The organism is Bradyrhizobium sp. BWA-3-5 (assembly GCF_032917985.1).
GTDB lineage: Bacteria > Pseudomonadota > Alphaproteobacteria > Rhizobiales > Xanthobacteraceae > Bradyrhizobium.
Genome location: NZ_CP136626.1, coordinates 6,675,324 through 6,731,854, shown reverse-complemented (window position 1 = coordinate 6,731,854; position 56,531 = coordinate 6,675,324). Strand labels below are relative to the sequence as shown.

Here is a 56,531-nt window from a genome sequence, read left to right as displayed (position 1 = left end):
CATCGTCGCCGTCGACGTTCGTTCTCGAGAGCACGGCCGGCTTTCACCGCGGCGTGCGCCTCGCACTTGAGCCGGGCGATGTCCGTATCGGCTCGACGCCAGGCGCCGACATCGTCTTGCGGGACGCCGGCATCGCGGCCGAGCATGCCGTCCTGCGGGTCGGACGCCGGACCATCGACCTTCACGCGATCGGCGGAGAAGTCCGCGTCGGTGAGAACATCATCGCGAATGGCTATGGCTGCGCGCTGCAAGCGCCGATCGATCTGACGATCGGAGAGGCGCGGCTGCGGATCTCCATCGAGCGCAATCAGGCCGCCTCGCCGAACCCCGTCGAGCCCGGCGAGGTCCCCGCCCGTCGACGCATCCCCACGGCCGTTATGATCGCCGGCGCGCTCTTGCTTACGGTTCCGGCGTTGGGACTGGCCGCGATGCGCCCTGCCGCGAAGGCGAACGACCTGACCAGCGTCACTCGGGCCGAGGCACCGGCGCCGGGCAACGAAACTCTAACGCTGGCGGGCGCATCGAAGCTCATGGCCGATCTCCCCGCGGACGACCGGAAGTTTATTGAGCATTGCTTGTCGGCCCGGCCCGGGATTTCGGTGCGCGAGGCGATTGCAGAGCTCAATGGCTGCGACCGGCAGCCGCCACCGAACCTCGGATCCGCGCTGAATGCGCTCAATGTCGACGACGCCGGGCGCAAGCTCACCGAGCGTCTTGAGGCGTCGGGCCTCTCCGGACTTCGGGTTACCTCAGGGCGTGGACAGGTCGTCGTCACCGGCAGCATCACGAAGCAACAGACCGGCGCCTGGACGGAAGCCCAACAATGGTTCGATGAGGCCTATCGCGGGCGGTTGGTTCTGGTCGCCAACGTGACCTCCCCCGAGGCCAAGAAACCGGCGCCGGTGGTCAATGTGCAGGCCGTGTGGTTCGGCGAGCGCCCCTATATCATTACGGCCGAGGGCAACCGCTATTACAAGGGTGCCTTCCTCGACAATGGCTGGATGATCAAGGATATTGTCGACGGCCGCATCCTTCTTGCCAAGGACGGCGAGACCTTGGCGCTGGTCTATCGTCAGTGAAGTACGCGCGGAAAGGACAGATCGTCGGGGATGGACAACCGTCGCATAGAGCGCACGCAACTCGATCGGCCTGAATCGCGCGCACCTGAAGGTGTTGGCGGCCACGTCAGGAACGGGGCCGTCGATTCCCCGGAGTTCGCGCGGCAGATCGCCGCCGCGCTCCTCGAGCGCAAGGGCACGGTCGGCAAGGCGGTTCTTCGCGAACTCGTCACCGAGTTCGTCAAGCCGACGGTTTCCGATCCCCAGATCCTGTCCAGTGACCGCGCGATTGCAATACTCGAGCAGCTGCTAACCTCGATTCTGCCGCAGCTTAAAGAGAGCGAAGAATTCAATCGCCTGGCAAGCACCGTGCTGGGCGAAGAGATCGAGCAGCGCCGCCATTTGCGTGCGCGCAGCCTTGAGGATACTCCGACATGACGCCAGCGCGCGACCAGACCGTCGAGTTGCTGCACGCGCTCGGCCATCTTTATGCCCGTCACAGCCAGCCGAAACGCGGGCTCGTCCTGCTGCTGATTGCCGCTCGTCTTGCGCCCAACGATGAGGGCGTGCTGCGCACGCTCGCCGAAGCGTTCTTGCGCAGCCGCTCGCCGCAGGCCGCCGCCGAGGTCATCGATCGGCTGCAGGCGCTTGGCGGCGCGAACCAGCCCATGCTCGATCTGCTGCGCAGTCGTGCGCTATGGCTCGCCGGCAATCAAAGCGAAGCAAAGCGTACGTTTCGCAAGTTCCTCGAACATCGCGAACGGTCCGGATCATGATCAATAGATTGGCACGCGCGCTCGTCTTCCTGTCCGGCCGCAGCGATCTCATCGTGGCGATCCTGATGCTGGTCGCGATCGTCATGATCATTATTCCGCTGCCAACCTGGCTGGTGGACGGCCTCATTGCGATCAATATCTCCGTCAGCATGCTCGTCCTGCTGGTCGTCTTCTATATCGCGCGGCCGGTCGAGTTCTCGTCATTCCCGTCGGTCATCCTGATCGCCACATTGTTCCGGCTCGCGATCACCATCACCACGTCGCGGCTCATCCTGCTCCAGGCCGACGCTGGCGAGATCGTCAGCGCGTTCGGTAACTTCGTGATCGGCGGCGACATTGCCGTCGGTCTCGTCGTCTTCCTGATCATCACGATCGCGCAATTCGTTGTCATCACCAAGGGTGGCGAGCGCGTCGCCGAGGTCGCCGCCCGATTCAGCCTCGACGCCATGCCGGGCAAGCAGATGGCGATCGACAACGACCTGCGCTCCGGCGACATCGACCAGGCCGAGGCCAATCGGCTCCGCCGTGGGCTCGAGCGCGAGAGCCATTTGTTCGGCGCCATGGACGGCGCGATGAAGTTCGTCAAAGGCGACGCCATCGCCAGCATCCTCGTCATCCTCGTCAATCTGATCGGCGGCATGATCGTCGGCAGCCTGAAACACGGCATGACGATCGGAGCCGCCGCCGAGACCTATGCGCTGCTCTCCGTCGGCGACGGGCTGGTCGCGCAAATCCCCTCGCTTTTCGTTTCGGTTGCGGCCGGTACGCTGGTGACGCGGGTGTCGTCGGAAAGCGACCTCGGCACCGAAGTGGCCGGGCAGTTGTTCCTGGAGCCGCGTGCGCTGATGCTCGGTTCAGTGATCCTGGTTGGCATGGCGTTCGTTCCAGGCTTCCCGTCGGTGGCCTTTCTGCTTCTCGCGGCGATCCTCGGTTTGACCGGGTTCTTGGCCGGCCGCCGGAGGGCGGCTCGCGAGGCGGCGGCGCGCGCCGCTCCGGTGAAGCGAGCGGCAGGCACGACCGCCCAACCGGCGCAAGCAGGCTCGACCGCTCAAGAACCGGCAAGCCTGGCCGGCCCGCCGGCAGCTGATGCCGCCATCGTCGTTTGGGTAAGCGGCGAGCTTTCATCGGCCATACCGCCGGAGGGTTTCGCCGAGTTGACGACCAAAGCGCGCGCGGACCTGCTCAGCGATCTCGGTATCGAGATCCCGTCGATCGCGCTTGAGGTCGACCCGACCCTCGCGCAGGATCGCTTCCGCATCGACCTCGAGGGCACGCCGGTCATTGAAGGCACGGTTCCGCCGCAGGGGCTGCTCGTCGAGGACGATGCGGCTCACCTCGAACTGCTTGAGATACCTTACCGTCAGGAACTGCCGCTCATCAGCTATCGCCCCGCGCTTTGGGTCGAGCGCTCCCATGCGGAAACCTTGTTGAAGGCTGGTGTCGCCTTTGCGCTGCCGGCCCAGATTCTGGCCAAATGCCTGATACAGATGTTGTACCGACGGGCCGGCAGTTTTGTCGGTATCCAGGAGACGCGGAAGCTCCTCACCAAGATTCAGGCGAACTATGCCGACCTGGTGAAGGAGGCTGAGAAGATCGCGCCCCTGCAGAAGCTGGCAGAAATCCTGCGGCGCCTGGTCGATGAAAACGTGCCCGTCCGCAACATGCGCGCCATTCTCGAGGCCGTGGTCGAATGGGGACAGCGCGAACAGAACGTCGTGCTGCTGGTGGAATATGTGCGCGTGGCCCTTGGTCGCCAGATCTGCTTCCGGTGTGCCGACCGCGACCGGGTTATCGCGGCCTATATGCTCGAGCGCTCGGTCGAAGACATGCTTCGCTCCGCCCAGCGCCAGACCGCGGCCGGGACTTACATGAACCTAACGGAGGAGGCGGTCCAACCGTTGATCGCTGAAATCGCCCGCGCCCTGGCGGAAGCGGCTCCGGACGCGAACCCCGTCGTGCTCACCTCGATGGATGTACGGCGGGTCACACGGCATTTGCTCACGCGCAGCAATATCTACGTACCGGTGATGTCCTATCAGGAACTGGCGCCTGAATTTAACGTGCAGCCCCTCGGCTCCCTGACCAAGGGCAACCAGGCGGAAAATGGCATCGACGAATCTGCCGAACGGTTGAAGCTCGGGGCCGGGGCGGGATGATGCCCTGCGGGGTGCGTCTGCCCCTGGGCCGATGCAAAGCCATTCGAGCCTTCCTGTAGATCTTTACGTGACCTGTGCCGGCATGAGGCAGGCCGCTGGACTTGTGTGACTGTGACTGTGAGTGACTGTGGCCAAATAACACCAAGAACGGTTTTTCGCCCCCACGCTGCCGGTTAGACATTTGAGATTGCGGCAACTTACCGTAAAAAGCGCGGATATCAGTTTCGATTGTTCGATTGCTATCAACCCGGTGTTTGATTGGGCCCCGTCACGAGGGCCGTTTAGGGAGCGGGCCTGGTGAAATCGTATGTAAGGGCCGCATGGAAGCTGAAGGCGGGCGCATTCCTGCTCGCCATCCTTTTCGCGCCACCAGTTGCAGGCCAGGCGCAGACAAGCACCTCCTCGTCTCGACAATCGATCGAGCTGATGGTGGGTCAAGGTCGCCTCCTGCAACTCGATGAGGCGGCTGAATCAGTCTATGTGGGCGACACCACGATCGCCGATCTGCGCGTCGTCGCACCGGATGTGGTCTACGTCTACGGCAGGAAGATCGGCAGCACGAACCTGATCGCGATCTCCGCTGAGCACAAGGTGCGCGCCAACGTGGCGTTCCGCGTGGTCGCCGACCCTGGCGCCGCCAACAGTGCGGTTCGCGACCTTCAGCCGACGACTCACACCAAGCTCAGGCTGTTCGGCAATCGGGTGGCCGCGACCGGCCGCGCCGGCTCCGTCGAGGAAGCGGTCGACGTGCAGAACACTGCGGACACTTACTCTCCGCCGGACCAGCCGCCGATCAACAACACCACAATCAGCAGCTCACAGCAGATCAATATCCGGGTACGTTTTGCCGAGGTGTCGCGCGATGACGTCCAGCGCCTCGGTATCGGATCGTCGGGGGGCATTGCGTTTGGCGGCAGCGGCAGTGAGGTGGATGCCCTCGTCGGAGCGATGCAGCGCAACGGGATGCTGACCATCCTGGCCGAGCCGAACTTGACGGCGTCGAGCGGGCGGCCCGCGAGCTTCCTGGCAGGAGGCGAAATTCCGATCCCAACCCCCGGAAACCAGGCAGGGCAGATCACCGTCCAGTACAAGCCGTTCGGGGTCTCGCTCGAGTTCACGCCGACCCTGATAAGAACAAATCGAATCGCTCTGCGGGTGAAACCGGAAGTGAGCTCGCTGTCGCGGGTAGGGGCCGTCAAGGCCAACGGTGTCGACCTGCCGAGCCTGATGGTTCGGCGGGCCGACACGACCGTGGAAGTGGCGAGCGGCCAAACGTTTGCGATCGCGGGCTTGTTCCAACGACAGATGTCACTGGATTTCGACAGAACCCCAGAAATTGCGGATCTTCCGATTCTCGGCACATTGTTTCGCTCTGCCCGGTACCGTCGCGACGAGACCGAGCTCGTAATTCTCATCACGCCACTCCTCGTCAAACCCGTGCGCGACCGCGGCCTTGCGACCCCCCTCGACAGGCCCGCGCCATTGCCGCCGCCCGGGCCGGCGCTCGTCAAGGCCAGGCCGCTACCCGGGCCGAATTCCGGCTTTGTATTCAAATGATCGATCGAGGGTGCACGATGCTGCGTATTTCCGCCGTCTACCTTTGCCTCGCCGTAGCGGCGTCGGCCCTCGCCGGTTGTGCGGCCGCGCCGCCCTATCCGACTCCGACGGTCTACTGGGGCACTTTTCCGCAGCAGCCGCCGGATTATTCGCCGGATTATGCCTCGGTGCCCGTGGTCGACCGGAAGGGACGCACGCGCTACGTGCTCGTCCCGAAAGCTTGCCTTGGCGCGGATGAAACAGAGCCTCCGTTCCTGGGGCCGCATTTGCCGCCGGGCTGCGCCAACGCACACAACCTTCAGCGCATGGCCGAGCGCCAGTCCGACCTGGTTCGCGGCCGCCCGCTCGGCGCCGCTCCCGCGGCTCCGACGGCCCGGGCGGCGCAGGAATACATCTATGGCACCAAGGGTACCCTGGGTGGCGGTCTTCCGCGTACGCCGACCAGTCAAGTGCAGGGCGCCGGGCCTGAGAGCGTCACCGAGAAGCCCGCCGGGGCGAGGTAAGCGCGGCTTCCCCGGCTTGTCGTACGGTAGCCGGGCCACTTCTATTTTTGCGGTGCAACGGTGATGCTGCATCGCACTGGTACTTAAGGACAGGGCGATGAGTATCCGGTTTCGTCTCGCATCCTGTGCCGTGCCGACCCTCCTAGGCTTTTTGCTCTCCGGGTGCACGGCCCAATCTCTGCTGGACGCAACGGCCAGCACTGAGAAGCCGGATCAGGACGGGCTGATGCGGGTTGCCTCCGATATCGAATCCCAGGGACAGATCGTCGCCGCGCTGCCGATCTATGAGCGCGCGGCTGCCGGCTCGAACGATGCCGCGGCGCAGGTGCGGCTTGGTGATGCCTACACACGCGCAGGCAAGACCGATCAGGCGATCCAGGCCTATCGAGCCGCGCTCGCCGTCGCCCCTGACAATCCCGATGTATTGCTCGGACTAGGCTCGGCCCAGCTTAAGGCTGGCGATGCCGAAGCTGCAGTCGTGGCGCTGGCGAAAGTTGCTCCGATCGTCAAAACGATGGCGGCCTATAATCGGTTGGGCCTCGCGCAGACGCTCACGGGCCAATTCGCGCAAGCGCACCAATCATTCGACGCTGCGAGCGCTCTCGCCCCTGACGACCTCGATATCCGTACCAATCTCGCCCTCGCCGCTGCGCTCGAAGGGCAGGAAACCAAGGCGATAGACGTCGCGCGCTCCGTTGTCACGTCGCCGGGGGCGCAGGCACGACATCGGCGGAATCTGATGATCGTGTACGGCCTGCTTGGGCTGGTCGACGAAGGGCGTGCCTCAGCTCCCAAGGGATTATCGGCAAACGAAGCCAAGAAATTGCTCGCGCGCGCGCTTGCGATCCGCGCCATCAGCGATGCCAAGGCGCGCGCCAAGGCGCTCGGCACTATCATGAGCTGACCTGCGCGCAAGAGCAGATCCACCGGCGCCGGCGGTCTACCGCGTCCGTCCTGCCAAGCCGCGCCGGGAGCGATGATCCCCAGGGGGAACCGGTTCTCGCAAAGCTCGTGCACCAGCATCAATTTTGAGCGTGATGAAAGTCACCCCACTTATAATTAGCCAAGTGTAATGGCTCTTGCCGGGAGCGGAATCGTAGTCGTCGATGTCGTCTTCGTCCGGCGATGGCTCGACGAAAACCTGCCGGTTGTTGCCGCGCTGCGCTCGGACCCCACCTGACGCTTGACATCGACCGGATCAAATGGTCGCCATGCGTCGGAATCCATGGTCGCCTTCACTGGAATGCGCCTTCATGGTGAGGTTTTGGCCGTCTTGGAAGCTAGTATTGCATGGCAACACGGGTTGAAATCAAAGGCGATCGCATTTCTTTTCTCCGGATTACGGTGGGACTTCTTCCACTCGCTTTCGGATACTTTTTGTCTGTTCTGTTTCAAAGTATAGATTCGCTCGTTGCCGATGATCTGTTAACCGATTTGGCTATCGACAAGGACACGCAAGGAATGCTGACCGCGGCATTTCCGGTGGCTTTCGCAGCCTGCCTGCTACCGTCCGGCATTGCGATCGATCGATTGGGGCTGCGTACCGTCCAGTCGGTGATGATGGGTGTGGCGGCCCTCGGCGCATTGATATTCAGCCTGTCCACGGGACCCTTCGGTCTCCTGATTGGCCGCGCGCTGCTCGGTGTGGGCACCGCCTCGGCACTCCTCGCGGCAATGAAGGCGATCGTCACATGGTTTCCGCGTGAACGTCTCGGCCTGGTGACGGGGTGCCTCATAACGGTCGCAGGGCTCGGCGCGCTCGCGCTGGCCGATCCGGCGGCATTCTTCGTGCACGCGTATGGATGGCGGGCGCTGTTTATGTTGTTGGCTGCTCTGGCGACGCTTTGCGCTATCCTGGCCGTGCTGCTCGTTCCCGCACCAGCAACCGTCACTGGCGACGTGCCGGATCAAGACCACGGCCTGTCATTCGTCCTGCGCGAGCCGATCTTTCGACGATTTGCGCCGCTCGCTGCGATTGCGGTCGGGACGGTGTGGGCAATCCAGGGCCAATGGGTTGCAGGTTGGCTTGCCACTGTGAAGGGGGTAAGGCTCACCGACATTATCATCCACAGCAGCTTCATCGCGATTGGTCAGGCCGCTGGGGCGTTCGTCTGGGGGTGGCTCGCCGACTGGGCTGTCCGAAAGGGTCTATCGGCTGCAAACGTCTTTGTGGGCGCGGTCGCGCTCTGCATCTGCATCCAGATGGCGGCGGTCGGCGGAATCGCATTGCCGACCTCTATCGTCTGGGGCGTGTTGGTGGCCGGCGCCGCAGCCATGCTGCCCTTCGTGGTCCTGTTGACGCATTTTCCCCCAGCCTATGCGGCTCGCGCGTGCGCAAGCGTCGCCGTATTGCAGTATGTTGCCACGCTTTTGATCCAGTCGGCCGTTGGTGGCGCCGTCGCGATATGGCCGCATGACCCATCGGGTCAAACGTCTGCGAGCGCCTATGCGATGGCATTTATGGTGCCGATCGCATTGCAACTCGCTGCTCTGGCCTGGTTCTTGTTTCCTCGATCGGAAGCAAGACACGGCGCGCAGAGCCTCGACGAAGTCGCTGCGTTTCAGCGTCAGATGCAGGCTCTCTCGGAACCGCCATCCACTCCTGGTGGCTTGCCATCCGAAGCCGCTGCGGCCCCGGCCCACGCTGCCGAGGAGACTGCCGACACCGCGGTTGAGCCGATCGACAACGCTTTGGCACCAACCGAGACGGCCGGCGAGGAAGCGGTCCCCGTCTCGGCGCCAGCCGAGACAGTGGAAGCACTGACCGACACCACAGCGAAGCCAACCAACCTCGCCACGGAGCCTCCCGACGCAGTTGCGGTCCCAGTCGACCCTGCCGTGGAGCCGGCCGACGCCGCCGGCGCGAAAGCCGAGACAGTCACGGCTGTCACCGACGCCGCTCTTCGGTCCATCCTCGATGTCCCGCTGAGCGTGGGCCCGGCCGGTGCCACAGACGATTTGCGCGCCAGTGCCGACACGTCAAACCGGACCGCTCTCGCTCACAGTGCCGAAATCGCTCAGCCTCAGGTGCAGGAGCTTTCTTTCCCGCTGATCGCACCGTCGCATGTGCAAGCGCTCAACGCCGTGTATCGTCGACGCCCGGCCTTGGCGGCGACGATTGGCGGACGACAAGCAAGCATCATCGCCGCGTGGCTGCCCGCCGATCGGCGTCCCGATGTGAGCTACCGGCTGGCGCTGCGCCTCGACGGCGAGGTCGGCGAGTTGTGGTTGCCGCGATCTCTGCTCGATATCCTGATCGGCAGCGTGGACCCGGCGCTGTCGCTCGATCGCTTGGGGCCAGATCGCGCCGCCATCATTCTCGAATTCGCCCTCGACAGCGCCCTCGCGGCGGTTGAAACGAATCTGGGCTGCGAGCTTGCGGTCGATTCCTATTCGGGCCGGGTCGAGCGGCGCGAGAACGACGGACAGCTGCCGCTGTTTTTTACCCTGGAGGTCGAGGGGCTCGCGACCACCGGCTGCGAATTGCGAATTCCCCGGGATTACGCGCTCAGGCTTGCGGAAGGGCTCGATCGGCATGCGGGGATCAGTCCTGCCGCTCTCGACCTGCCGATCCCGGTGTGCCTGCGCGTCGCTGCCGCCAACCTTTCGGCGGGCGAGATTGAACGCTTGTCGCCCGACGACGTCGTGCTGGTCGACGCTTCCTGCGAGCCGGGCGATGCGGTGATCGCCGTCATCGGCGAGCGGCTTGTTGCGCCGGTCGCGCCCACCCCGGAGGGCCCCCGCCTCGCGACGTATCCGATACAAGGAGCCACTTCATCCTGGGCATGGAGCATGCCCACCGATGCCATGGCCGCCGCCTGGGAGGCCGACGCCGAAACCGATAACCGGTCGCTGCATGTCCTGTTCGAGATCGGACGCTTCGAGCTGCCGGCCAGCCAGGTGAAGCAGCTTGCGCCGAACTTCCTGTTGCCGTTGGAGCCATCGCACGACCGGACGGTCGATATCGTGGTCGACGGACAGCGGATCGGCCGTGGCACCCTGATGCGGATCGGCAATCGCACGGGTGTCCGGGTCATCGCAGTACGCGAACGCCCGCGCGCCGCTGCCGGCTTGAAACGCGCGCCAGCCGGAGAGGGCACCAGCTTCTAGAGCATGATGGGATGAGGTTGGCTGTTGCCACGACGGAGGTGCGCTCCCTCGCCCGCTTTTGGGGGAGGGCTGGGGTGGGGGTTGTCTCCACGGAGAGACTGCCCAAGAGGAGAGAGCCCGCACCCGGCGCTTCGCGCCGACCTTCCCCGCAAGCGGGAGAGGTTGAGTAACTCCGTGGCCCAATCGATTTAACCTAATCCCATCACGCTTTAGAGCATGATCCGGAAACGTGTGAAGCGGTTTTCCGAAGAGTTCATGCTCAAACAAAAAACCGAAGCGCGATGACGATTCATCCAAATCTCATCGCGCTTTGGCGAAGCGCCTGCGGCACGTCTGTCAGGCGTTGAACAGTGTCAGATCCCGAACCGGACCATGAGGCGGGCGACATCCGTGTAGGCCTCTGGCGGAATCCTGTCGCCGATCCCATGGGAGATGAGCACATCGACCAACGATGGATCCTCGGCAACCGGGATTCCAAGGCGTCGCGCTTCGGCGACCATCTCATCGCCGGCCCGGCCGCGAGCCTTGCTGCAGATCAGCGGCACCGGCTCTTCTTCGCGGTGGTACAGGATCCCGACGACACGATCTTCTTGGGCGACGACAAAGGCGGCATGGCGTACGCCTTTGCGCACCTTCTTTGCCGCGAACATGAACTGGAGGCGGCGACGCTCGGCCTTGATCTGCGGATTGCCTTCGAGTTCCTTCATCTCTTTCTTTTTCTCGGTCAGGCTCATGCGCATTTCTTTTAGAAAGAGATGACGCTGCAACGGCATGTCGAGTATGCCGATGACGACAAAGGCGATCACCGCTGTGACCGCGAGCGGCTGCAAGGTGGAAATCACCATCTGCCCGAGACAGCCTTCGCCGCAGGAAGGTGTCTGGAACAGCGACGGGATGTAGCCACGCAGGACGGTCCAGAAGGCAATGGTAACGACGACGACTTTGACAAGACTCTTGACGAACTCGATCACATTGCGCGACGAGAAAATGCGTTTCGCGCCCTTCATCGGGCTGATGTGGTCGAACTGCAGTTTTATGGTCTCGAACGAGAACAGGGGGCCGCCGGTCGCCGCCATTCCCATCACCACGGCGATGGCGAAAACCAGGACAAGCAGCGGCACGGTCGTCATTATCAGCACATCGATGGTGCCATAAACCGCGCGTTGCCAGGTTTCGGCAAACGGCCGATCGGTGGAGTTGGCAACGATGTCGACGAGCTCCACCAGGCGATCGCGCATCATGGGCCACTGGTACAGCAAATAGAGCGTGGCGGCGAGCATCGTGAAGCCCGACACGAGGTCCTTGCTGTTGGAGGTCTGTCCCTTGCGGCGCGCGTCGGAGAGCTTCTTTTGCGATGCCGGAAGGTTTTTCTCTTCTGATTCTTCGTTAGCCATGATGGTGTCTGCCGTCGATCTGGCCCGAGCGAACCCGATACTGACATCGCGGCACTCGCGGTCAAGACCTGTTCATGGGCGCCTGGTCTCGTCTTCCGGAGTTGGAAAGCGATAGCGCCGCTCCGGCTCACTTGTGATTGACGTCACGGTGCGATCAAAGCTGGCGTTACCTTCATGCTCCCGTGATGCTGCCCTCCGCCGGCAATGGGTGTGCTGCTTGTTAATGGCAATGCTTGCGTGATCGCCGGACCCGCAAAACGCAACCGGCGCGAACCCCAACTCGCTGCCCGTCCAACAAGACGGTCACAAGCCGGTGTTCGCGCCGATTGGCTCTGCCGATTTGCGGCCGGTCTTTCTCCGGCCAGCTCGACCGGCGCCTCAGCTCGACTGCACGAGCTGTTTGGCCGTCTGAATAGCGTCGGAAAATTTCTTGTTCTCTACCTGCTTTTGCAGGTTCTCCACGGAATTATCCTTCTGTTGCTGCGATAACACAGCGCTTGCACCATCAACACCACTCATGATCATTCTCCTATGGGTTCGAGTTTGCCGATGCGTCGGGCCTCACCATCGCTGACCAGACGTCCACAAGGTAGCCTCGTTGCCACGGGAAAAAAGTGAGCTACGTCACGTAGGCCCGTCGCCACCGGAAAAAGGGGATTTTGGTGGCGGCGACGTCGATCGGGTCGGGTCAGTCGGTGGATGCGCGCAAGGCAACCAGCAAATGCGCAACCGGTACACGACAGTCTACGAGCTCTCGTCGCTTCGCCGATGTCTGGTCGGCCTCTCTCCGGTCAGCTCGATCGATGCGTCGGACGTCGTTGGCCGCCGGTTGAAAATGGAGCCGGGCAACTTGACGATCTGTGACGCGGGTCCCGCGTGCGGCTCCAAATGTGCGATTGATCAAGCCAATTTCGCCGTGGTAGAATTTCCGGCATTTCAGGATTTGCACTATTCCGCTGCTTGTGACGCAGCTGGCCAGGGGTGCATTCAGGAGACGAACCATGCCTCTGAAGATCGTCTCTGCCGCTCTCACGGCGGCGGTAATTCTTATCGGAATGCCGCAGGTCGCCGCAGCACTGGACCCGAAATGGCCACCGGGCCCCTACAAATACGTCGTGATCGAGCAAGAGCTCAAGGACGCCCTGATCGAGTTCGGCCGCAACATCAACGTTCCGGTCAAGGTCAGTGACGAGGTCAAGGGCAAGCTGCGCGGCGATCTGGGGGCCGGATCGGCCGAGGATTTCTTCAAGCGGCTCACGTCAAGCCACGGCCTTGTCTGGTATTTCGACGGCTCTGTGCTGCACGTCAATTCCGCGAGCGAACTGCGAACGGAAGTGATCGATCTCGGCCGTATCCTGCCGACGGATGTGGTGTCCAAGCTCTCCAAGCTCGGCATCGCCGACCCGCGCTACCCGATTCGAACCACGCCGGGATCGGGCGTCATTTCGGTCTCGGGCCCGCCGCCCTATATCGTGCTCGTGCGCCAGACGCTCATCGCAATGGCTCGGAACATACCTCAGGGAGAGGATACCAGGGTGCGGGTATTTCGCGGCTCGAGCTCGTGACAACGCCGCATTTCGCTGCTTCGCTGCACCGGCCGCGCCGGATCCGATGAAAAGCTTGCCGCTGAGCGGGCTCTCGGCAGGATGAGAGTTCGGCGCAGGCTGAGTCCAGCCGAATGCCTACCTGATCCGCTTGTGAATGCGCGGGTTGACGGCTTAGCTGCCGTGCCGCAGGCGTTCGTCCGTCAATCGCAGAAGCTACGGCGCAGTTCGTTGACGAAGTCTTCTGCGTAGGCAGGCGTTGTCGACGCCAGGCGTGATCGCAATCGGCCAGTCCGCCCGCAGCGCGGTCATGTGCAGCGCCAGGCGAAGCCCATATTCAATCTACATCGTCAAACGCAATCGCACCTTCGATGGCATGCTGCTCTGTCGAGAAGGACAGCATTCTATGGCGTCGGCGTGCGTGCCGCAGCGGCGTGGTGACGGAGCGGACGTGCTGCAGATCACAGAAGGATGGATTTGCTTCTGTCTCAATGAAGCCGTCTGCAGGCACCTGAGCGTCGGCATGAGGCAGGCGCGGGCATCCCTAGCGACAATGGAGAATAGCGATGTTCGGTTTGTTGCCAGCTTTTGCGGGACCTCTTGTCGGAGGCCTCCTGAATAATTTGTTCAATCACCATCACCACCATCACCACGGCCATCATGGTCATCATGACCATGGCTGCCACAACAACCTCCGTGAAGCCGCCCAGGACTTCCGCATGGCTCGGGAAGATTTCCGTGACGCCCAGCAGGATTTCGCGCGCGGAGACTTCTTCGGCGGCATGGAAGAACTTTCCGAGGCTAATCAGCACATGGCTGATGGCTACAGCCACCTCAACCGCGGCTACATCTGATAGCCGAAGCGCGGTGCCACGACGCGGAGATCCTGATCTTTGATCGGGCCTGAGAGCGGGGCAATCAGCCGCCGATCGCAGCGCCCGATCAAGGCAGGATCTTTCGCTGGAAGCACAGCAACACGGTCCCTAAGCCTCAGTGCGAAGGACATTTTCCTCAAATCTTGCAACTCTTAAACCAGGAGATGAACGATGTTAGGCGGCATAATGGGTATAATGGGCGGCGGCGGCCCGATGGGCATGATCCAACAGCTCATGCAGACGGTTCAGCAGATGCAGCCGCAGCAGAGCGGCGAGGCCGACCAATGCTCCCAGGGCTGCGGTCAGACCGATCCCGCCCAGATCTTCCAGCAGATCAAGCAGCAGCTCATGCAGCAGGGCTGATCCGCGTTATCCACCTGATCCGACATGGCGGTCGCATGCCGATGGTTCGGCATGCGGCCGCCATCGGCGTACTCAGAGACGAATACAAGGCGTCAATGATCCGCCAGCCGAGGCATTCGCCACTTTAACGGATGAGCTTAAAGGCTTCAGGTGTCCTACCTTTTCAGCCCTCATGGACGGACAGATGAGCCAATGGTAGGCTGAGGTTCGTCCGTCTTCCGCCGTGATCTTCCAGCGTGGGAGAGGGCCGCTCGCCCGTTGCAGCAACGGACATAAATGTGCGGCGCATCACAGAAGGACGGATTTGGTCATGTCATATTGGGCTGTCAGGACGATATAGTCAGCTGAAGGGATTTATATCATGAGCGTGGCCATTACCGCCCAAGCCCCGGTCGCCGCCGCTTCGCCGCCAACCGATTCACCGCAAGCAGCCCAAAGCTCCGGCTCGGGCACTGGCGCGACCAGCGAGCAGGGACTCGTCGACTTTTTCGCCAAGACCCGCGCGGACGTCGCCAATGGAAACCTGCAAGAGGCCACCAATTCCGTGGCTTCGAGTGGGGAGATGCTCGGCAAGTTGCGCGAGTTCGTCGAAAAGGCGCACAAAAGCGATGCGGCGAATAAGGCCACGAAAGCCAAGCAGAGGGCTGCCGCCGCCGAGGCGAACATTGAGCTTGCCAGCCTCGACACGCTTGGTTCCCTTGGCAATCTTGCCTCTCTCTCCCAGTTCAACCCAATCGGTCAGTCCGGCTCATTCGGTCAGCTTGCCTCCCTCAATCAGTTTACCTCCGTCGGCCTGCCTCCAGGACCGGCGTCAGGATCGCTTGGTCGCGGCCCCGGCCTGGAAATGAAAGGCCGCGGGATGGCCATGATCGACAAGCTGACCAACGACATGACGGATTCCGCGATCCATCAAATGTGGACGCGGGTGGTGATGCATGGGACCAATTCGGTAACCAAGAACGTGATGGCCCTGCTCAAGGGGCAGTGACGAGGGGGAAATTCCGTGAGCGCCGCCTTGCTCCGTTCTTCATTGCCACGCTGGGTACAGCGGGCGCTGGTATTGCTTGTCGCCTTGCTGCTCACGGCTTGCGAAGCGGAGCTCTATAACAATCTCGATCAGCGCCAGGCCAACGAGATGGTCGCGACCCTGCAGCAGCGCGGGATTCCCGCGCAACGCGTGGCGGTCAAGGGCGGTCAGTACATGGTGGTGGTCGACAAGGGGCGCTTTGCCGAATCCATCGCCATTCTCAAGGAAGCTGGACTCCCCAAGCAGGAGTTCCAGAACATGGGGCAGGTCTTCAAGAAAGATGGTCTCGTCTCCTCGCCCCTGCAGGAACGCGCGCAGATGATTTTCGCGCTGAGCCAGGAGCTCTCGCGTACGGTTTCGGAAATTGACGGCGTTCTGTCCGCCCGGGTTCACCTCGTGCTGCCGGAAAACGACCCGCTGCGCCAGCAACTCGTGCCTTCGTCGGCGTCGGTCTTCATCCGCCATCGCAGCAACACCCCCGTCAGCAATCTGGTGCCCCAGGTGAAGATGCTGGTGGCTAACGGCGTCGCTGGTCTGTCCTACGACAAGGTATCGGTTGTCCTCGTCCCGGTCGACCTGCAGAAGGCAAGTCAGGGCCAGGATCTCGAGATGGTCTCATTTTTCGGTCTGTGGATGCAGCGCGAAAACCTGGCGCAGGCGATGTGGATGTTCTTCGGCTTGGTCGCGGTGATCGTCCTGCTCGCTGGTGCGCTCGGCGTCGTCGTCCTGCGCCAGCGCGGACGCGTTTATGCATTGGGTTCGCCGCGCGCGGTTACGCCGAACGCGGTTACGCCGAGCGTCGTGAACGCGGGTCCGACTAACGTGGTGAAAGCGGGCTCGTCGAGTGTGGTGAAAGCGTCATGAGCACTGCAAGCCAAAGCACCGGAGCCGATGCAGGTTGGGATGCGTTCGTAGCGCAGCCGGCCCTCTATGTCGAGCCGTCGCGGCTTGCAGCGTGCTTCGATGGAATGGTGGATCCCGAATTGTGCGCGCGGCTCCAGACCTCACGCCGCCTCGAGGAGCGGCTATCGGACCTCATCCATTCACGCTACGGACTGGCGCGCACCATTGCGGCCGAGGACGTCAGCGACATTGACCGTTTGATCGCGCTTGCCTCGTCCGAACAGCTGGCGGAGCTGGTGCGCCGCGCCGGAGCGATCTATTGGGCGAACAGTATCGCCAATACCGTTCGGGCCGCAGATGCAGCGGCGTTCGATGCCGCGCTGGGTGAGACGCTGTGCGTCGTCGCGCTTGCCAATCGCGATCTTTCCGGCCCGATGCAGCCGCTCGCACCATACGAGCAGCTCGGTCGGCGTGTAATAGAGGATGGCTTGCGCTGCCTTGGCGCATGGTGCAGGGCGCAGAGCCCTGGTGTTGGCCTGCGCGTCAGCCTCAAGCTTGCGCCCAATCCTGCGCTCGACGATGCAGTGAATTCCCCCTTCGATGAGCTCGGCCCGGCGATCATGCGCCGAACGGCCGGCTGAGGTTGAACGCAATGGTAGACAGAGTTGATCCGGTATCCTTGAATCGACAGCCGTCGGCGGGTGGTGCCACGACGGGCTCGGTTCTCAATGCCAGGGATGTGAAAGCCTGGCAGGACGCCTTTGAATTTCTGAATCAGGCCGAGAAGCAGATCGCCGAAGAAAGAACGCAGGCGGAGGAAGCCGCCTCTCGTCTCTATGAGGCCGAGCGTGCCAGGGGCTATGAGGACGGCAAGGCGGAGGCAACCAAGCTTGTTACCGAGACGACCCTAAAGGTGGACCGCTTTCTCCAGTCGATCGAGCCGCAGGTTGCCCAGCTTGCCATGAGTGTCGTTCAGCGTGTTCTCGGCAATTTTGACACGCGCGACCTTGTCGCCGCCGCTGCCGCGCACGCCATCGCCGATTTGCGGCGCGAGAAGGGGCTGACGGTCTCGGTTCACCCTGACGTCGTCGATAGCGTTTCCAAGGAGTTCGCCCGCCTCGGCCTCAGCGGGCGCATCGAAGTGACCATCGAGGGCAACCCGTCGCTCGACCGGACCGCATGCATCATTGCCAGCGATCTTGCCGTCATCGACGCCAGTGTCCAGACGCAACTTGCCGCCATCGCCTCCGCGATCGGCGCGGTTTGACGAGGCGGGACGCGATGACCGCCGAGCGCTTCAGTATCGACGACCGTCTTACCTCCGTCCTGCCTCGCCTGTACGAGAAGGTGCGCGACAGCGCGCCGCGGTCGCGCAAAGGGCGTGTCCGCCGCCTGCTCGGCGTCATCATCCATGCCACCGCGAGCGGGGCGCGCATCGGCGAACTGTGCCATCTGGTCGATCCGGAAACCGGCCGGCGCGTCATGGCCGAGGTAATCGGGATCCTTGACGACGTCGCCGTGCTGACCCCGATCGGCGACCTGTTCGGGCTTTCCAGCGTGACCGAGGTGATCCCCACCGGCACCGAGTTGTTGGCCCCGGTGGGAGACCGGCTGCTCGGCCGCGTTATCAATGCCCTGGGCGACCCGGTCGACGGCGAACCTCTTCCGACCGACATTGCGACCCGTCCGGTCACCGGAGCACCACCGGCGCCGCTCGCTCGCGGCATCATCCGCGATCCAATTCAGCTTGGTATCCGTGCCATCGATGGGCTTATCACCTGTGCACGCGGACAGCGCGTCGGAATTTTCGGTGAAGCCGGCGGCGGCAAGTCCACCCTGCTTGCCGACATTGTCCGCGGCACTGACGCAGACGTGGTCGTGGTCGGCCTCATCGGCGAGCGCGGACGTGAAGTGCGCGAGTTCCTCGAACATCAGCTTGGACCTGAGGGCCGCAAACGCGCCGTGATCGTGGTCGCGACGTCAGACAGCCCGGCGATGGAGCGCGTCAAGGCTGCCTATGCGGCGACGGCGATCGCCGAGTCGTTCCGCGATGAAGGCAAGCAGGTGTTGCTGCTCATGGACAGCCTCACCCGCTTTGCGCGCGCCCAGCGAGAGATCGGGCTGGCGGCAGGCGAACCGCCGACGCGGCGCGGCTTCCCGCCGTCCCTGTTCGCCGCGCTCCCGCGTCTCGTCGAGCGCGCCGGCCTGGACGGTGGCGGCGGGTCGATCACCGGCATTTACACGGTGCTGGTCGAAGGCGAGATCGCTCTCGATCCCGTCGCCGAGGAAGTTGTTTCTCTGCTTGACGGTCACATGGTCCTCTCGGCCGACCTCGCGCGCCGCAATCATTTTCCCGCGATCGATGTCTTGCGCAGCCGCAGCCGATTGATGGACGCGACAGTGCCGCCGCAGCACCGCGCCGATGCCGCCCGCATGCGCCAGCTCATGTCCAGCTACGCCGACGTCGAACTTCTGCTGCGTGTCGGCGAGTACCAGAAAGGCAGCGATCCGCTGGCGGATGAGGCCATCGCCAAGATTGACGCCATCAACGGGTTTCTTCGCCAGACGGCGCACGAGCACGAGGCGATCGACGAAACGCGGCGGCGCATGCACGAGATTGTCGCCCAGGCCGGTAGCCAGCCCCAAGCTCTATGACGCACGCAGCCGCCATCGCTCGTCTTCTCGGCCTGCGACGCTTGCGGGAGCGGTCGGCGCTCAACGCACTGACCCAGTGCGAGGGCGACTGCCGCCGTGCCGAACAGCAGGTCGAGGCGGCACGACATGCAGTCGCCCACCATCTGGAGCAGGCCCGTACGCACGAGCGCGACAAGCGCCAGGCGCTGGTCGGTCGGGCCGTCTCCATGACGGAGATTGCCCGGCTGCAGGCCGGTCTCGACGCCATGGCGGCGGAGACCATGCGGTTGCGCCGGGTCGAGGAGGAAGCGCAAGCGGCATTGCACAATGCCGGGCTGGCGCGTGACGCCGCCCGTGAGCGCTATCGTCTTTGCCAGCGGGCGGTGACCAAGCTCGACGGCCTGGCCGAGCAGGAACGGCGCAAAGCGCAGCGACTCGAGGGAGCCTATGCCGAGGCCGACCTCGAGGAGCGCGCCATCATGGCCGCCGCGACATCAGAACAAGGCTGGGCTTGAGGCAAGGTGCTCGCGCAGCAGACCATACCGGTGTCCAGTGATGCCCGTCACGCCTCGCCGGTGGCCCCGGATGTAGACATTCGGCTGGCGCTCGACGATGTCAGGCTCGCCGATCTACAATGTCAGCCGGACAATGCGGCGACAGCCGTCTTCGTCGGGCATCTTGTCAACCCTGTCGAATTGGGCCCGGCAGGCATCATGGTCACGGCGCGCCCTCTGCGCGGACGTGGTTCTTCCTGGGAGTGGAGCATGGGCAATCCGACAGAGTTCTCCGATCCGGACTTGGACGACTTGCCGGTGCGGCTCGTCTTCGAGCTCGGCCGCGTCGAGCTTTCGCTCGGTGAGCTCCAAAGCCTGGCGCCGGGCGCGCTGGTGCCGCTGGGCCGCCCGCTCGAGGAGCCGCTCGACATCATGGCCAACGGCCGGCGGCTGGGTCGCGGCGCATTGGTGCAAATCGGGGACAGTCTCAGTGTACGAATTGTGAGCATCGCCGGCAATGAATGACGCTCCAAGCACAGTTGGCCTGATCATCTTCATGACAGCGATCGGGCTGTTGCCGTTTATCATTGTGACAATGACGGCCTTCCTCAAGATCTCGGTGGTGATGTTCATCATCCGCAATGCCATCGGCCTGCAGCAGACACCGCCGACCCTGGTGCTGTATTCGATCGCCCTCATTCTCACCGTTTTCGTCAGCCTGCCGCTGATGGAAGACATCTCCAATCGCGTCTCCGCGCGGCCGCTCGATTTCAGTTCGCTCGATAAGCTCCAGGCGTCGGCCAATGTGGTGAAAGACCCGGTCAAAGCCCACCTCATGCGCTACGCGAAACCCGGCGAGCGCGAGTTCTTCCTTTCGGCCACCACCCGCATCTGGCCGCCGGCAACCCGCGCCAATGTCAAGGACGACGACTTCATCATTCTGCTGCCGTCTTTCGTCAGCTCGGAACTCACGCGCGCGTTTGAGATCGGCTTTCTGCTCTTTCTGCCATTCCTGGTCATCGACATCATCGTCTCGAACATTCTCATGGCCATGGGCATGATGATGGTCTCCCCGACATTGATATCCCTGCCGCTCAAGCTGTTCCTGTTCGTCGCTGTGGATGGCTGGTCACGCCTCATGCATGGTCTCATCCTGAGCTATGGGTGAGGCGCGCGGTTCTTTGAGGACACCCCCAATGAGGACAGCCCATGTCTCACGATAGCATCCTCAGCAAGGTCAACGAGTCGCTCATGATCATCCTGATCGTGTCGTCGCCCGTGCTGATCGCCGCCGTCGCGATCGGATTACTGGTAGGGTTGCTCCAGGCGCTGACCCAGATTCAGGACCAGACCTTGCCGCAGGCCGTCAAGCTTGTCGTGGTGCTGATCCTTGTGATCTTCCTGGGCCCCGTGTTGTCGCAGCAGATTGCGAACCAGGCATCGGGCCTCTTCGACGCCTTTCCCATCATGACGCGCTGAGCCGATGCAGGAATGCCGGGATGGAGTTGATTGGCGATCCGTTCAAGCCGTTGGAGCCCTATATTTTTGCGGCTGCCTTCGCGCTCGCCCGGATGCTCGCCATGATGGCTGTCTTCCCGGTGTTCGACCGCCTCGGCGTAACCGGTTTTGTACGCAACTCCATTGCCGTCGTGATCTCGATCCCCCTCATCCCGATGATTGCGGCTCACCTCGAGGGCGAGCAATTCAGCCTCGGCCTGATCGCTATTCTGATACTGAAGGAGGTCATCGTCGGCATCGTCGTGGGCCTCGTACTGGCCGTGCCGCTGTATGCCGCGGAGGCCGCCGGCGACATCCTCGACCTGCAACGCGGGTCCACGTCGGCCAGCCTCAGCGACCCCCTCGGAACGAGCCAAGCCAACATCACGGCCACGCTGCTCGCGCTGATCGTCATCGCGCTCTATTTCGCTTCGGGCTGCTTTGACCTGACGTTGCGGGCGATCTACGACAGCTACGGCATCTGGCCGGTCCGCCGCATCCTGCCGTTGCTCAGCCGCGAAGCCGGCGGGCTGCTTCTCGGTCTGCTCGATACCATTGTTAAGACCGGCCTCATGCTCGTCGGCCCGGTTGTGGTTTGCCTGCTGCTGGTCGACCTTCTATTCGCGCTCATCGCACGGGCCGCGCCGTCGCTGCAGCCCTTTTACCTCTCAATGACCGTGAAGAACCTCGTGTTCTCCCTTGTGCTCGTGCTCTACGGTGCCTTTCTGGTCGGCTACATGAAAAACGGTCTCGTCGTTTTCCTCGACGCGAAGCCGCAACTCGAGGCCATCGCGCCGCGCTGATCGCGTTCCGCAATGTGGTAGGGCGCTCTGGTCTGGGCCTTGAAGCGCAGCGTTAGGCGGTTGCCGCCCACACTGATGCCGTCGAAGATGTGACGCGCGGCAGGACGCCGCGCGTCGTCTCACCCGATCGTCACGGGTGTTTCGGTGTGCCGCTGCCATTGGCCGACCGGATCTGACTCTGAGCGGGCGGGGGCGGTGGCGGTGGGATCAGCACTTCGGTCTGGCGCATCATGCCCAGCTCGGTCGAGTGGCGGATCGATTCGACCGCCGGATCGCCCGTGGTCGGCAGGTTCGCCGCAGCAGCGGACGAGAACCTGAACCCGCGCAGATCCTGGGTATGGTACACCTCGCCGGTCATCGTCTTCAACGTCGCGTCGAGGTCGGCCTGGGTTACGCCCACCTTCGCATTGCTTGGGGTCACCTGGCGGAAGTCCTCGTTCGACGTGACCCAGGTCGTGCCGTCGGGCGCCTTGAACACGCCGAACATGTGACCGATGCCGCCCGCGTGCTGCACGTCGACACTGCCGAGCGACTTGAAACCGGCCGCGGTGAGCAGCCGCGTTTGCATGTACACCTTGCTCTCGCAGTCGCCGATGTAACGGCCTGCGCGCGGCGCGCCTTGCGACGTCACGTCGCTCCACTGGTCGGGCGAGCGCGCGTTCAGCTGCGTGATGCGACCGGCGGGCGCGTCCGGCGATTTGCTGGCGCGCGCGGCTGTTGCGGCCTTCTTCGCGTCGGCCACCGACCCGAACTCGTGCACTTTGCCCGCGCGGTCCTTGTAGAAAGCGTGCGGGCTGGGGTTGGCGTTATAGACCGGATCCTGCCGCCCGGCCGAACTGTAGTGCATGATCATGCCGCCGGTGATGTCGCTGGCGGCCTGCATCACCTGCTGCGAAGTCGGCTGCGGCTTGCCCTTCGCTGGGTTCGTGAGATCGCGCATGTACTGCGTCACCTGCGCCTCGGTCGGCGGGTTCGACACGCCGCCCGGCGCTGATGCGAGGCGATTGATCATCTTTGCGTTGGCGGCGAAGCCGTTCATGTCGTTCAGGGCCTGGTTGCCGCGCGCGCCCCAACGTACCGGATCCGCATGCCAACCGCCGCCTCGCTCGGCATGCACCGGCGTGCTGCCGAGCAGGATCGCGCTCGTCTGGGCGGCCTTGCCGAGTTGTCCGCCCGGTGCGCTCAAGGGAAAGCCCAGCGTACGCAGTTCGGCCTCGGCTTTCTTGTAGTCGCCCGCCTTCAGCGCGTCGGTGGCGCTCTGGAAGTGCTGCTGCGCGTCCTTCAATTGCTGGTGGTCGACCGGACTGCGCGCGACGTTGAAGCTTTGCACGCGGCGGTTCAGCGCCTCCATCTGCGCCGCATCGATCGGCTTTCCTGGCTTGGCCGGCACCGCCGCCTGCTGGGCCGTGGTGCTGCCTGCGCCCTGCGACTGGTACAGCGGCACGCCCTGCCTCCCCGTCGGGTGGGCGAGGTTGATCGGCGGCCGGCCCGCAAGAATGACCGGGTTCGAATTCGACGTACCCTGCGAATGCTGTGAACTGTTGCTTGAGGTGGTCGAACGGTTGACCGCCTCCTTGAATTCCTTTGCTTGTTTGGAAGAATCCGCGCCAGTATTCCTGGGTGCAGGGTTTGGGGTCTTGACCGTATCGGTCGCGCCGGGGACGCTCATGTCATGCCGCCTTTCAGAGCCTGTTTCCGTGACTGTTGCGTTCGTCGTCCCCTCCTGCATTGCTGTTCGATTGCCGAGCGAAAGGATGTGATGAAAATCACCTCCGTGGAGAGGACACGGTCGACAGCGGTTGCGTGAGCGGAAAGTCGCGTCGACGCGAGGCGTCGATCGAATTTTTCGGCGCTCACTTTGTGCTGCCTCTCAGAGGCGGAATCGGCCGTGGCGAAGATCGTTGCTGGCGTCGGCAAGGCTGGCGGCACAGTGGCGACGGTGGCAGCGAAGGTGGCTCCATGGGTCGGCAAAGCGGGCAAGGTGCTCGCCCCGATCGGACAGCTGCTCGGCAAGATCGCGACACCTCTCGCTTTCATCGGCGCCGGTGTGCAGTGGGCGACAGCGAAGACGACCAAGGACTATGTCGACGAAGGCGTGAGCACCGTCAGCGCAGGTCTGATGGCGGCTCCTCATCCGATTGCGGAAGCTGCGGGAGGCGGCATTGCGGTTGGCCTGCTCATTGAGCAAACGCTCGATGTCAGTGACTACAGCTCCGCCATCGGCATCAAGACCAAAGAGCTCGGAGAACGCATCGGCGCGGGGGGAAACCGCGAGCTTCGTGGCGGGCGCCGTTGCAACGGTTGCTTCCACGCCGTCATCGATCACCATCGCCGCAGCCGACAAGGTCACGGGCGGAAAGTTCGCCCGTTGGATCGGGCTGAAATGACGCTTCGCGCAGAGCAAGCAAAGCGATCGACGGCTCGCCGCTTGCCGACGGCGCCATCGAAGATTGCCGGAACGCCCGAGGGTAGCCGCCAGATCGATCGGCCGCTGTTGGCGACTCCGCGCGCGACGTCGTACGTCTCCGTTCCCGGTTCGCGCGGCAACCGGGAAAGGAATCCGTCGTCATACAGTGCAGGATGGCGACGCAGCTCTGCGTGCCATCCACGATTCCGTGAAAGACATCGGAATTGCAGGTGCGGTCGTACAGTGGAAAAACGATACCGTGACACATCAGCTGATCGTCAAGGGCGCGCGCGATCTCGGCGGCGGCCAATACAGCTTTGATGTATTCGAGCCCTGGACCGGCAGAACACGAACCGTATCAGGGGACGAGCTGAAATCCCGCTACACGACAGGTGTTGGAAAGAGCGAAGGAGACTAAAATACGTACAGCTGCCGGATGACATGACGCTGGGAAGAACATCCCTCGTGGATAAGAGGGAAGCTTTGGCGCGCAACCAAATCGAATTACATCAGCCGGAAAAGTTGCCGGAGCTTGTTGCGATCGAAAAGGTGGCGGATCCGGAGAGCCGAAGCGTTCAGGCGCAAATGCTGCTGCACAGCGGGAGTGTGGATGGAATGAAATCCGTCCTGACCAGCAATTTTCCTGCGCTGCAGAACGTGGATGCGCATGGGCTCGAGAGCGTGATCAATATTTATCGGGCTAATCCGACGTCGGAAGCCAGAAGTGCGCTGATCCGGCTGATGCCTGTTCTGGGAAGATTGCCGGAAGGGGCACGCAATCATGCGTTGGAACAGTTGAACAGCATGATGCCTCAGGATCTGCAGAGAACAGCACAACGGCTGGCGGAGTCGCCGATAGCATGGATGAGCGCAAACGATGATGCGGCCGGCGTGCCGAAGGCGCCCGGACTGAATCCGTCGAAGTCGCTTTCGAGCGACGGTCCCCCGGCGCCTAAGGTAACGTACACGGACGCCGGCGGTGACGGTCCTCACCCATACGGGGGCATCACCATCAAGCAGAGCGGAGACGTTCATGTGACCACAGGTAGGCGCCCGGGCGGCCGCCCGTCTCACCAGGACCTGATGAACAACCAGTTTGGACGACTGCAAATCGGCGAACGGCGCTTTGGCATCGAGGGAGGCGCGGGGAGCGCGCTTGTCACGAAGACCTCGGGCTCTACGGGATTCCCGACGCGGAGCGACCTGCCGGCGATTGAACGTGCATTGGCGGAAGCGGGACGTCTGGAGGGGGCGATCGTTCACGTCATGGAGGGAAGTGTGCCGATGGCGCTCCGATGGACTGGCGCGGGCTGGGAGAGGATCGAATAGCGTCCACTCGTTTGCATCCGCGGACCCACAAGTGCGGCAGTGCACGGCACGCATTACGGTGACAGCGAAATCCGGCACTGTCACCGATCGGGCCGGCGTTCGTGGCACCGATCCGCCTTCGCCCGTACGCCTTCGCGTTGATGGGTTGCCGAGCATCACGCCCCAGGGGCCGCAGAATCGACTATTTCTTCGCAGTTTGAAGATAAGGGTTCGCCGCTCTCGTGGAGAGCGTGACACAACATTTTGTCTCCGCATTTGCCGATAATATTTTGGCGATCTCGATGTCATCGGATGGTCGACCCGAGCAGTGGGGGCTCAGGAGAGCGGTGACCACCCTAAAGCCGCGCCGACCTGAAGTTGCTCGGGCGCAGGGTTTTGATGGCCACATGATCCGGCAGAAGGAGATAATGATGTATCGACAAGGTGATGTCCTTATTGTGGCGGTGGGCTCCGTCCCGGGCACGCTGGATCCGATCGAACGAGAGGGAGACCGCATAATCCTCGCACATGGCGAAGTGACCGGCCACGCCCAGCGATCAAGGCCGAGGGCGCGCTGGCGAACCCGGGCGGAAGATGTCGCCCCCGAGCTTTTGCCAGGCAAAGTAGCCGCTCGCGCCGAGGATCACGACAAGGAGATCAACCAACGTTTTCGTTTGGTTTTCATGATCTAAACCGTTTCATCGACAGGCGGCGTCAGCTGATCGGTAGATTTCGAGGCCCCCTTCACCCGCTCGCGCAGCCGCTGGAACACCACATAGAGCATCGGCACCATGAAGATCCCGATCGAGCTTGCCGCCAGCATGCCGGCGAATACGGCGGTGCCGACAGCTCTGCGGCTAAGCTCGGCCGCGCCGGTTGCGATCACGAGCGGCACGAGACCGAGGATGAAGGAGATCGAGGTCATCATCACCGCGCGGAAGCGGAGATGCGCGCCCTGGATCGCGGCGTCGTTGAGTGCCACGCCCGCCTCGCGCCGCTCCTTTGCGAATTCGACGATCAAGATGCCGTTCTTGGCGGCGAGCGCAATCAGCACCACAAGGCCGATCTGGCCGTAGAGGTCGAGATTGAGGCCGGCCAGCTTGACGCCGATATAGGAGCCAAGCACGCCCACGACGACCGACAGCAGCACCGGGATCGGGGTGAGCGTGCTCTCGTAGAGCGCCACCAGGAACAGATAAGCGAACAGCACCGCAAGCATGAGCACGATGCCGGTCTGGCCGGCTGCCTGTTGCTCCTGGTAGGCGGTGCCCGTCCACGCGAAACCGTAGCCCGCAGGCAGCACCGCATTCGAGATCTCAGTCATCGCCGCAATCGCGGTGCCCGACGAGACACCCGGCGCGGGGCTGCCGTTCACCGTCACCGAGCGATAATTGTTGTAGCGGGTAATGACTTGCGGCCCGGTCACCATCCTGATGCGGGCCAACGATCTCAAAGGCACCATCTCGCCGGTATTGTTGCGCACGTGGATTCGCCAAATGTCCGAAACGTCGGCACGATCGAACGCTTCGCCCTGAATGTTGACCTGCCAGGTGCGGCCGAACAGGTTGAAGTTGTTGACGTAGATACCGCCCAGAGTCGCCTGGAGGGCGGTGAAGATGTCGCTGATGGCGACGCCCAGCGCCTGTGCCTTGCGGCGGTCGATGTCGAGATACAGGGACGGATTGGTGGCGCTGAAGGTCGAAAAGACGCGGGCAAGCCGAGGATCGGCGTTGGCGGCGCCGATCAGTGCCGCCGTGACGCTGGAGATATCGGCCGGGCTCTGTCCTTCCAGCGCCTGGAGCTGGTATTCGAATCCGCCGCCGGTGGAGAGCCCGATGATCGGCGGCAGGTTGAACGGCAGCACGTTGGCCAGCCGGATCTGTGCGCCGGCCGCATAGGTGCGTGCAATCAATGCCTGCGCCGAATCCCCCGCCTCCTTGCGGTCGGCAAACGGCTTCAGACGCGTCACTACAAGCGCACTGTTCGGCTGGGAGGTGCCGTCGAGCAGGGAAAAGCCGATCACCGCAAGCACGTGATCGACGGCCGGCATCTGCCTCAGGATATCTTCGACCTGTTGGGTTACTTCGCTGGTCCGCGCCACCGACGCGCCGTCTGGAAGTTGCACTGAGGTGAAGAAGGCACCCTGATCCTCCTCCGGCAGGAAGCCCGTGGGCGTGATCCGTGACATGCCAAAGATGCCGGTGGCGAAGACGGCGACGAGCAGGAGGGAGACGCTGGCCACGCGCACCAGCCGGCGGACGCCGCCGCTGTAGCCGTCGCGCAGCCAATCGATGAAGCCGAGGACGCGGCCCATGATGCCGCGCCTTGGCCCGGTGTGGCGCAGGAACAGCGCGCACAGGGCGGGCGACAGGGTCAGTGCGTTCAACCCCGAAATGATCATGGCAGCGCTGATCGTCACCGCAAACTGGCGAAACAGCGTGCCGGAAATGCCGGCAATGAATGCGATCGGCACGAAGACGGAAAGCAGCACCAGGTTGATCGCGATGATCGGCGCGGTGATCTGCGTCATGGCTTTCTTGCTGGCCTCGGTCGGAGAAATATCCGGCTCTTCCGCCATCACCCGCTCGACGTTCTCCACCACGACAATGGCATCGTCCACCACGATGCCGATGGCGAGCACCATGGCCAGCAACGACACCGTATTAGCCGAATAGCCCAGCACCAGCAGGACGGCGAAGGTGCCGACCAGGCTCACGGGAACGGCAATGGCCGGAATCGCCGTGGCGCGGAGATTGCCAAGGAAGAGGTAGACCACGAGCACGATGAGGACGAAGGCCTCGCCAAGCGTCCGCAGCACCTCCGAAATCGTATCCCGTACGAAGCTTGTGGAATCGTATTGCACGAGGTAGCTGAGCCCGACTGGAAATCTTTGGGACAGCCGCTGCATCGTGACCGCGACCGCCCGCGCGGTGGTCACGGCATTGGCGCCGGGCGCGAGGTAGATCGCGATCGGAACGGCGGCGCGTCCGTCAATCCGCGCTTCGCTGTCGAGGTTTTGCGCGCCCATCTCGACACGGGCGACGTCCTTCACCAGCAGCGACGAACCATCCGGATTGGCGCGCAGGACGATATTGGCAAATTGTTCGACGCTCGCCAGCCGGCCAAGGGTCTGCACGTTGAACTGGAATTGCTGCTGGTCGCTGATTGGGCGTGCCCCGATGCGGCCGACCGGCGCCTGGACGTTTTGCGTGCGGATTGCGACGATGACATCGGCCGGCGTGAGATTGAGGCTGGTGAGCCGCTGCGAATCGAACCAGATCCGCATCGAGTAGTTCATCCTTGCGAACAGATGCGCCTGGCCGACTCCCGGCGTGCTGGAGATCGCGTCGAGCACGTTGATGATGGCGTAGTTGGTGATGAAGAGCGGATCCTGTTGACCGTCGCTGTAGAGCACCAGAAACTGCAGGATCGACGAGGACCGCTTCTGTACCGTCAAGCCCTGTTGCTGCACCTCCGTGGGCAATTGCGACAGCGCGCTTTGCACGCGGTTGTTGACGTTGACGGTGTTAATGTCTGGATTGGTACCGAGTGCGAAGGAAACTGTCAGCGTGTAGCTGCCGTCGTTGCCGCTGGCCGATTTCATGTAGAGCATGCGGTCGACGCCGATCACCTGCGCTTCCAATGGCTGGGCGACACTGGCCTCCACGACATCCGCCGAGGCGCCGGGGAAGGTTCCGGCGACGGTCACCTGCGGCGGCACGATATCGGGAAATTGTGCCACCGGGATTTGCGTGATTGCGAGCGCGCCGGCGATGGTGATGATCAGCGAGATCACCATCGAAAGCCGCGGGCGATCGATGAAGACCGCGGATATCATTGTTTGTTGTCCAGCCGCTGCGCGGGCGTGCCACGATCGGCCAGCGGAGACGCATCGTTGGCGCCGGCCTTCATGCTCGACAGGATGAGTGGGCTTGCCGGTCCCGGCGAAACGGTCTGACCGCGACGAACACGCTGCAGTCCCTCGGCGATTACCTTGTCGCCCGCCGCAAGACCGCTGATGACGGCGCCGATGGTGGGGGTCGATTGCCCAAGCAGAATGCGCCGCTGCTCGGCCTTGTTGTCGGGGTCGACCACTAGAACATAATCACCCTGCTGATCGGACAGCACCGCCGCGCGCGGGATCGCCAGCACTTCGACCGGCTGGACGCCTTCGAGCACGACTGTGACGAATTCGCCGTCGGTCAGTTCGTGAACGGTCACGCCTGCCGCGGAAGGGGCACGCAGAATTGGATTTGCGATCTCGCCCCGAACGGTGATCGTGTCGGTGCTTTGAGCGATAGTGTTGTCGACAAAGTTCAGCTTGCCGGACTGGCCGTACATGCGGCCATCGGGCAGCCGCAGCTTGATCACCACGGCCTCCAGACCGCCTTGAGGGGCGTATCGTTCCCGCAGCTCCAGCCCCTGGCGCAGCGGCACCGGAAAGATGACGTACATCGGGTCCTGGCTGACAATCATGGTCAGCACGCCTGAGCTTGGACCGACGACGTTGCCTTCAGTCACCGCCGTGCGTCCGATCTTGCCGTCGATCGGCGCGCTGATCACTGTGTAGCCGAGATTGATTTTTGAAGCCTGGACTTGCGCCTGTGCGGCCTGCACCTGAGCCTCCAGGCTGCGCTCGTTGGCAAGGGCAGCGTCGAAGGTCGACTGTTGCCCGGCCGGCCCGCCGAGCAGGGTGCGCGCTCGCTCGGTTGTCAGCTTTGCAAGTTCAAGCGTCGCTTGGAGCTGCGCCACCTGCGCCTGTTTCGATGCGAGATCGGCCTCGAAGGGACCGTGCTCAAGCCGATAGAGTTCATCCCCCTTCGTAATCTCAGCGCCCTCGCTGAACAGGCGCTGATCCAGAAACGCGCTGACGCGGGCGACGACGTTGACCCGGTTGATTGCCTCGATTCGCCCGAGGAATTCGCTGGTCTCGGTGATTGGTCGCCTGATCGCTTCGACGACTCCGACGGCAGGGGGGCCGCTTGGGTCAGGCTGTGTCCGGCCCGCCGCGCCGGTGGTTATCGTCAGCAGAGTCGTCGCCAGCAGTCTGACCACAATGCCAGCAAGGTCCATTGTCCGCTCCTTGCTCCAGACTCAGAACTGCGCCGGGTCAGTGCTTCATCGGAGCCTCGCTACTGCTGTCGTGTCCGATTGCTGCACGCGGGGGCGTCATAACCTCTGCGACGAGCGTAGAATATCAGCGCGATCAGGCCGCAGCCGGACACGAGCACCAGGGTTGCTGCTGCTCCCAAGATGATGTTGCCGTAAGGCGGCATTGATGGAGCCGCTCGCCACATCGACACGCAGTACCAGGTTGCCCCGATGAGAAGGGCTGCCAGCACGGCCGCAAGGAGCCATTGGTTCGTGTGGCGCACAGGTCCCTCCTAAAATTCGGCAGGGTCTTGCATGCGCTCGTGAAAGGATTCGCCACTCCCGATCGCAAGATTGCGTAGGCGTTACTAGTGTCATCGCCATCCGCATTGGCGACGACCGCGACGATCCCGCCAGCAAACCCAGCGGCGCCTGCGCACCGGCGGCCGACCCCAGCCCGGGGCAGGTCCCCAACCAGGTCCAGGCCCCAAGCCGGGAGTTGGTCCCCAACCGGGAGCGGCCCCCCAACCGGGCGTGCGCGACGCTCCCCATTGCCATCCGCATCGGCGACGACCGCGATCCCACCAGCAAACCCAGCGGCGTGAGCGCACTGGCGGGCGACCCCAGCCGGGAGCCGCTCCCCATCCTGGTCCCCAACCGGGAGACGGGGATCCCCACCACTGCGCTTGAGCCACGAAGTCAGACGGTTTGCCGGCTAGGCCCAGATCAGGTGGGACCGGCATCGCCTCGGCACCCTCGATGAAACGAACTCCGATGGCACCGATCGCTGCGGCGGCAACGGCATTCTTCGCAAGGCCAAGGAAAGCGCGGCGGGTGGGAGCGTCGTTCATCGTATTCTCCTCTTTTGTTACGCAGTTCTCCGCGCGGACTCAAACGCGTAGAGCAGCCACGCTAGGCCGTGCGAGATCAGGTCGACGCCAAGCAGGAATCCGAGAGCCCAGACACTGATGGTTGGGAAACGGAACAGGATGAGTGCACCCGCGATCAATGCGAAAAGGCCCGACATCAGCATCATCCAGCCGTTCTGTTCCCAATGGGCGAAGCTCAGCACGCATCGAATGGCACCCGATGCGAGCAGCACGACGCCGAGGAAATAGGTCAGGACCAGGGCGCTGGACGCTGGCTGCGTGAGCAGCAATAGGCCGACGGCGAGATAGAGCGCGCCGAGCAGGATTTGCCAGAGGAGCCCGCCCCATCCCTTGGTCCAGAGTGCATGCATGATCTCGAATCCGCCGGTCGCGATCGCGGTCAATCCGATCAGCTTGACGCTGATGATGGTCGCGAACACGACGTCACCGAGAGCGAGCATGCCGGCGGCAATCATGACGATGCCTAGAAGAGCGCAGACCCACAGCGGAGAAGGGCCCAGAGCTTCGATGCTGGCCCGGTCGTCATGGACTGTCATGCCATCCTCCTGATGCGATGATCGCACGCTTGGGATGGTAGCTTCGAACCCGCAACGTCGACATCCGACGAAACCCTGAGCAACGGGCGGGAATGTTCCCAGTGTTGGAAGGACGGCGCCGCCCCGGTTGGGCCGATAGCGGAGGTCAGGCCTATCGCCTTCCTCGCGGACCTAGCGTCAGCTGGGTCACCCCCGCCGCGAGATTGATCCCGATCGATCGCTCGATCGAGAGCGGTTGCAGGACGACGCTGCGTCGAGAACCACCAATCAGGACGTTGGCACCGAGGCCGGGGCCCAAGGCGAGGCTGCCGCTTGCGCCCACATACCTGCCCCGCAGGGTGCCCGAGCCGATCCGCGAGTTCTTGGAGAGGACGGCCCAGGATAAGGTGCCTGCGGAGGTCACGCCGAGATCAATGCCAACGCGTCTAATACGTCCCTCATAGATATATTGCCGAGGTGGTCTCCTGCCGTAGAAGACGCAGCGCAGTGATTGCGCCGATCCAAGAACCAGTCCAACGCGAGGCGTGCTGAAGCACAGTAGTCTGCCGACCCTGAACGTATCGGCGGAGGCAGGTGAGGCGGCGGCGCAAAGCAAGGCGATTGCGCCGATCGGTCCAAGCAACCGTATCCTTTGCATTCAAGCCTCCATCTCGTTGTTCGCGGCGGTGGACGCTGCCGCCGGCCGGCGGTCCAGGCGCACCCAGAACGTTATTGCGAGGCCGATCAGCAGGACAGCGCCCAACAGGAAGAATAAGACGGACTGCTTCAGCCAGGATATCGCCGGCACCGCCACGCCCATCGTAAGGCCGAGGAAAGAGATTTGCAGCGACAGAAGGCTGACGCCCGCGAGGAACGTGCCGAGCGCGAGCAATGTCAACAGGACTAGGCCGGTTGCCGGTGTCGGAAGCAACTGTTGGACGCCCGACACCAGCATGATGTTCATCGTGACCAGGATGGCAATCCAGTGCAGCGCCTGCGTCCAGATCAATCGGAGTTGCGCCTCCCTGCCTTGGGTCTCCGGCCATTTGGTGACGACGCAGACGACCCCGACGGCAAGCGCCAGGAATTCCCAGTAGCCGACGAGGGGCTGGTGGGAGATGTTGGTATAGGCGACGCCTGCGATGGCAAGCACCAGCCCCACGACGTAAGGAAGCTGCTGCCACAGGAAGTGAGCCATCCCGGATTGAGAAGGGGGAGGGTCCGTGCCTTCCTTGCGCTGCGCATCGATCTCGCTCATGGGCCCACTCACTCACGATTTTTCGGCAGTTGTTGGCTTGAGGTCGTCGCCGAGGCAGTCTTCGACGTAGAATCTGATGATTGCGACGCGCCCGATCGCGACGAATGGCATAGCCAACGCGATGCCGATGATGCCGAACAGCGCGCCTAGCAGGACGATCGCGACCAATGTCCAGGCGGGCGGAGTCTCGACCGCTCGACGCTGGATTAGCGGACCGACCACATAGCCTTCGATCGACTGAATGATCGTGTAGACGACGATAGCCCAAATCAGCGCAGACGGGCCGAGAGGCATCGCCACGAGCGCGATTGGAATTCCGGCAATGATTGGCCCGAGATAGGGGATCAAGTTAGAGATACCCGCCTGTAACCCGAGTACAAAAGGACCGGGTAGCCCGAGGAGGTAGAGCGCGATCCACACGCATAGCGTCATGAGGATGATCCGGATCCACTGTCCGACTAACCACAGCCGCATCACATTGCCCATTTCATCCATGACCGCGCGTGTTCGGGCGCGGTATGATTGCTTCACCAGCATGACCAGGCTCTCGCGGTGGCTGATGGGATCGAAGGCAAAGAGGATCCCGAGGAACAGGATTACTAGTGCGCCGGTCAGAAGGCTCGATGCTCCGCCAAGTAAGATTTGGGCGTGGCTGAGAAACCGGCCCTGGTCGGAAAACAGCCACTGCGCAAAATCTCGGCCCCATTCCGGACCGAGCAGGTCGACGCCGTACGACAGGAGATGCTCCTGAAGGACATCGATTTGGGTGTCCATCACCTTCAGCAGGAGGCGCGTCTGTTCCGGCAGCTTGCGCAGGCCCCAGACCAGCCCCAATCCCGATAGTGCTGAGAGCAGCAGAAGCACCATTGTCAGCCGCCAAGCGCGATTGGAGAGGAATGACCAGAGCCAACGCCCGCGCGGAAGCGTCCAGAAATGCCGCGAACAACACACCCGCAAAGATAACGAGGAGACTCGATACCGTTTGCCACAGCAGGAAGAGAGCGACCGATGTGGCGAGCAGAGCGAGTCCGGTCGCGAGAATGCTGCGCCGTCTGCGAGGCAGATCGGCAAGACCATCGCGCAGCATGATCTTGCGCTTCCGGGCAGCACTCGTATCGCTCATCGAACGCTCAACCGAAGAGCCGAGGTGTCAATGTGGTGTATGAACCTGGGTCCGAACACGACGACTGCCAAAATGCGGATGCCTGCCGCCGTGATGACGCCAGTAACGATGCTTTGTCGGGTTCGTGTTTGTATTTGGCGTGGCGCTCTTCTGGCTCTCCGTTGTGCTTTTTGACGCGGACACTTCCTTGTCCTTCGATCGCACAAGAGAAGTTGCCGCCCCAGCTACCAATCCGCCTAGGATCAGAGCGCGGCAAGTTGTCCGGATGTTCATATTCGCCTCCATGACCAGGGAGCACGACAAACGGTAGGGGCCCTGGTCGCCGGCTAACGCGCGGCAATCCTAGAGACACCTTTCCGGTCCGCACATCAGGGATTCTCTGTAGAGAGCAAGGCAGGAAATTGGCTGGCCTGCATCCCGCGGGGCCGCGTTCAGGTCATGGCGACGGGGCCGCCGCGCTTTGATCGCGACTGGATGATGCTGCGGGAACAGCAGTCGGGGCTACAAACACGACGCTGAAACGACAGAATTCGCCGGCCTTCGCCAGCTCGTCCGCAATGCGCCTGGCGTGCAAAATGGCCGCGTTCTGATCGGCGAACTCGCATCCGGTCCCATCTGGAGAGAGACCGTATCTGTCGACGATATGAAAGAAGTAGCGCATCTCGGCTGGATTAGGTCGGAGCGCTGCCATCTTCCAGTGACAAACGTGTAAGGGGCGTTCTCCAAAAGGATGAGAAGTGGCGGCTGTTGCCAGGTTACACCTTGGAAAGGCGCCAGGACGGGTGCCACGCAGGGGCCTAGAGCACGCGAGCTCTCCGGCGGATAGGTGATTTTACATCCGGAACTCGGGTGATTGTCCGATATCCAACGCGAAGGCAGAGGAATAGTTCGGCATCATGCTGTGGGCTCGAGCGGAGGCACAAGCAATGTCAAACTATGATCAGGACCTGACAGCCCCTGACACGTCCGGCGGCGCGATCGCGGTGGATGCCGGCCTGCGCACCTATATGGTACGCATCTACAACCACATGGCTGCAGGCGTCGGCTTGACTGCTGTCGTCGCGTGGTTCACCTATCAACTTACCGGTCCTGAATTGCTGCAGAATCCGCTGATGTGGGTCTTCATCCTGGCACCGCTTGCGCTCGTGTTCTTCATCGGAGCGCGGATAAATTCATTGTCGGTGTCGACGGCGCGACTGTTGTTTTTCGTTTATGCAGCGCTGGTCGGTGTATCGCTCTCGGTTCTGTTTCACATCTATACCAGCGCCTCGATCACTCGCGTCTTCTTCATCGCAGCCGCGACGTTCGGCGCGCTCAGCATCTTCGGATATACCACCAGGCGCGATCTGTCCGGACTCGGCACTTTCCTGTTCATGGGTCTGATCGGCATCATCATCGCAAGCCTGGTCAACCTGTTCCTTCGCTCGACCGGGCTTGACTGGCTGATCTCGATCGTGGGCGTCGGCGTCTTTGCCGGGCTCACGGCCTACGACACGCAGCGGATCAAGGCGATGTACGACAGCAGGGACGATGAGACTTCAGCGGGCCGCAAGTCCGTGATTGCGGCACTTTCGCTTTACCTCAACTTCATCAACTTGTTCATGATGATGCTGCGCCTCGCCGGCAGTCGACGCTGAGAGGCGAATGGCGGCCGTTCAGGTCGCCGGTCGCTCCGCCACGCTTGCGAGTGCATCGCGCAGGGCTTTTTCCTTGGTCTCATCCAGGGACGTCTTCAGCACGGTTCCTCCGGCGTCCTTGATTTCCTTGAGCACCTTGTCCGCGGTCATGTTCCTGATCAAGACAAACAAGGCGGCATTACCGGTCTGGAGGCTTGCCGAGAGCTCTTTCATGAAAGAATCGTCGATGCCGAAATCGGAGAGTGCGCCGCTGAGTGCGCCGGATGCCGCGCCTACTGCGACACCGAGGATCGGATTGAGGAAAAGCACGCCGATCAGAAGCCCCCAAAAACTTCCTGTCATCACGCCTATCGCAGTGGTGTTAACAAGTTGATTGAGCTTGATCCCGCCGGAATCCGTCTTCACGGCGATCACTGCATCGCTGATTACGATCAGATATTCTTTTTGCAGCTTGAGTAACCGTTGACGCACTTCTTCGGCTTTCGCTTCGGACGGATACACGATCGCGACTAGATCAGACATGAAGTTCTCCTCGCCAGCTCCTGCTGGATCGATCCCCACCGGGGCTAAGGCTGAAAGCCGCTGTTTGGCGTGCTGCGCAGATTAGCCCACGGCCGGCTGACGCGGCATCCGAGAAAACCCTCAGTCGCAGGAATGGTGTTCCTGATCAAAACCCGGGGAACTCCCTCCCCAAAGTTGCCCGCCGCTGAACTTGCCCGCGCGCAAGAAGCCGATCGGTGCCACGTCAATCTACAGTTCCATCCGGATTTCACGAGCGAGGTCAATGCCCGGAGGGGAACTGGGATACCAACACGCTCAGTCTAGTCGCCAAGACCAATCTACACTGCCGACGTGGCCCCTAAGATCGGCACCTTTAGGGGATTCGCCCGATCAAGTGTCAGCGAAGGTGAATTCACTCGAAATAACAAACGGTTCGTGAAAACGCTATTTGAGGCACTTTTAGTATCTGTTGCGTCACATTTGAGCTTCGCTCTCAGAACGATGCTTCTCTGCAAGCAAACCCTTCACACAGACTCTAATTTCAATTCTAAGCGATTACTACCTGTTGGTGCAATTTGCATGATGGTGTATAAACGCGTCAACCTGGCGTACTCGTCCGGTCCGGTAATTGATATCGCGCTGGTAAGGAAGAGGGCCACTCTCGGTGTTGAGAGCTATAAAAGAGTGAGTGCGTATAGTGAAGTTGCACAGCGCTCCAGCCCACGAGTCGAATCGAGCAAGCGTAAGAGAATGGCTGCGAATTGGTCCGGAAGAAACGAGCCACCGCCTGTACTGGATGTTCTCAGCCGATCTTCTCTTTGTAGTCCGCCCTTTGCGCCGGGGGCGATTTGCGTACGAAAGGATAAATCCGGCGTTTGAATCTCTTCTTGGCGTCTCGTCGGAGGAAATTCGGGAGACGGACGTCTCTGCCTGTTTGAGTAGGGAAGATGCTAGGCACGTTTGCGAAGCTCTGCACGCATGTCTGGCTGAGAGAGCAGAAGTCAGAATTCGTCATCGCCTCGCGCTTGGCGGTCCTCGACGAACAATCGAGACGACCGTCGCTCCGATCTGCGATGCCGCAACAGGCAGCATGGTTCGCCTGATAGGCAGTCATCGTATCCTGAGCGAAGGCTCCATTAAGGGCGAGAGGATCGTCGACGCGCGGATGAATGTCAGGCTGGTTTCCATTCAGGAGGATATCCAGCAAAAAATCGCATCGGATCTCCACGATTCGACCTGTCAGCATTTGATCGCAGCCAGCCTGGGCCTTATGCGGATCCGGGCCAGCTTGGGCGACCCCATCAACGCCGAGCGGCTTTGCGACGAAATCGACGCATCGATCGATGAAGCGCTCAGGGAGATCCGGGCCTTTGCCTATCTATTGTACCCACAGGACCTGACGATCGACGGACTGAAAGCCACGATCGAGCACTACGCCAAGGGATTCGCGGCACGCACGGCGCTGGAGGTCAGCACCGAGATCGCGCCGGACGTGGATCGATTGCCTCACGAGAAACAGCGCTCGCTGCTGCGGGTCGTCCAGGAAGGCCTCACGAATGTCTTCCGTCATGCGAAGGCGACGGAGGTGGAGATCGCCCTTGAGGTAGCTGACGGTCGCGTCCGGTTGACGATCAGTGACGACGGTCGCGGTATGCCTGTTGCCACGTCGCGCCCCGATACCAGTGCAATTTCGCTTGGTGTTGGAATTCCCGCGATGCGAGCGAGGCTGCAGCAGATCGGAGGCACGCTTGAGATCCGCTCCGGTCCGGCGATGCGGCGCTCGGGTACCGTGTTGTGCGCTATGTTTCCGCACGATTTTCTTACCAACAGGCGCAACCGACGAAAGGCCACCTCAGTCATCACGACTCATACAGGCACCCATTAGAACCAAAACAGGAACCGTTCGTGACCGGCGGAAAGCCGCCGTTTCTGCCGCCTTTCGAGCTTGGCACCGTGCAAGACGACTTGGAGTGTTCTGCCATGAAGCGGATTCTTATCGCTGACGATCACGAAGCGGTGCGGTCGGGGCTGCGAGCGGTTCTACAACAACGGGTCGATTGGGAAGTCGTCGCCGAGGTAAATGACGGCAGCAAGGCAGTTGCCGCTGCGATTGAGAGCCGGCCCCACGTTGCCATCGTCGATTTCTCGATGCCGCGAATGACGGGGGTGGAGGTTGCCCGACGAATCAGGGATCATCCGTTGCAGACGGAGGTGCTGATCTTCACGGTGCACAACTCCGGTCTGCTCGCGCAAGAGGCCTTCCAAGCCGGAGCCCGCGCGTTCCTAGTGAAGTCGGACGCGAACAAACTGCTGTTGGCGGCTATCGACTCGCTTTTGGTTCACAAGCCGTTCTGCAGCAAAAGCTGCGTTGATGAATGGGATATCGGATCGCGTGCCGATGCAGACATCCACCGGGGGCTCTCGCCGCGAGAGCAGCTTGTCGTCAAGCTGGTTGCGGAGGGTTACAGCAACAAGGGCATCAGCACCATCCTGAACCTCAGCGTCAAGACGACCGAGGCGCATCGGGCGGCCGCGATGCGCAAGCTGGAGGTAAACTCGACCGCGGGGCTGGTGCGATACGCGGTTCGGGCAAGGTTGGTCGAGGCATGACGGTTGGTTGGCGGACGCAGAGAGGATCGGCAACTGGAAACGACGAGGATTGCACTGTCTGAGGAGCGTTGCTCCGCCGTGTTGCCGCCGGGCAGGCGCAGCATTGCCCCGCGGGGCTGGGAGGCATTTCAGTACATTCGCCTGGAATTCTCAGGGTTTTGTTGGATAATGCTTTGAGCGACGATCGGTATGATCGTTCGACTTTGCTGCTGGTCATCCCCACAGCGGGGGGCTGGCTTACGGGACCGACGCCGTGAAACGCATCTTGATTGCGGATGATCATGAAGTCGTGCGTTCCGGACTTCGTGCGATCGTTGAAACGCGCTCCGACTGGATCGTCACTGGCCTGGCGACCAATGGCGAGCAGGCCGTCGCATTGGCCTTGGAGACGAGGCCGGACATCGTGATCGTCGATTATTCGATGCCCCTCATGAACGGATTGGAGGTCAGCCGCCGTCTCAGGTCGCTTCATGTGCGTACGGAAGTGTTGATCCTGACGATGCACGAAAATGAGGAACTGCTGACCGAAGCCATTCTGGCGGGCGTCCGTGGATTCTTGTTCAAATCGGACGCCAGGAAACACCTGATTTCCGCGATCGAGGCGCTGCTCGAGGGCAAACCTTACTTCACCAGCGTCTTACTAGAGAAGCTGCTCCACGACTACCAGATCAACAAGCAGAACAAATCGGACCTACTGCTCACGCCGCGCGAGCAGAGTGTGGTTCAGTTGATTGCGGAAGGGCACACTAACAGGTCCATGAGCGAAATACTGAAGCTGAGTGTGAAGACAGTCGAAACCCATCGTGCTTCGGCAATGCGCAAGCTCGGCATGTCGTCGACGGCCGAGTTGGTCCGTTATGCCATCCGCAAGAAATTGGTCGCGCCGTGAGATCTTTATCGCATCGCGGTCAGCGGAGTGAGGCGTGGCTTGGAAATATTGATGGGGGTCTCGATAGGAGCGCTCAAGAGTCCGTCTCCGCGTAGCTGTTGTTGGAACAGCGGTCGCGGATTACGGCCTGGAGAGGTGTTGCTTCAGCCGCGTGATCTCGTCCGGGGACCAGTCGCGAGCATCCGTCACCTCGATCCACGCGTCAATGTAGTGCGCAGGGGCGTAGACGTGGCCGTGGCCGATCGGCGCTGCGGTCGCCACGAACTTGTCCGCTGCCAGTTGAAGAAGAGTTACGACCGGGTACCACTGCAATTGCGGCGACACGTCCGGGCCGCGGGGCGGCTTCATCCAATCTGGTTCGCAATAGAGGCTGCGGTACTCGAAGAAGGTCACGGGGTCGCTTGCATATTGGAGATAGACGACCCGCATCCGCCCCCATAAGGCATTCGGAGCCGAGAATGGGCCGGCTGCGTCTCCGTCCTGGTTCATGAACCGCACGAACGATCCGTCGCGGAACCGGGGAAGCCAAGCTGGCGATCCGGGGTTGCGACGGTCGGTGAGGAAACGCCAGAGCTTGCTTGAATAAGGCGGGCCGCTCCACAGTGCTCCGGCGAACGGGTCGTCAAATACTTCAATCAGATCTGTCGACTGTTCGGAGTTCTTGGCGCCAAGGCTAAGACCGTGCAGATAGAGTCGTGGCCGTTTGTCCTTGGGAAGCGTGGTCCAGTATCCGTAAACCTCCGTGAAGAGCGCGCGTGCAGCATCGGCGCCGTAGTCCGCTCCAACAAGCAGGTACAGCCAACTCCCAAGATAGGAGTATTGCAGGGCAACGCTCGCGACGGCACCACGGTGCAGATATTCGACGCTATCCAACGCCGCTGGGTCCACCCAGCCGGTGCCGGTCGGCGTCACCACGATAAGCACGGACCGGTCGAACCCGCCGACGCGCTTTAATTCTTCCAGCGCGAGCTTGGCGCGCGCTTCCGGCGTGTCTGCCGATCTTAGTCCGACATAGACGCGAATTGGCTCAAGCGATCTCCTGCCCGAGAATGCACTGATCTCCGCGCGGGTCGCTCCCGAAGAGATGAACTCCCGTCCCGCCCGTCCGAGCTCATGCCAAGCCAGCAGGGAAGCGCTGCTGCCCGTCTTCAGAGGGTCCGTCGGTGGCCCAATCTCCGGTTCGATCAGTTTGTCGAATTCCCGGTAAGACGCATCTGCGACGCGCAGGGTGACCCGGAAGAGAAGTCCATTGATAACCGATGAGAACAGCGCAAGCGCGGCGATGATGCCAATGATGTGGGAAACCCGCTTCGGCAGAAGGCGGTTAATTCTTATAACCACGAAGCGGAGCGTCAGCCGAAAGCACCGCGCTAGCGCCAGCAGGATTGCGAAGACCGCCAGTGCAATCAGGGCTACCTCGAATGGATACGCCATTTCGACGTATTCGATTTCCATTAGCTCTCGGATCGAATTCTGCCATCCCGCCGCCTGCCAGAGGGAGGCGAGCGCAATTCCCGTGCAACTGATCGCGGCGGTGAGCCGCACAACCTGCATGAGGCGGCCCTTAGGCTGAGGGAGCTCTATATAGGCCCAGAGCCAACGGGCGAATACGACGATGCCGTATCCGATCGTCAGAGAACATCCCGAGACAACGCCCTGCGTCAGAAAACTTCGCGGCAGCAGCGACGGCGTCAGAGAGGCGGCAAAGAACAGTATTCCGAGGAGAAGGCCGCAGGTAGAGAATGAATGCCATCGCGCTCTCGCCATACGCCCGCGCCTCCCGATTCCGACAGACCTCAACTTTGTCCAGCAGCTTGTCGCGAGCACCTCATGGCCTAGTCTCGCCGTATGGTGAACACCCTTGACCGTTGATTCGACATGCTATTTCAATTTGAGAGCCTAACCGACTGGATAACTGCACATCTGAGCCGGCGGGCTAGCGGTGGCGATTGCTTCTGGAATTGGGATTCTCGTTGTCCTTGATCCTGAACCTGGCTGCCCGATGGGCCTACAATCTTCCGAACTAATGGCAACTACTGTCGTCAGAACGATCCAAAAACCGAACCCAGTATCAGGACAGCAACAAGTGCGATAACGCAACTGACAATCACGGTCATCACCATGTCCAGATAGCTTTCACGGTGAGTCAGGCCACTGATTTGCAGTAGCAGCAACACCGTGCCGTTGTGGGGAAGCGCATCCAGGGTACCAGCGCTCATTGTTGTTATGCGATGCATCAACTCGGGATCGATGCGATGCTCGGTGGCAAGATGCATAAAGTCCGCGCCAAATGCATTGAGCACGATTGCCATGCCGCCGGAAGCAGTACCGGTCAGTCCCGCCAGCACATTCATGGAGAGTGCCAATGAAACCAGCGGTCCTCCCTGGACCGAGAATACCGCGTCGCGAACCAGCGCAAATGCCGGCACTGCGGCAACGACCGCGCCGAAGCCGACGAGACTGGCGATCATCAGCATCGGCAAGGCGGCAGAATTCGCACCCGCGTCGAGAGTTTCGCGCGCGGATGGCAAGCGTCGAAAGTTGATGAGGATGACGGTCAGGTTTGCCAACGCGAGAGCTACCAAGACTGACCAGACGCCGGACACGGCGCCGATCGTAATACCGCCCCAGCGGGGCTCGGACAGGAACGAAAAATCGAGCCGCGGGAATACGACGAGCGCCATCAGGAAATTGGTGACGATAACGACGACGATGGGCAGCATGGCCAGGGCGAAGGGCGGCCCGCTCTCGGCCTGCTTGCCATGCGGTAACTCGGCCGGATCGAAGTCGCCCGCCGGCGCCGCCTGCTCGCGGACCATCTCGTTGACGACGGGAGCGGTTCCCGTCTCGGCAGCGTAACCTTCGCCAGTCTTGCGCGCGGTCGCTTCGGCACGGCCAAGCCACCACATGCCGAAGACAAGGATGATGGCCGACGCGATGAGACTCAGCCCCGGGGCCGCAAAAGTGGTGGTGCCGAAATACGGCATCGGAATCGCGTTATTGACCGAGGGCGTTCCCGGCATCACCGACATGGTGAAGGTGAATGCACCTAGTCCGACGGCCGCCGGTATCAACCGGCGCGGTAGATTCGCGGCCCGGAACATTTCGTGAGCCAGCGGGGCCAGCACGAAAAACGCGACGAACACGCTCACGCCGCCATAGGTCACGATCGCGGAGGCTGCCACCACCGCGAGCATCGTGCGGCTGGCTCCTAACTTCTTGGTCAAATACTGCGCGATGGCGCTGACCGAGCCGCTGTCGCCCATGAGCTTGCCGAACAGCCCGCCAAGCAGAAACAGGGGGAACCATTGCGCCACAAATCGCGCCGCTCCCGGCATGAAGGTCTGCGTCCAGTGGGCGAGCAGCGGTTCTCCCGAGAACACGGCCACGATCAGCGCCGCTATTGGAGACACCATCAGAATGCTCCACCCCCGGTAGGCGAGCCACATAAGCAGCGCTAAGCCAAGCAATATGCCGATGAGTCCCATGGTCCACTTCTCCGACAAAAGCCGAGGATGTTTGAGCTATCGTTATCTCACTCCTCACAGACCCAACGGCAGCCAAATCACGATGAGCGCCATCCTTGAGCGTAGAACACCTGTATGCGGCGTTGTCGCCGCCGTGCCTGTACCTGTCATCCCGAGCGACTGTGATGAGGATCAGGCTACGGCGGTAGGTTTCTTGACCCGGGCAACGGCACGCGCCGCCTCCAGACGTTGCCTCGGCAGCAGGAACAGCCACGTCACCAGCACGAAAGGTGCCGTAAGCGCCGGAATGGCGAATGGTGTCAACGCGACGTTTAAGGCTGATTGGGTGATTACCGTGAACACCGTGGCGAGGGCCGTGTAGACCACGACGCGCCAGTTCGGCTGATAGAAGACGGTACCAAGTGCGATCGCCGTCAGGATCGGGCTGAATCCGAGGAGACCGCCGGTGATCAGGTCGCTCTCGGCTCCGAAAAGATGAGCTGTCAACACTGCCAGTATCGAACCTCCGAGAGCGAAGGTGGCGGCTGCGAGCGAACTCGCGGCCAAACCTGCCAGCAGGAGCAGCGCCGCGATGCCGCTGGCTTTAAGGAAGACTTGTGAAATGCTCAGGAACACGCCCTGAGCAAGGTCGATCAGTTGAAGCGGGCTTGCCTGGTAGGGTTGGAACGCGGTTACGACACCGCCGGACGGCAGTGCCGTTCCCGCGAGCCCGGAAAATCCATACGTGGCCAACAACAGAAGCCACGTTGTGAGCACGAACGGAAATGTGAGAGCGCCACCCCATGGCCTAACGACGTTGGTCGTGGCAAGCATCACGACGACGGACACGGCCGCTCCCAGTATCACATACACCCAAAGCAGCGGCCCGGGAGCAAGGAAAGTCGCCAGCGCAAGACCGACGAGAATGCCGTTGAAGCCAAAGAGCCCAGAATGAAGCGACTCGGTATCGACGTGAAGCAGCTGCGCCGTCAGGTTTGCGACGACGACCGCGAGGACGCCCGCAATCACCACCCGGGGGACGCCGGCTGCATATGAACCCCAGGCTATCGCGGCCAGAAAGAGAATGCCGGTTAGCGGATTGTTCTGAAACATCACCTGACCGATGCTGCGCAAATTGATGTCCAGGAACCGCAATACACCTGACGATGCGGAGAGGCTTTCCCACTTTGCCAAGATCTTTTCCATTGCTGCCTCCTCGAACGTGTCGACACCACTGTTGGAGATCACCTGTTGGCACCGTCCGCTAGCGCCATAGATAGGGCGGAGGTAGCGCGGCGCCGGTGATCTCCTGACGTACCACGCTCCAGAACTCGCGCACTTTGGCTTTCACTTGCGCCGTTTCGCGGCCCAACACCTTGAAGATCAGGCCGGCATCATTGGGCAAGCGACAAGCGCCGAATGCCGCGCCTTCCGCAAGGTTCACATCGGCTCCGACGCGCTCGTGGATACGTTCGGCTTTGTCCTTGGGTGTGCACAGGATCACGTTGGCCAACACATCAAAGGAGCCCATCACGCCAGTCTGCCGCATCGCATATCGCCGCGGCTCGATTACCAGCTTCTCTGCGAATAAGGAGATCCCATCGGGCCGCGCCGCTGCCGTTGATACCGACAGCACGGTCGCTCCGAAGCACTCGTCCGGATGATGGTGCTTTCGGCCCGGTTGAATGACTTCCGAAAGGAGCAATGTAGCCGACGGAGCGACGGAGATTTGTGTGTCGCTAATAAACCGTGCGTTCCGGTGCGGGATCACGGGCTCAGGGAGAAACTCCAGGTATGCGTCATCGGCAAGTGCAATAGTTTGGCTTTGCGCTGCATAGTTGGCGTCCATCGCATGGATTTTGGTTGCGGATTGGGAGGTGAGGTGAGCCTGCGCGCGGGGATGAAGGTTGATGTCCAGAGCGAGTCTGTCTCCCTGCAGCAGGCAGCCCGTGGTGGTGATCAAGAATACGTAGGCCAAACCTGGCAATTGTTCGTCGCAATGCAACGCGCGCTGTACCATGTAGGGAACGCGGCGCTCCAGGTTTGCGAGGATCGTTTTGCCGGAGCGGTGCTCGAAATCCAGGCGGAGGAATCCCGACTTGCCAACAGTGCCGCTGCGCATCTGCGGTGGTTCATCCTGAAACGAGGCGAATTCCTGCATCGATGCGCCGAGCGCTTCAGCGCGTGCCCAGTGAGGGAAGGCCGACGGTATCATGCTGAGCGCCGTGCGCGTGGGTTGATGTCGAACAGGAACTCCCGCTCGATCAGCGCGACCAACTCCGGAATGCCTTCTCCCGTCTTGCAGTTCGTGAACAGGAACGGTTTGCTACCGCGCATCATTTGCGAATCATGCTTCATCACGTCAAGGCTAGCGCCGACATGGGGGGCCAGATCTGTCTTGTTGATCACCAAGATGTCTGAATAGGTGATCCCTGGTCCGTTCTTGCGAGGGATCTTGTCGCCCGCGGCGACGTCGATTACATAAATGAAGTAGTCTACCAGCGCCGGCGAAAAGGTTAGCGTCAGATTGTCGCCACCGCTTTCGATCAGCACGACGTCGCTATCCGGAAAGCGCCGTTCCATATCCTCGACCGCAGCGAGGTTCATGCTTGGGTCTTCGCGCACGGCGGTATGAGGACAGGCGCCCGTCTCGACTCCGATAATACGTTCCTGGAGCAGAACACCCTTGAGCGTGCGCTGAACGTGCTTGGCGTCTTCGGTCGTCACCACGTCATTGGTGATGATAAGCACCTTGATGCCGAGATCGAGAAAGCGCGGCGTGATGGCTTCCACGATCGCGGTCTTGCCTGACCCGACCGGGCCACCGATGCCGATGCGCGTGATAATCTTTGACATCAGAAGCTCCCTTCAACGTCAGCTCATGAACAGGCGCACATGCGCTCTAGTGTGAACGGCAGCCAGAATTTCCGTCAACGGCGCAAAACCTGCCATGTCCGATAGCCGCGCTGCTGCGGCGGTCTCGTACGTCGTTGACGCTTGCCCGGTAAGCTCATAGAGAATCTTCTGCGTCTCGATGTGGCTGACTTTCATCAATCGCAAGGCCGCACCGAGGATCGTTGCCGCAACGCCGTACTGGTGCACGACAAACGCCTGGCTAGCAGGCAGATCCTGCACGGCGAAGTTGATGGCTAGCGCTACCGGGTAGCAACCGGGCGTAACTGATTCTTCAATACATTCACGCCAGGTGCGAAGCAGCGTCGCGCCCACCACCTCCACACCGAGCTCGGTAAATTTCTTGCCCATGCGAACCGACATTGTCCGCGCTTCGTCAGAAAGCTTGCGCGCGTACACCTGCGCATCGATCCGGGCGAGGGCCTTGAGGTTACCGGCAGTGGCTGCGCGATGCGCGGCGATCAGCGCGATGCAGTCACCACGCGCCGCCTGCTCCAGCGCGGTGCGCGCGAATTCTCGAAGCGTTGCCGCGTCGGTGACAACGCCTTGCTGAATGGCGGATTCCAAGCCGGAAGAAAACGCGAACGCGCCGATGGGAAACATCGAGTCACCAAACTGCAGCATCCGCGAGAGGAATGCGGTGCTGCTCGTCGCCCCGACGCCATCATTCTCGATGGTCATGTGCAGAGCCGGCCGTTGCCGGCGGTGGATGTCTCTGAGCGGCGGCTCCCGGATGGGTGTGGACGTGCGTCGGTGGATGTCCGTACACGCGTCCCGTCTCGGCCTCGACACCGGCATAGCTCTCATGCGTGTGCGAATGTACCGGCCCCTCCGCGGCACCGAAAAGCCGACGTGATTCATGCGGAGCGAGATAGGGAACGACCTCTCGGCCGGCTACGAATTCGAAGTGGACTCCCTCAAAACGGTGCGTGTTCATGACCGACGCCATCACCTTCCGATCGACGGTGAGCGGGACATAGACGAGGTTGCCCTTGACCAATGCCGGCCAATGCTGATTACCCATCGCATGGCCAAGTTCAACGCATGTGCGCATTGCCACTTCCGGCACGAGGCTCATTAGATCGCCCAGATGCACGATCATCACGTCACGCAGCTCAATTCTCGCGACCAGCGCCGAGAGCGCCTTGGCATCCCAGAGCAGCACATCTCCATCGCGGATATGGGTGCCGCGGTCGATTGAGACCGCGATCTCCACGCCCTTTGCAGTCGCCTTGCGGAAGCGGCTTTTCTGCGCTTCCCACTGGTCGATCTCCAGTAAGTCGCTCTCCGCGGCAGACAAGCGCGCGGCCCATTCGGGATCGCCGATGTTGCCCAGAATGGTCTTGATAAGGATCACGGCACCTTCCTCAACTGAAGAAATACTTCTGGTTTAACGAGACGGTCGTCAAGGGCTGCACGGTTGCGTGCTTGCCGTCGACGGTAACGGCGAAGGTCTCCGGGCTTACTTCAATTTTCGGCGTCCCGGCATTTCGGAGCATATCGCGCTTGCCGATCTTGCGCACGTTGCGCACCGGCAGAACCTGCCGGCGAAGCCCCAGCCGCTCCTTGATTCCGCCAGCATGAGCGACGCCGGAGACGAATGTGATGCAGTTGGCCGCCAACGCATCGCCGTAGGCACCGAACATGGGTCGATAGTAGGTGGGTTGCGGCGTCGGGAGCGAGGCGTTTGGATCGCCCATCACCGCCCAGCTTATAAAGCCGTTCTTGATGATGATCTTGGGTTTGGCGCCGAAGAATGCAGGCTCCCACAACACAAGGTCAGCGATCTTGCCGACCTCGACCGAGCCCAGTTCGTCGGCAATACCGTGTGTGATCGCAGGGTTGATGGTGATCTTCGCCACGTAGCGCAGCACCCGGAAATTATCATTGCCGGGCGCATCCTCCGGCAGCTTGCCGCGCCCGGTCTTCATCGCATCGGCGGTCTGGATGCAACGCAGCCAGCATTCCCCGATGCGTCCCATGGCTTGCGAATCACTGGAGAACATCGAGATTACGCCGAGATCCTGAAGGACGTTTTCCGCGGCGATGGTTTCAGCGCGGATGCGGCTCTCAGTGAATGCAACATCCGACGGGATGTCGGGGCTGAGGTGATGACACACCATGATCATGTCATAGAGCTCCGCCTGCGAATTGATGCCGTAGGGGAGCGTGGGGTTCGTCGAAGACGGCAAGACGTTGGCAAGGCCTGCGATCTTGATGATATCAGGCGCGTGGCCGCCGCCGGACCCTTCGGTGTGAAATGAATGGACCGTCCGCCCCTCAAACGCCTCGATCGAATCGTCGACGAAACCGGATTCGTTCAGCGTGTCGGTATGGATGCACACTTGAGTGTCCGTCTCGTCTGCGACGGTTAGCGCGGACCGAAGCACCGCGGGGGTGGTGCCCCAATCTTCGTGACATTTCACGCCGACGGCGCCCGCTTCGATCTGTTCAACCAGAGCCGCTTTGCCGTGTCCGTGCCCCTTGCCGAGAATGCCGATGTTGAGCGGCCAGTTTTCGAACGCGCGTAACATCATGCTAATGTTTCCGGGACCGGAGGTCACCGTCGTCGCGTTGGAGCCGTCCGAAGGACCGGTACCGCCACCGATCAACGTCGTAGTTCCATTTGAGAGCGCCGCCTCCGCCTGTTGTGGAGAAATGAAATGAATGTGTGTGTCGATCCCGGCTGCCGTCAGGATCAGATGTGAGCCAGAGATAGCATCGGTGGCGAGGCCAATCTCCAAACCAGGAGTAACGCGATCCATCGTCTGCGGATTGCCGGCCTTGCCGATCGCGCTGATACGGCCGTCCTTGATTCCCACATCCGCCTTCACAACGCCCAGAACCGCGTCGATCACAGTCACGTTGGTGATCACGAGGTCAGGAGCACCGCCCGCTCGCGTCACCTGATTGTCCATGCCCATGCCTTCACGCATGCTCTTGCCGCCACCGAAGACGAGCTCGTCGCCGTAGCCGCCACGTAAGTCGCGCTCAATCTCAACGAACAAACCCGTATCGCCTAACCGGATGCGATCACCCGTCGTTGGACCAAAGAGGCCGACATATTCTTTCCGAGACACGGTAGCCATTTCGGCCCTCGTTCAAGTTTTGCCTTTCGACGCGACCTCACGTCCTATATCGAGCGGAAGCCTCGCTTCGCCGCCTGCGCCACCGCCTTGGATTTGGACGTAGCGGCGTCCTGGCCTGCGGTTGGACCATCGACGAGATTGTTGAAACCATAGACGGCGCGTTTGCCGCCGTAGGGAACGAGTTGAACCTCACGTTCGTCACCGGGTTCGAACCGCGTTGCCGTCGATGATGGAATGTTCAGGCGCAGCCCGAAGGCCGCTGCGCGATCGAATTCCAGCGCACGATTGACTTCGAAGAAATGGAAGTGCGATCCGACCTGTATCGGGCGGTCACCCGAGTTGCGCACCTTAAGCGTCGTCACCGGACGATCGGCATCGAATGTGATCGCCGCCGAGCTGCACACGTAGCCGCCGACTGGCACGCCCTCCGTCGCCGGATCGACATTTGCAGCAACAGCGGGGCCTACTTTTGGTCCGGCCATGTTGGCCTCCTGTCAGGCATTCACTGGACGGGCGTGTGCACCGTCACGAGCCGGCTGCCGTCGGTGAATACTGCCTCGATCTGCACCATCGGAATAAGATCGGCGACGCCATCCATCACATCAGCCTTAGTCAGCGCGGTGCGCGCCTCCTTGGTTACGTCTTCGATTGTTTTTCCCGCGCGCGCACCATCAAGAGCAACCGCTGAGATGACAGCCACGGCTTCGGGATAGTTGAGCTTAAGACCCTTGGCTCTTCGCTTCAACGCGACATCTGCCACCATGTAGACGAGCAACTTGTCGAACTCTCTCGGAGTGAGCTGCATGCAATCCTCCGGACCCTGCCTGGCTTGTCTCACTTGGGAAAAGCAGGGGCACGTTTGAGCTAGTTGGCGGTCGCCTCATGGAGCGGTCGTCAGAATCTCCGTGCAACGGCAGCCATTCGACATTAGATGCACCACAACTGGACGGGTCAATCAGGGTTCTCCCCCGTTCTTCTATCGGAAAAGCCCTGATGGACCAGCTACCGAGAGGGGACCTATCGTCCTGGGTTATCGGCGCTAAAAGTCCTTGGCTTCGATGCCATCTTGAAATGTGCGCAATGACCGAAGCCGCCCTCAGCGTCATATCCTTCCTGTTTCTCGGCTTCTTCCTCGGGATGCGGCATGCGACCGACGCCGATCACGTGGCGGCCATTGCGACGATCGTCAGTCGCGAGCGCAGCGTGGCGGGCTCGGTGCTGATCGGCGCCGCCTGGGGCGTCGGACACACAGTCACGGTCATCGCGGTCGGCGCGGCAATCATCGTGTTCGGGGTCGTCATTCCGCCGCGTCTCGGCTTGTCGATGGAGTTTGCCGTCGGTATCATGCTCGTCCTGCTTGGCGTTCTCACCTTGACAGGCATGAGCCGTGCGGCCCGTGCGCATGCGGCTGTCCGTGGCACACATGAGCTCGACGTCCACGATCATCTCCACGCACACGGCGACTACGTGCACCGGCACCCGCACGGTCATGGCCCCGGCGCGCATGGACACGCCGATGAGCGTACGCCGCTGGCGCGGCTCGACCGCAGCGGGCTCAGCCGGACCGCGTTCTATGGCTGGCTGCGCCCCTTCGTGGTAGGCCTCGTGCACGGCCTGGCCGGGTCGGCGGCCATCGCCCTGATGATCTTGTCCATCATCCGCGAACCGGTAGCCGCGCTCGGGTATCTGCTGCTGTTCGGGCTCGGAACTATCGCCGGAATGATGCTGGTCACGCTAATCCTGTCGGCGCCGTTTACCTGCACGGCTGTCAATCTGCCCAAATTCAATTGGCGACTCCGCGCGGCGTCGGGTTTGGTTAGCTTGTTCTTCGGGGTTGTCCTGATCTACGGCATCGGCTTCGCCGAGGGCGGTCTGTTCACTGAGGCGCCCATCTGGAAACCCCATTGACCCAGCGCACACGGCTTGGGGCAATGGCAAGCCACGAGTGCGGGATCTTCTTCGTTGCCCTACGGCTGTTGACCGCTGAGAACTGAACGACAGCTCCGCAATTGAATACACGGTGGTGATGGCATTCAGATGAAACATGCCGTCGTTGTGGCTCGCAGCAATCCGGGTGCCACGGGCCGAACGTGCGCGCGCTGTATGATTTGTATTGAGAAGTCATACGTGCATCGTTACCGTGCAGGTCGTGCAATAAGAAGATACAACCGGTTTGATCGTCCGATCATGCGGACATGGCATCGCATAGAAAGCTCGTGGCGCCTCTTTTTCGCGACGACATCCATTGTCGTCCTGACTCATTCGACGTACGCACAAGTGGTCCGGGCGGAACCGGGAGCCAGCCTGCTTCCCCCAGTAACGATTACTTCTCCCGACCAGGCGACAAAGAAACGAGCGCAACGCTCGGAGCGCGCGGCGCGCCAGCAGCGCATCCGCCATTCTGCACAAAGGGGGCAATCTGTCAGTCGACAGCCGGCCTCTTCCAGCTTTTCGGGTGATCCAGCGGCAACGCCTGGCCGTGGCGATCTGTCGAGCTCGGTGACTGCGTTACCTGCGGCGACGACGGTACTGGATGTTCCCAGAATCGGCCAGCTGCCCATCGCAACCTATGGCGACCTGTTCCGGTCTCTGCCTGGGTTCAACGTCTCGAACTTTGGACAGGGCGCGATCGGCTATGGCCTTTCGCTCCGCGGCTACACGGAGGCGGAGCACGGGCGTGACATCGCCTATTTCATCGATGGTGTTCCGGTGAACGAAGTCTCGTCGCTGCACACGCCGAACTACGCGGACCTGAACATCTTGCTGCCCGAGACCGTGAAGAGCATCGAAATCGTCCGCGGTCCGTTTGCTGTCGAATATGGCGATTCCAATCTCGGCGGGTCGGTCAACATTACGACCAAGACCGCTGAACCGTTCGCGAGCGCCGGCACATCAGGCGGCACCCAGGGCACCGCGCGCGGTTTGGGCACGTACAGCACGACACAGGGCGCGTGGCTGCCCTACATCGCGTTGGAGGGGTATCGTACCGACGGCTATCGCGATAACAGCTTCATCGACCGTTACAGTTCGTTCAACAAGGTGACGACGACGCTCCCCGACGGAGCTACGGTTTCGTTTCGCGCGCAGGCCTATGGCACGACCTTCGGTGCGCCCGGCTACGCCAACCGCGACGCGATTGAAGCCGGGTTGATATCGGAGCGCTCGGCCACCAATCCGACCGACGGCGGTAACAAGCAGCTTGAGAATTTCGTCATCAATTATGCCACCGGACCACAAGATCAGGAGCTCAAAGGTACGCTGTTCGTCAGCCATGACCATTTTAACCGCTACGCTGATTTCGGCGGGGGGCAGCGATGGCAGCATGACGACCGGACAATGGTCGGCGGGCGCGTCACCAAGGTGTGGACTGGCGCTATCGGTAATGATATTCCGGTGCAGCTGCTGATCGGAAGCAATTGGCGTTCGGACAATATCAACGCATTCCAGGCGCCGACCACGGCCCGGGCGGTGACCGGAGCGCCGGTGGCCAATCTCGGATTGACAGAGACCAACCTCGCGGCTTTTGGCCAGATTCAGATCAAGCCATTGTCATGGCTGAAGTTCACCGCCGGCGGACGCTTCGACCAGTTCTACTATGATATCCGCGACCGCATCACGCCTGGCGATACGCCGAATATCTCGATTGGCATTATGAGTCCGAAGGCAGGCGTCGCGATCACCCCGGTGAAGTGGCTTGAATTGTTTGCGAACTACGGACAGGGTTTCCGCAGCATCGACGTGCCCCTTGAGCTGATCGGTAATCCCGGGATTCAGCCGTTCAAGGTTGTCAGCAGGGAAGGCGGAATTCAGTTCACCTTCGACCGTTTCAGGTTCCTCGCCAGCTATTGGACGACGGATTCTCAAAACGAATCATTTCAAGCGGCTCCCGGACTTCCTGTGACCTTCCTGGGCAAGGCACGTCGCGACGGGTTCGATTTGGACGGGCGTTTCTTCGTCATTCAGGAACCTGCAAACAGTATCTCGTTATTCGCGAACTTCAGCCACGTCCGAGCTCGATTGCTCGATGCGGCTCCCTCATTCTTCGTTCCGAATGTGCCTAACTATGTTGCCAACGTCGGTGTCGACTTCAACGTTGCGACCGCGAATGCGCAAGCGATTTCGGGTAGTGCCTATGTGACGTTTGTCGGCAAGAAGAACCTTACGCAGGATGGCTTGATCGCGACCTCGCCGTTCTCGCGTATCACCGGCAAACTGGCCTACACCTGGCCGGGCGGCTGGACGGCATTCACGCAGGCGACATTGTATCCCGGTGATCGGCTGAGCGAAATTGCAATCAGTTTCGGCAATCCTACGGGAGCGAGTTCGTCTGATATTTTCGTCAGCGCGCCACCGGCCGTTGTTGTCCTCGCTGGGCTCACCTACCGCTTTCCGACCGCTGTTGCTTCGGGTCCTCCAACATTGGTCACCAAATGAGCTTGAACCCATTTCGCATCCGCAGCGCTTTGCTTTTGGCCGCCGCCGCACTGGTGCCGGCCAACTTCGCTTCGGCCCACGATGTTTGGCTGACCTTCTCCGGTGAAGCTGCCTCCCGCCGCGTCGTCGTCAACTATGGTCACCCAGGCGATCGTCCCCCGACCATGGCGGACAAGATCCTCGATCTTGTCGCGATTGCGTCTGCCGGCACTACGTCGTTGTTGTCCGACCTGACGCCAGCGCAGGACCACGGCGCCCCCGTGGTTGTGTCCAAACCTATCGCAGACAGCGGAAATCTGTTGCTGGCTGCGCGTTACGACAACGGGTTCTGGATCAAGACGGCCGACGGCCTTTATCGGAACGCGACGCGGCGCCTCGTTCCTGATGGGGCAGATAGCATGTGGTCGGGGAAATTCGCCAAGGCGCTGACTGGGCCGGACGCACCGTGGCAGAAAGTGATCGGGCACGATCTGGAAATCATTCCGCTATCCGATCCAGACTTGGCGAAACCAGGACAGACCCTGCGCCTCAAAGTGCTGTTTCACGGCAAACCGCTTTCCGGAATCGATGTCGAGCGGGGCGACGGTATGACGGCGGTGGCGGAGCAGGATATCCCTCGCTTTGCCACCGACGCTGACGGCATCGCATCCATACCCATCGTGAAGGCGGGACCGCATTTGCTGGTGGTCGATCACAGAGTGACGCCATCGGCGACGCCGGATCAGGCGAACACGGATCTCTTCAACGCCACGTTATGGTTCAAGACCGCGACTACGAGACCCTGAACGGTCGATGCCCGAGCCGATTTCGCATTGATGGGGCCTTTGCCGACGTTGCGGGCTACACCCATCTCTTCGGTGCGCCTGCCGAAATTGCGCGGTCACTCCGCCAGCGCGGTCGGGCGAGGCATCTGAAGGCGTTCGCCCCGCATGGACGGCGCCTTGCTTGGTTCAATAGAAGTTACGCTCGGCAAAACCAAGACTGCCGCCCTGTTCGGGATGAACACCGAGTGTAGCGCTCCCCCCTCCCAATCGTACGGTTTTGTAAGCTTTGCTGCTTCAGCTTCTTGGATAGCGCGGCTCAGCCGTATCGCCGTTGCGCGACACTGAGCACGCCCACTGGGGCAGTTCTGGCGCTCGGTGCCGGTTGAGGATCGACCAGGAGGCTTGCCGATCGATGCCCGAGGTGGTGACCGGGTCGAACAGCATAGCCGTCAAAACCCTTTGCGCGGGCCCATCGGGAAAACGCCTGCGCGGTTGAGGATGTCGTAGGCGGTTTGGGGCTATCGCGTGGTTGCCTGTCGTTTGCGTTTCGATCTGTTCGCAACCCTAACGCCGTTGCCACGAGTAGCGCAGACCAAAGTCTCCCCGGATGCCATCGCGCTTGTTGCCATCGGTGTGCGCAACGGCGAATTAGTAACCGGCCTGAGCATAGAGGCTCAGCCCGGAGTTCACCTTGGCGGTCACGCCCGCGTTCAGGTCAAGTTGTGCCCCTTGCTCTAACAACGGAACCAGATCGGTGCCGGAGAACGTGGTGGTCGCTCGCGCGCCCCAGTCGTGCCAGAGGTTGGCCCGTACATACGGCTGCCAGACCAGTCCGCCGTTGCTGACAATGGTCCATCGACCCCGCAGACCGAACCGGTCGCGCCCGACGTCGAGCCGAGTGCTACGTTGCCCAGTCCGTCATTGGCACCGTCAAACTACACGTGCTGCCAGACGATCTGGCCCTGCGGCTCCAGCACGAAGCCGGGCCCGAGCGCCGGCACCGGGATAGGATAGCCGGCCTCGAGCGAGGAAACGAAGCCGATGCCCTTGGTCGGGAGGCTGGCGAATATCGTCGATGCGGTGCCTTGATAGGCAGTCGCCTGTAACACTGCGTCAAGATACCAGCCGGTCGGACCGTAATGCGTCCAGTATGTCCCGCCGGACCAACCATTGAGATTGAGGCTCCCCGTCTTGCGGACCATATAGTTGGTCGCTGCGTCGTTAGTGACGAGGCCGTTCACGTCGACGTTGGCATTGGCATAGCGAAGTAGATGCCGGCGCCGTCCCGGTGCCCCGGCAGCAGGCTGCCGCGCCACAGATCGTTGCCGCTCTGGAAACCGGCCACTTGGCCATTGGTGCGAGGATCGGCGAACGCGCGATAGCGATTGTTGATCTGCTGGCCGAAGCCGCGGCCCCACACTGAGCTGTCGACCAGGCGCTTCCAACATTTCCGATCGCGAGCGTGTCGCTGATGCGCTCATGCAGGGTGCCGAGCGCGGTTAGCCCAAGCTGCCGGGCCGTCGGCTGAACCGCGCCATAGGTCGCAATCTCCGGCCCGATGATCGGATAGACACCCGGTGGCAGCACCGGCGGCAAATCGTCCGGCAGTGCCTCTGGCGGCAACTCGGTGGGCGGCGTGATCGGCCCGTTGCCGCCGTTGCCGTTGCCGCTGTTTCCGCCGCGATTGCCATTGCCGCCGTTGCCGTTACCTCCGTTGAAAATCGAGCGCGAGAACCAGTCGTTCGGATTGGTACCGTTAAAGCCGCCCCGGTAGAGACGATAATCGTAAAACCCGGCACGCACCTAGCCAGCGAGTGTGAAAGCACTCTCGGCGGTCGTGCCGCCGTTTGACCGCTTCGATTACGAGGATGCCATTCGCGGTCGTGGAGGCGCCGGGGCTGTTCGGACCGGGAGTGACGTGCAAAAGGGTGTTGCCAATGGCTTGGGCCGGACCATCGGCAGCATTGACGGCCTTGCTCCCGCCGATGATGAGCTTGTCGG

58 protein-coding genes and 1 pseudogene (2 of these 59 cut by a window edge) are annotated in these 56,531 nt (G+C 61.7%); 32 read left to right on the top strand and 27 right to left on the bottom strand.

Annotation, left to right across the window (positions count from 1 at the left end):
- From RX331_RS32345 to RX331_RS32310, 8 genes are all read left to right on the top strand, one after another.
- A protein-coding gene (locus RX331_RS32345) for an FHA domain-containing protein (protein ID WP_317253638.1) crosses the window boundary here: on the top strand, positions 1-1,079 show its 3' portion. It extends 130 nt beyond the left edge of the window; 1,079 of the gene's 1,209 nt are visible here — the last part of the coding sequence; the start codon falls outside the window, past its left edge; it ends in the stop codon at positions 1,077-1,079.
- A gap of 30 nt (positions 1,080-1,109) precedes the next feature.
- Complete coding sequence (locus RX331_RS32340; RefSeq protein ID WP_317253637.1) at positions 1,110-1,496, top strand: hypothetical protein; 387 nt, start codon at positions 1,110-1,112, stop codon at positions 1,494-1,496.
- Positions 1,493-1,834 (top strand): type III secretion protein, encoded by a 342-nt coding sequence (locus tag RX331_RS32335; protein WP_317253636.1) that lies wholly within the window; start codon positions 1,493-1,495, stop codon positions 1,832-1,834. Before RX331_RS32340 ends, RX331_RS32335 begins: the two co-directional genes overlap by 4 nt.
- A 53-nt stretch (positions 1,835-1,887) precedes the next feature.
- Entirely contained in the window at positions 1,888-3,990 is a 2,103-nt protein-coding gene (sctV, locus tag RX331_RS32330; protein ID WP_317253635.1) for a type III secretion system export apparatus subunit SctV, read from the top strand.
- 297 nt (positions 3,991-4,287) lie between these two features.
- Positions 4,288-5,547, top strand: a complete 1,260-nt coding sequence (locus RX331_RS32325) for a type II and III secretion system protein family protein (protein ID WP_317253634.1) — start codon at positions 4,288-4,290, stop codon at positions 5,545-5,547.
- A 17-nt stretch (positions 5,548-5,564) separates the two neighbouring features.
- Positions 5,565-6,050, top strand: a complete 486-nt coding sequence (locus RX331_RS32320; protein WP_317253633.1) for a hypothetical protein — start codon at positions 5,565-5,567, stop codon at positions 6,048-6,050.
- Positions 6,051-6,276: 226 nt separating this feature from the next.
- A complete protein-coding gene (locus tag RX331_RS32315) occupies positions 6,277-6,954 on the top strand; it encodes a tetratricopeptide repeat protein (RefSeq protein WP_317253632.1) in 678 nt (225 codons plus the stop codon).
- A 386-nt stretch (positions 6,955-7,340) separates the two neighbouring features.
- A complete protein-coding gene (locus RX331_RS32310) occupies positions 7,341-10,160 on the top strand; it encodes an MFS transporter (RefSeq protein ID WP_317253631.1) in 2,820 nt (939 codons plus the stop codon).
- Between the two features lie 353 nt (positions 10,161-10,513).
- On the opposite strand, the gene RX331_RS32305 is transcribed toward RX331_RS32310, so the two are convergent.
- Together RX331_RS32305 and RX331_RS32300 are read right to left on the bottom strand one after the other, a co-directional pair.
- Entirely contained in the window at positions 10,514-11,554 is a 1,041-nt protein-coding gene (locus RX331_RS32305) for an EscU/YscU/HrcU family type III secretion system export apparatus switch protein (protein ID WP_317253630.1), read from the bottom strand.
- Between the two features lie 378 nt (positions 11,555-11,932).
- Complete coding sequence (locus tag RX331_RS32300; RefSeq protein WP_317253629.1) at positions 11,933-12,073, bottom strand: hypothetical protein; 141 nt, start codon at positions 12,071-12,073, stop codon at positions 11,933-11,935.
- 482 nt (positions 12,074-12,555) lie between these two features.
- On the opposite strand from RX331_RS32300, the gene RX331_RS32295 reads away from it, so the two are divergent.
- The 13 genes from RX331_RS32295 to sctT all read left to right on the top strand — a co-directional run bounded on the left by RX331_RS32295 (position 12,556) and on the right by sctT (position 21,634).
- The gene (locus RX331_RS32295; protein ID WP_317253628.1) at positions 12,556-13,119 is read left to right on the top strand and encodes a type III secretion protein; all 564 of its coding nucleotides are present in this window, start codon (positions 12,556-12,558) and stop codon (positions 13,117-13,119) included.
- A gap of 545 nt (positions 13,120-13,664) precedes the next feature.
- A complete protein-coding gene (locus RX331_RS32290) occupies positions 13,665-13,952 on the top strand; it encodes a hypothetical protein (protein WP_317253627.1) in 288 nt (95 codons plus the stop codon).
- Positions 13,953-14,144: 192 nt separating this feature from the next.
- On the top strand, positions 14,145-14,336 hold the full coding sequence (locus RX331_RS32285) for a hypothetical protein (RefSeq protein ID WP_317253626.1): 192 nt from the start codon (positions 14,145-14,147) through the stop codon (positions 14,334-14,336).
- A gap of 361 nt (positions 14,337-14,697) precedes the next feature.
- Positions 14,698-15,324 carry a hypothetical protein gene (locus RX331_RS32280; RefSeq protein WP_317253625.1) on the top strand — a complete coding sequence of 209 codons (627 nt, stop codon included), beginning with the start codon at positions 14,698-14,700 and terminating at the stop codon, positions 15,322-15,324.
- 15 nt (positions 15,325-15,339) lie between these two features.
- Positions 15,340-16,227 carry a type III secretion system inner membrane ring lipoprotein SctJ gene (gene sctJ, locus RX331_RS32275; RefSeq protein WP_317253624.1) on the top strand — a complete coding sequence of 296 codons (888 nt, stop codon included), beginning with the start codon at positions 15,340-15,342 and terminating at the stop codon, positions 16,225-16,227.
- Positions 16,224-16,847, top strand: a complete 624-nt coding sequence (locus tag RX331_RS32270; protein ID WP_317253623.1) for a hypothetical protein — start codon at positions 16,224-16,226, stop codon at positions 16,845-16,847. Before sctJ ends, RX331_RS32270 begins: the two co-directional genes overlap by 4 nt.
- Positions 16,848-16,885: 38 nt before the next feature.
- Positions 16,886-17,473 carry a type III secretion system stator protein SctL gene (sctL, locus tag RX331_RS32265; RefSeq protein ID WP_317253622.1) on the top strand — a complete coding sequence of 196 codons (588 nt, stop codon included), beginning with the start codon at positions 16,886-16,888 and terminating at the stop codon, positions 17,471-17,473.
- Positions 17,474-17,487: 14 nt separating this feature from the next.
- On the top strand, positions 17,488-18,861 hold the full coding sequence (locus RX331_RS32260) for a FliI/YscN family ATPase (protein WP_317253621.1): 1,374 nt from the start codon (positions 17,488-17,490) through the stop codon (positions 18,859-18,861).
- Positions 18,858-19,355, top strand: a complete 498-nt coding sequence (locus RX331_RS32255; RefSeq protein ID WP_317253620.1) for a hypothetical protein — start codon at positions 18,858-18,860, stop codon at positions 19,353-19,355. The genes RX331_RS32260 and RX331_RS32255 overlap by 4 nt, the downstream gene beginning before the upstream one ends.
- Positions 19,356-19,361: 6 nt before the next feature.
- Positions 19,362-19,859, top strand: coding sequence for a FliM/FliN family flagellar motor switch protein (locus RX331_RS32250; RefSeq protein ID WP_317253619.1), 498 nt, complete (start codon positions 19,362-19,364; stop codon positions 19,857-19,859).
- Between the two features lie 31 nt (positions 19,860-19,890).
- On the top strand, positions 19,891-20,502 hold the full coding sequence (sctR, locus tag RX331_RS32245; protein ID WP_317253618.1) for a type III secretion system export apparatus subunit SctR: 612 nt from the start codon (positions 19,891-19,893) through the stop codon (positions 20,500-20,502).
- A gap of 83 nt (positions 20,503-20,585) precedes the next feature.
- Positions 20,586-20,813 (top strand): EscS/YscS/HrcS family type III secretion system export apparatus protein, encoded by a 228-nt coding sequence (locus RX331_RS32240; protein WP_317253617.1) that lies wholly within the window; start codon positions 20,586-20,588, stop codon positions 20,811-20,813.
- A gap of 20 nt (positions 20,814-20,833) precedes the next feature.
- Entirely contained in the window at positions 20,834-21,634 is an 801-nt protein-coding gene (gene sctT / locus RX331_RS32235) for a type III secretion system export apparatus subunit SctT (RefSeq protein WP_317253616.1), read from the top strand.
- 130 nt (positions 21,635-21,764) lie between these two features.
- Here the strand turns inward: sctT and RX331_RS32230 are convergent, their stop codons facing one another.
- Together RX331_RS32230 and RX331_RS32225 are read right to left on the bottom strand one after the other, a co-directional pair.
- Positions 21,765-23,303: a hypothetical protein gene (locus RX331_RS32230; RefSeq protein WP_317253615.1), complete on the bottom strand. Its 1,539-nt coding sequence runs from the start codon at positions 23,301-23,303 to the stop codon at positions 21,765-21,767.
- 201 nt (positions 23,304-23,504) lie between these two features.
- Positions 23,505-23,963, bottom strand: coding sequence for a hypothetical protein (locus tag RX331_RS32225; protein WP_317253614.1), 459 nt, complete (start codon positions 23,961-23,963; stop codon positions 23,505-23,507).
- 244 nt (positions 23,964-24,207) lie between these two features.
- Between RX331_RS32225 and RX331_RS32220 the strand changes: the two genes are divergently transcribed.
- The 3 genes from RX331_RS32220 (at position 24,208) to RX331_RS32210 (ending at position 26,041) form a co-directional block, all read left to right on the top strand.
- Entirely contained in the window at positions 24,208-24,459 is a 252-nt protein-coding gene (locus RX331_RS32220; protein WP_317253613.1) for a hypothetical protein, read from the top strand.
- Positions 24,460-24,506: 47 nt separating this feature from the next.
- Complete coding sequence (locus tag RX331_RS32215) at positions 24,507-25,370, top strand: hypothetical protein (RefSeq protein WP_317253612.1); 864 nt, start codon at positions 24,507-24,509, stop codon at positions 25,368-25,370.
- Between the two features lie 230 nt (positions 25,371-25,600).
- Complete coding sequence (locus RX331_RS32210; RefSeq protein ID WP_317253611.1) at positions 25,601-26,041, top strand: hypothetical protein; 441 nt, start codon at positions 25,601-25,603, stop codon at positions 26,039-26,041.
- On the opposite strand, the gene RX331_RS32205 is transcribed toward RX331_RS32210, so the two are convergent.
- The 8 genes from RX331_RS32205 to RX331_RS39115 all read right to left on the bottom strand — a co-directional run bounded on the left by RX331_RS32205 (position 26,038) and on the right by RX331_RS39115 (position 34,887).
- The gene (locus RX331_RS32205; protein ID WP_317253610.1) at positions 26,038-29,187 is read right to left on the bottom strand and encodes a multidrug efflux RND transporter permease subunit; all 3,150 of its coding nucleotides are present in this window, start codon (positions 29,185-29,187) and stop codon (positions 26,038-26,040) included. The genes RX331_RS32210 and RX331_RS32205 overlap by 4 nt on opposite strands.
- Positions 29,184-30,422 (bottom strand): efflux RND transporter periplasmic adaptor subunit, encoded by a 1,239-nt coding sequence (locus tag RX331_RS32200; RefSeq protein ID WP_317253609.1) that lies wholly within the window; start codon positions 30,420-30,422, stop codon positions 29,184-29,186. Before RX331_RS32200 ends, RX331_RS32205 begins: the two co-directional genes overlap by 4 nt.
- A gap of 392 nt (positions 30,423-30,814) precedes the next feature.
- Complete coding sequence (locus tag RX331_RS39120; protein ID WP_410708032.1) at positions 30,815-31,291, bottom strand: twin-arginine translocation signal domain-containing protein; 477 nt, start codon at positions 31,289-31,291, stop codon at positions 30,815-30,817.
- A 17-nt stretch (positions 31,292-31,308) separates the two neighbouring features.
- Complete coding sequence (locus RX331_RS32195; protein WP_317253608.1) at positions 31,309-31,866, bottom strand: HdeD family acid-resistance protein; 558 nt, start codon at positions 31,864-31,866, stop codon at positions 31,309-31,311.
- A gap of 151 nt (positions 31,867-32,017) precedes the next feature.
- Entirely contained in the window at positions 32,018-32,503 is a 486-nt protein-coding gene (locus tag RX331_RS32190) for a DUF992 domain-containing protein (RefSeq protein ID WP_317253607.1), read from the bottom strand.
- The gene (locus RX331_RS32185) at positions 32,504-33,103 is read right to left on the bottom strand and encodes a hypothetical protein (RefSeq protein WP_317253606.1); all 600 of its coding nucleotides are present in this window, start codon (positions 33,101-33,103) and stop codon (positions 32,504-32,506) included.
- Positions 33,104-33,115: 12 nt separating this feature from the next.
- The gene (locus tag RX331_RS32180; RefSeq protein WP_317253605.1) at positions 33,116-33,970 is read right to left on the bottom strand and encodes an AI-2E family transporter; all 855 of its coding nucleotides are present in this window, start codon (positions 33,968-33,970) and stop codon (positions 33,116-33,118) included.
- Positions 33,971-34,662: 692 nt separating this feature from the next.
- A complete protein-coding gene (locus RX331_RS39115) occupies positions 34,663-34,887 on the bottom strand; it encodes a DUF6894 family protein (RefSeq protein WP_410708031.1) in 225 nt (74 codons plus the stop codon).
- Positions 34,888-35,152: 265 nt separating this feature from the next.
- Here RX331_RS39115 and RX331_RS32175 point away from each other — a divergent pair, with 265 nt between their 5' ends.
- A complete protein-coding gene (locus tag RX331_RS32175; protein ID WP_317253604.1) occupies positions 35,153-35,863 on the top strand; it encodes a Bax inhibitor-1/YccA family protein in 711 nt (236 codons plus the stop codon).
- 18 nt (positions 35,864-35,881) lie between these two features.
- Here RX331_RS32175 and RX331_RS32170 read toward each other — a convergent pair whose 3' ends face one another.
- Positions 35,882-36,385 (bottom strand): DUF1269 domain-containing protein, encoded by a 504-nt coding sequence (locus RX331_RS32170; protein WP_317253603.1) that lies wholly within the window; start codon positions 36,383-36,385, stop codon positions 35,882-35,884.
- A gap of 775 nt (positions 36,386-37,160) precedes the next feature.
- Between RX331_RS32170 and RX331_RS32165 the strand changes: the two are divergent.
- The 4 genes and pseudogenes from RX331_RS32165 to RX331_RS32150 all read left to right on the top strand — a co-directional run.
- Positions 37,161-37,415, top strand: a pseudogene (locus RX331_RS32165) (PAS domain-containing protein); the annotation flags it as partial.
- A gap of 39 nt (positions 37,416-37,454) precedes the next feature.
- Positions 37,455-38,249: a sensor histidine kinase gene (locus RX331_RS32160; RefSeq protein WP_317258287.1), complete on the top strand. Its 795-nt coding sequence runs from the start codon at positions 37,455-37,457 to the stop codon at positions 38,247-38,249.
- Between the two features lie 95 nt (positions 38,250-38,344).
- Positions 38,345-38,974 carry a response regulator transcription factor gene (locus RX331_RS32155; protein ID WP_317258286.1) on the top strand — a complete coding sequence of 210 codons (630 nt, stop codon included), beginning with the start codon at positions 38,345-38,347 and terminating at the stop codon, positions 38,972-38,974.
- 253 nt (positions 38,975-39,227) lie between these two features.
- Positions 39,228-39,863 carry a response regulator transcription factor gene (locus tag RX331_RS32150; protein WP_317253602.1) on the top strand — a complete coding sequence of 212 codons (636 nt, stop codon included), beginning with the start codon at positions 39,228-39,230 and terminating at the stop codon, positions 39,861-39,863.
- 120 nt (positions 39,864-39,983) lie between these two features.
- Here the strand turns inward: RX331_RS32150 and RX331_RS32145 are convergent, their stop codons facing one another.
- The 10 genes from RX331_RS32145 to RX331_RS32100 form a co-directional block, all read right to left on the bottom strand.
- Complete coding sequence (locus tag RX331_RS32145; RefSeq protein ID WP_317253601.1) at positions 39,984-41,630, bottom strand: alpha/beta hydrolase; 1,647 nt, start codon at positions 41,628-41,630, stop codon at positions 39,984-39,986.
- A gap of 275 nt (positions 41,631-41,905) precedes the next feature.
- Entirely contained in the window at positions 41,906-43,351 is a 1,446-nt protein-coding gene (locus RX331_RS32140) for a GntP family permease (RefSeq protein ID WP_317253600.1), read from the bottom strand.
- 171 nt (positions 43,352-43,522) lie between these two features.
- Positions 43,523-44,536 carry an urea transporter gene (gene yut, locus RX331_RS32135; RefSeq protein ID WP_317253599.1) on the bottom strand — a complete coding sequence of 338 codons (1,014 nt, stop codon included), beginning with the start codon at positions 44,534-44,536 and terminating at the stop codon, positions 43,523-43,525.
- A gap of 58 nt (positions 44,537-44,594) precedes the next feature.
- On the bottom strand, positions 44,595-45,545 hold the full coding sequence (locus RX331_RS32130; protein WP_317253598.1) for an urease accessory protein UreD: 951 nt from the start codon (positions 45,543-45,545) through the stop codon (positions 44,595-44,597).
- Positions 45,542-46,186 (bottom strand): urease accessory protein UreG, encoded by a 645-nt coding sequence (gene ureG / locus RX331_RS32125; RefSeq protein WP_317253597.1) that lies wholly within the window; start codon positions 46,184-46,186, stop codon positions 45,542-45,544. Before ureG ends, RX331_RS32130 begins: the two co-directional genes overlap by 4 nt.
- An 18-nt stretch (positions 46,187-46,204) precedes the next feature.
- Positions 46,205-46,924 (bottom strand): urease accessory protein UreF, encoded by a 720-nt coding sequence (locus RX331_RS32120; RefSeq protein ID WP_317253596.1) that lies wholly within the window; start codon positions 46,922-46,924, stop codon positions 46,205-46,207.
- Positions 46,908-47,600 (bottom strand): urease accessory protein UreE, encoded by a 693-nt coding sequence (gene ureE / locus RX331_RS32115; RefSeq protein WP_317253595.1) that lies wholly within the window; start codon positions 47,598-47,600, stop codon positions 46,908-46,910. Before ureE ends, RX331_RS32120 begins: the two co-directional genes overlap by 17 nt.
- 10 nt (positions 47,601-47,610) lie before the next feature.
- Entirely contained in the window at positions 47,611-49,332 is a 1,722-nt protein-coding gene (locus RX331_RS32110) for an urease subunit alpha (protein WP_317253594.1), read from the bottom strand.
- A gap of 44 nt (positions 49,333-49,376) precedes the next feature.
- Positions 49,377-49,814 (bottom strand): urease subunit beta, encoded by a 438-nt coding sequence (locus RX331_RS32105; RefSeq protein WP_317253593.1) that lies wholly within the window; start codon positions 49,812-49,814, stop codon positions 49,377-49,379.
- 20 nt (positions 49,815-49,834) lie between these two features.
- Complete coding sequence (locus RX331_RS32100) at positions 49,835-50,137, bottom strand: urease subunit gamma (RefSeq protein ID WP_317253592.1); 303 nt, start codon at positions 50,135-50,137, stop codon at positions 49,835-49,837.
- 275 nt (positions 50,138-50,412) lie between these two features.
- Between RX331_RS32100 and RX331_RS32095 the strand changes: the two genes are divergently transcribed.
- From RX331_RS32095 to RX331_RS32085, 3 genes are all read left to right on the top strand, one after another.
- The gene (locus RX331_RS32095; RefSeq protein WP_317253591.1) at positions 50,413-51,240 is read left to right on the top strand and encodes a hypothetical protein; all 828 of its coding nucleotides are present in this window, start codon (positions 50,413-50,415) and stop codon (positions 51,238-51,240) included.
- A 279-nt stretch (positions 51,241-51,519) separates the two neighbouring features.
- Positions 51,520-53,766 (top strand): TonB-dependent receptor, encoded by a 2,247-nt coding sequence (locus RX331_RS32090; RefSeq protein ID WP_317253590.1) that lies wholly within the window; start codon positions 51,520-51,522, stop codon positions 53,764-53,766.
- A 2-nt stretch (positions 53,767-53,768) separates the two neighbouring features.
- Positions 53,769-54,551: a DUF4198 domain-containing protein gene (locus RX331_RS32085; protein ID WP_317253589.1), complete on the top strand. Its 783-nt coding sequence runs from the start codon at positions 53,769-53,771 to the stop codon at positions 54,549-54,551.
- Positions 54,552-55,178: 627 nt separating this feature from the next.
- Here RX331_RS32085 and RX331_RS32080 read toward each other — a convergent pair.
- From RX331_RS32080 to RX331_RS32065, 4 genes are all read right to left on the bottom strand, one after another.
- The gene (locus tag RX331_RS32080) at positions 55,179-55,361 is read right to left on the bottom strand and encodes an autotransporter domain-containing protein (RefSeq protein ID WP_317258285.1); all 183 of its coding nucleotides are present in this window, start codon (positions 55,359-55,361) and stop codon (positions 55,179-55,181) included.
- Positions 55,362-55,465: 104 nt separating this feature from the next.
- Entirely contained in the window at positions 55,466-55,771 is a 306-nt protein-coding gene (locus RX331_RS32075; protein ID WP_317253588.1) for an autotransporter outer membrane beta-barrel domain-containing protein, read from the bottom strand.
- Positions 55,768-55,950, bottom strand: coding sequence for a hypothetical protein (locus RX331_RS32070; RefSeq protein WP_317253587.1), 183 nt, complete (start codon positions 55,948-55,950; stop codon positions 55,768-55,770). Before RX331_RS32070 ends, RX331_RS32075 begins: the two co-directional genes overlap by 4 nt.
- 336 nt (positions 55,951-56,286) lie before the next feature.
- Positions 56,287-56,531: the 3' portion of an autotransporter outer membrane beta-barrel domain-containing protein gene (locus RX331_RS32065; protein ID WP_317253586.1), read on the bottom strand. The gene runs 154 nt beyond the window's last position; 245 of the gene's 399 nt are visible here — the last part of the coding sequence; its start codon lies off the right edge, out of view; the stop codon is at positions 56,287-56,289.

Coding starts and splice junctions, on each gene's coding strand:
- RX331_RS32340 (WP_317253637.1), top strand. CDS start 1,110: ATGGACAACCGTCGCATAGAGCGCACGCAACTCGATCGGCCTGAATCG.
- RX331_RS32335 (WP_317253636.1), top strand. CDS start 1,493: ATGACGCCAGCGCGCGACCAGACCGTCGAGTTGCTGCACGCGCTCGGC.
- RX331_RS32320 (WP_317253633.1), top strand. CDS start 5,565: ATGCTGCGTATTTCCGCCGTCTACCTTTGCCTCGCCGTAGCGGCGTCG.
- RX331_RS32315 (WP_317253632.1), top strand. CDS start 6,277: ATGCGGGTTGCCTCCGATATCGAATCCCAGGGACAGATCGTCGCCGCG.
- RX331_RS32310 (WP_317253631.1), top strand. CDS start 7,341: ATGGCAACACGGGTTGAAATCAAAGGCGATCGCATTTCTTTTCTCCGG.
- RX331_RS32305 (WP_317253630.1), bottom strand. CDS start 11,554: ATGGCTAACGAAGAATCAGAAGAGAAAAACCTTCCGGCATCGCAAAAG.
- RX331_RS32300 (WP_317253629.1), bottom strand. CDS start 12,073: ATGAGTGGTGTTGATGGTGCAAGCGCTGTGTTATCGCAGCAACAGAAG.
- RX331_RS32295 (WP_317253628.1), top strand. CDS start 12,556: ATGCCTCTGAAGATCGTCTCTGCCGCTCTCACGGCGGCGGTAATTCTT.
- RX331_RS32290 (WP_317253627.1), top strand. CDS start 13,665: ATGTTCGGTTTGTTGCCAGCTTTTGCGGGACCTCTTGTCGGAGGCCTC.
- RX331_RS32285 (WP_317253626.1), top strand. CDS start 14,145: ATGTTAGGCGGCATAATGGGTATAATGGGCGGCGGCGGCCCGATGGGC.
- RX331_RS32280 (WP_317253625.1), top strand. CDS start 14,698: ATGAGCGTGGCCATTACCGCCCAAGCCCCGGTCGCCGCCGCTTCGCCG.
- RX331_RS32270 (WP_317253623.1), top strand. CDS start 16,224: ATGAGCACTGCAAGCCAAAGCACCGGAGCCGATGCAGGTTGGGATGCG.
- RX331_RS32260 (WP_317253621.1), top strand. CDS start 17,488: ATGACCGCCGAGCGCTTCAGTATCGACGACCGTCTTACCTCCGTCCTG.
- RX331_RS32255 (WP_317253620.1), top strand. CDS start 18,858: ATGACGCACGCAGCCGCCATCGCTCGTCTTCTCGGCCTGCGACGCTTG.
- sctR (WP_317253618.1), top strand. CDS start 19,891: ATGACAGCGATCGGGCTGTTGCCGTTTATCATTGTGACAATGACGGCC.
- RX331_RS32240 (WP_317253617.1), top strand. CDS start 20,586: ATGATCATCCTGATCGTGTCGTCGCCCGTGCTGATCGCCGCCGTCGCG.
- sctT (WP_317253616.1), top strand. CDS start 20,834: ATGGAGTTGATTGGCGATCCGTTCAAGCCGTTGGAGCCCTATATTTTT.
- RX331_RS32230 (WP_317253615.1), bottom strand. CDS start 23,303: ATGAGCGTCCCCGGCGCGACCGATACGGTCAAGACCCCAAACCCTGCA.
- RX331_RS32225 (WP_317253614.1), bottom strand. CDS start 23,963: ATGGTGATCGATGACGGCGTGGAAGCAACCGTTGCAACGGCGCCCGCC.
- RX331_RS32205 (WP_317253610.1), bottom strand. CDS start 29,187: ATGATATCCGCGGTCTTCATCGATCGCCCGCGGCTTTCGATGGTGATC.
- RX331_RS32200 (WP_317253609.1), bottom strand. CDS start 30,422: ATGGACCTTGCTGGCATTGTGGTCAGACTGCTGGCGACGACTCTGCTG.
- RX331_RS39120 (WP_410708032.1), bottom strand. CDS start 31,291: ATGAACGACGCTCCCACCCGCCGCGCTTTCCTTGGCCTTGCGAAGAAT.
- RX331_RS32195 (WP_317253608.1), bottom strand. CDS start 31,866: ATGACAGTCCATGACGACCGGGCCAGCATCGAAGCTCTGGGCCCTTCT.
- RX331_RS32190 (WP_317253607.1), bottom strand. CDS start 32,503: ATGCAAAGGATACGGTTGCTTGGACCGATCGGCGCAATCGCCTTGCTT.
- RX331_RS32185 (WP_317253606.1), bottom strand. CDS start 33,103: ATGAGCGAGATCGATGCGCAGCGCAAGGAAGGCACGGACCCTCCCCCT.
- RX331_RS32180 (WP_317253605.1), bottom strand. CDS start 33,970: ATGGTGCTTCTGCTGCTCTCAGCACTATCGGGATTGGGGCTGGTCTGG.
- RX331_RS39115 (WP_410708031.1), bottom strand. CDS start 34,887: ATGCGCTACTTCTTTCATATCGTCGACAGATACGGTCTCTCTCCAGAT.
- RX331_RS32175 (WP_317253604.1), top strand. CDS start 35,153: ATGTCAAACTATGATCAGGACCTGACAGCCCCTGACACGTCCGGCGGC.
- RX331_RS32170 (WP_317253603.1), bottom strand. CDS start 36,385: ATGTCTGATCTAGTCGCGATCGTGTATCCGTCCGAAGCGAAAGCCGAA.
- RX331_RS32160 (WP_317258287.1), top strand. CDS start 37,455: ATGGTTCGCCTGATAGGCAGTCATCGTATCCTGAGCGAAGGCTCCATT.
- RX331_RS32155 (WP_317258286.1), top strand. CDS start 38,345: ATGAAGCGGATTCTTATCGCTGACGATCACGAAGCGGTGCGGTCGGGG.
- RX331_RS32145 (WP_317253601.1), bottom strand. CDS start 41,630: ATGGCGAGAGCGCGATGGCATTCATTCTCTACCTGCGGCCTTCTCCTC.
- RX331_RS32140 (WP_317253600.1), bottom strand. CDS start 43,351: ATGGGACTCATCGGCATATTGCTTGGCTTAGCGCTGCTTATGTGGCTC.
- yut (WP_317253599.1), bottom strand. CDS start 44,536: ATGGAAAAGATCTTGGCAAAGTGGGAAAGCCTCTCCGCATCGTCAGGT.
- RX331_RS32130 (WP_317253598.1), bottom strand. CDS start 45,545: ATGATACCGTCGGCCTTCCCTCACTGGGCACGCGCTGAAGCGCTCGGC.
- ureG (WP_317253597.1), bottom strand. CDS start 46,186: ATGTCAAAGATTATCACGCGCATCGGCATCGGTGGCCCGGTCGGGTCA.
- RX331_RS32120 (WP_317253596.1), bottom strand. CDS start 46,924: ATGACCATCGAGAATGATGGCGTCGGGGCGACGAGCAGCACCGCATTC.
- RX331_RS32110 (WP_317253594.1), bottom strand. CDS start 49,332: ATGGCTACCGTGTCTCGGAAAGAATATGTCGGCCTCTTTGGTCCAACG.
- RX331_RS32105 (WP_317253593.1), bottom strand. CDS start 49,814: ATGGCCGGACCAAAAGTAGGCCCCGCTGTTGCTGCAAATGTCGATCCG.
- RX331_RS32100 (WP_317253592.1), bottom strand. CDS start 50,137: ATGCAGCTCACTCCGAGAGAGTTCGACAAGTTGCTCGTCTACATGGTG.
- RX331_RS32095 (WP_317253591.1), top strand. CDS start 50,413: ATGACCGAAGCCGCCCTCAGCGTCATATCCTTCCTGTTTCTCGGCTTC.
- RX331_RS32090 (WP_317253590.1), top strand. CDS start 51,520: ATGCGGACATGGCATCGCATAGAAAGCTCGTGGCGCCTCTTTTTCGCG.